Annotated in this window: 57 protein-coding genes (2 of these 57 cut by a window edge); 28 read left to right on the top strand and 29 right to left on the bottom strand. The window is 60.3% G+C overall.

Annotated features, from left to right (window positions below; translation table 11 throughout):
• Positions 1 to 64, top strand: the 3' portion of a protein-coding gene (locus MKS85_RS16260) for a 6,7-dimethyl-8-ribityllumazine synthase (protein WP_188251975.1). Its footprint begins 446 nt before the window's first position; only the last 64 of its 510 coding nucleotides appear in the window; the start codon falls outside the window, past its left edge; its stop codon occupies positions 62 to 64.
• A 137-nt stretch (positions 65 to 201) separates the two neighbouring features.
• Here MKS85_RS16260 and astE read toward each other — a convergent pair whose 3' ends face one another.
• The 13 genes from astE to acs form a co-directional block, all read right to left on the bottom strand.
• A complete protein-coding gene (gene astE / locus MKS85_RS16255) occupies positions 202 to 1,209 on the bottom strand; it encodes a succinylglutamate desuccinylase (RefSeq protein WP_047228779.1) in 1,008 nt (335 codons plus the stop codon).
• A gap of 11 nt (positions 1,210 to 1,220) precedes the next feature.
• Positions 1,221 to 1,508 carry a hypothetical protein gene (locus MKS85_RS16250; protein WP_047228780.1) on the bottom strand — a complete coding sequence of 96 codons (288 nt, stop codon included), beginning with the start codon at positions 1,506 to 1,508 and terminating at the stop codon, positions 1,221 to 1,223.
• A gap of 70 nt (positions 1,509 to 1,578) precedes the next feature.
• A complete protein-coding gene (astB, locus tag MKS85_RS16245; protein WP_076383739.1) occupies positions 1,579 to 2,925 on the bottom strand; it encodes an N-succinylarginine dihydrolase in 1,347 nt (448 codons plus the stop codon).
• 132 nt (positions 2,926 to 3,057) lie between these two features.
• Positions 3,058 to 4,527 carry a succinylglutamate-semialdehyde dehydrogenase gene (gene astD / locus MKS85_RS16240; RefSeq protein ID WP_188252022.1) on the bottom strand — a complete coding sequence of 490 codons (1,470 nt, stop codon included), beginning with the start codon at positions 4,525 to 4,527 and terminating at the stop codon, positions 3,058 to 3,060.
• Positions 4,524 to 5,549, bottom strand: a complete 1,026-nt coding sequence (astA, locus tag MKS85_RS16235) for an arginine N-succinyltransferase (RefSeq protein ID WP_076383737.1) — start codon at positions 5,547 to 5,549, stop codon at positions 4,524 to 4,526. Before astA ends, astD begins: the two co-directional genes overlap by 4 nt.
• Positions 5,550 to 5,603: 54 nt before the next feature.
• Complete coding sequence (aruF, locus tag MKS85_RS16230) at positions 5,604 to 6,623, bottom strand: arginine/ornithine succinyltransferase subunit alpha (protein ID WP_047228784.1); 1,020 nt, start codon at positions 6,621 to 6,623, stop codon at positions 5,604 to 5,606.
• Between the two features lie 217 nt (positions 6,624 to 6,840).
• Positions 6,841 to 8,061 (bottom strand): aspartate aminotransferase family protein, encoded by a 1,221-nt coding sequence (locus MKS85_RS16225; protein WP_047228785.1) that lies wholly within the window; start codon positions 8,059 to 8,061, stop codon positions 6,841 to 6,843.
• 398 nt (positions 8,062 to 8,459) lie between these two features.
• A complete protein-coding gene (gene argR, locus MKS85_RS16220; protein WP_047228786.1) occupies positions 8,460 to 9,440 on the bottom strand; it encodes a transcriptional regulator ArgR in 981 nt (326 codons plus the stop codon).
• 113 nt (positions 9,441 to 9,553) lie between these two features.
• Positions 9,554 to 10,318 carry an ABC transporter ATP-binding protein gene (locus MKS85_RS16215; RefSeq protein ID WP_047228787.1) on the bottom strand — a complete coding sequence of 255 codons (765 nt, stop codon included), beginning with the start codon at positions 10,316 to 10,318 and terminating at the stop codon, positions 9,554 to 9,556.
• Positions 10,319 to 10,374: 56 nt separating this feature from the next.
• Positions 10,375 to 11,073, bottom strand: coding sequence for an ABC transporter permease (locus MKS85_RS16210; RefSeq protein WP_047228788.1), 699 nt, complete (start codon positions 11,071 to 11,073; stop codon positions 10,375 to 10,377).
• The gene (locus MKS85_RS16205; protein WP_047228789.1) at positions 11,070 to 11,759 is read right to left on the bottom strand and encodes an ABC transporter permease; all 690 of its coding nucleotides are present in this window, start codon (positions 11,757 to 11,759) and stop codon (positions 11,070 to 11,072) included. The genes MKS85_RS16210 and MKS85_RS16205 overlap by 4 nt, the downstream gene beginning before the upstream one ends.
• A 90-nt stretch (positions 11,760 to 11,849) precedes the next feature.
• Positions 11,850 to 12,623, bottom strand: a complete 774-nt coding sequence (locus MKS85_RS16200; RefSeq protein WP_188251976.1) for an ABC transporter substrate-binding protein — start codon at positions 12,621 to 12,623, stop codon at positions 11,850 to 11,852.
• 884 nt (positions 12,624 to 13,507) lie between these two features.
• Entirely contained in the window at positions 13,508 to 15,463 is a 1,956-nt protein-coding gene (gene acs, locus MKS85_RS16195; RefSeq protein WP_047228791.1) for an acetate--CoA ligase, read from the bottom strand.
• Between the two features lie 563 nt (positions 15,464 to 16,026).
• On the opposite strand from acs, the gene MKS85_RS16190 reads away from it, so the two are divergent.
• From MKS85_RS16190 to MKS85_RS16175, 4 genes are all read left to right on the top strand, one after another.
• Positions 16,027 to 16,290 (top strand): DUF2790 domain-containing protein, encoded by a 264-nt coding sequence (locus tag MKS85_RS16190; protein WP_047228792.1) that lies wholly within the window; start codon positions 16,027 to 16,029, stop codon positions 16,288 to 16,290.
• 29 nt (positions 16,291 to 16,319) lie between these two features.
• Complete coding sequence (locus tag MKS85_RS16185; protein ID WP_047228793.1) at positions 16,320 to 16,535, top strand: hypothetical protein; 216 nt, start codon at positions 16,320 to 16,322, stop codon at positions 16,533 to 16,535.
• 487 nt (positions 16,536 to 17,022) lie between these two features.
• Positions 17,023 to 18,270, top strand: a complete 1,248-nt coding sequence (locus MKS85_RS16180) for a ribonucleotide-diphosphate reductase subunit beta (RefSeq protein ID WP_025215114.1) — start codon at positions 17,023 to 17,025, stop codon at positions 18,268 to 18,270.
• Between the two features lie 454 nt (positions 18,271 to 18,724).
• The gene (locus tag MKS85_RS16175) at positions 18,725 to 19,711 is read left to right on the top strand and encodes a hypothetical protein (RefSeq protein WP_188251977.1); all 987 of its coding nucleotides are present in this window, start codon (positions 18,725 to 18,727) and stop codon (positions 19,709 to 19,711) included.
• A 5-nt stretch (positions 19,712 to 19,716) separates the two neighbouring features.
• On the opposite strand, the gene MKS85_RS16170 is transcribed toward MKS85_RS16175, so the two are convergent.
• Positions 19,717 to 20,529 (bottom strand): sulfite exporter TauE/SafE family protein, encoded by an 813-nt coding sequence (locus MKS85_RS16170; RefSeq protein ID WP_188251978.1) that lies wholly within the window; start codon positions 20,527 to 20,529, stop codon positions 19,717 to 19,719.
• A 113-nt stretch (positions 20,530 to 20,642) separates the two neighbouring features.
• Here MKS85_RS16170 and MKS85_RS16165 point away from each other — a divergent pair, with 113 nt between their 5' ends.
• Complete coding sequence (locus tag MKS85_RS16165; RefSeq protein ID WP_188251979.1) at positions 20,643 to 21,419, top strand: helix-turn-helix transcriptional regulator; 777 nt, start codon at positions 20,643 to 20,645, stop codon at positions 21,417 to 21,419.
• An 83-nt stretch (positions 21,420 to 21,502) separates the two neighbouring features.
• The gene (locus MKS85_RS16160) at positions 21,503 to 21,820 is read left to right on the top strand and encodes a helix-turn-helix transcriptional regulator (protein ID WP_047228797.1); all 318 of its coding nucleotides are present in this window, start codon (positions 21,503 to 21,505) and stop codon (positions 21,818 to 21,820) included.
• Positions 21,821 to 21,835: 15 nt separating this feature from the next.
• Here the strand turns inward: MKS85_RS16160 and MKS85_RS16155 are convergent, their stop codons facing one another.
• Positions 21,836 to 22,891, bottom strand: coding sequence for an MBL fold metallo-hydrolase (locus tag MKS85_RS16155; protein WP_047228798.1), 1,056 nt, complete (start codon positions 22,889 to 22,891; stop codon positions 21,836 to 21,838).
• A 186-nt stretch (positions 22,892 to 23,077) separates the two neighbouring features.
• Here MKS85_RS16155 and MKS85_RS16150 point away from each other — a divergent pair, with 186 nt between their 5' ends.
• Complete coding sequence (locus MKS85_RS16150) at positions 23,078 to 23,689, top strand: TetR/AcrR family transcriptional regulator (RefSeq protein WP_188251980.1); 612 nt, start codon at positions 23,078 to 23,080, stop codon at positions 23,687 to 23,689.
• A 25-nt stretch (positions 23,690 to 23,714) separates the two neighbouring features.
• Here the strand turns inward: MKS85_RS16150 and MKS85_RS16145 are convergent, their stop codons facing one another.
• Both MKS85_RS16145 and MKS85_RS16140 read right to left on the bottom strand, forming a co-directional pair.
• Positions 23,715 to 24,248, bottom strand: a complete 534-nt coding sequence (locus MKS85_RS16145) for a DUF1003 domain-containing protein (protein ID WP_047228806.1) — start codon at positions 24,246 to 24,248, stop codon at positions 23,715 to 23,717.
• A gap of 92 nt (positions 24,249 to 24,340) precedes the next feature.
• Positions 24,341 to 25,288, bottom strand: coding sequence for a LysR family transcriptional regulator (locus MKS85_RS16140; RefSeq protein ID WP_188251981.1), 948 nt, complete (start codon positions 25,286 to 25,288; stop codon positions 24,341 to 24,343).
• A 14-nt stretch (positions 25,289 to 25,302) separates the two neighbouring features.
• Between MKS85_RS16140 and MKS85_RS16135 the strand changes: the two genes are divergently transcribed.
• Positions 25,303 to 26,013 (top strand): CTP synthase, encoded by a 711-nt coding sequence (locus MKS85_RS16135; protein ID WP_188251982.1) that lies wholly within the window; start codon positions 25,303 to 25,305, stop codon positions 26,011 to 26,013.
• A complete protein-coding gene (locus MKS85_RS16130; RefSeq protein ID WP_188251983.1) occupies positions 26,010 to 26,324 on the top strand; it encodes an antibiotic biosynthesis monooxygenase in 315 nt (104 codons plus the stop codon). Before MKS85_RS16135 ends, MKS85_RS16130 begins: the two co-directional genes overlap by 4 nt.
• A 1,213-nt stretch (positions 26,325 to 27,537) precedes the next feature.
• Here MKS85_RS16130 and MKS85_RS16125 read toward each other — a convergent pair.
• Positions 27,538 to 27,864 carry a DUF2025 family protein gene (locus tag MKS85_RS16125; protein WP_188251984.1) on the bottom strand — a complete coding sequence of 109 codons (327 nt, stop codon included), beginning with the start codon at positions 27,862 to 27,864 and terminating at the stop codon, positions 27,538 to 27,540.
• 244 nt (positions 27,865 to 28,108) lie between these two features.
• Between MKS85_RS16125 and MKS85_RS16120 the strand changes: the two genes are divergently transcribed.
• Together MKS85_RS16120 and MKS85_RS16115 are read left to right on the top strand one after the other, a co-directional pair.
• Positions 28,109 to 29,236, top strand: a complete 1,128-nt coding sequence (locus tag MKS85_RS16120; RefSeq protein WP_188251985.1) for a glycerophosphodiester phosphodiesterase — start codon at positions 28,109 to 28,111, stop codon at positions 29,234 to 29,236.
• Positions 29,237 to 29,317: 81 nt separating this feature from the next.
• Positions 29,318 to 29,623 carry a PepSY domain-containing protein gene (locus MKS85_RS16115; RefSeq protein WP_188251986.1) on the top strand — a complete coding sequence of 102 codons (306 nt, stop codon included), beginning with the start codon at positions 29,318 to 29,320 and terminating at the stop codon, positions 29,621 to 29,623.
• Positions 29,624 to 29,700: 77 nt separating this feature from the next.
• Here the strand turns inward: MKS85_RS16115 and MKS85_RS16110 are convergent, their stop codons facing one another.
• Positions 29,701 to 31,326, bottom strand: coding sequence for a methyl-accepting chemotaxis protein (locus MKS85_RS16110; protein ID WP_173406640.1), 1,626 nt, complete (start codon positions 31,324 to 31,326; stop codon positions 29,701 to 29,703).
• 315 nt (positions 31,327 to 31,641) lie between these two features.
• On the opposite strand from MKS85_RS16110, the gene MKS85_RS16105 reads away from it, so the two are divergent.
• From MKS85_RS16105 to MKS85_RS16095, 3 genes are all read left to right on the top strand, one after another.
• On the top strand, positions 31,642 to 31,785 hold the full coding sequence (locus tag MKS85_RS16105; protein WP_171061326.1) for a hypothetical protein: 144 nt from the start codon (positions 31,642 to 31,644) through the stop codon (positions 31,783 to 31,785).
• Positions 31,786 to 31,822: 37 nt separating this feature from the next.
• Positions 31,823 to 32,068, top strand: a complete 246-nt coding sequence (locus MKS85_RS16100; protein WP_188251987.1) for a hypothetical protein — start codon at positions 31,823 to 31,825, stop codon at positions 32,066 to 32,068.
• Positions 32,069 to 32,151: 83 nt separating this feature from the next.
• Positions 32,152 to 33,351, top strand: coding sequence for an MFS transporter (locus tag MKS85_RS16095; RefSeq protein WP_139049336.1), 1,200 nt, complete (start codon positions 32,152 to 32,154; stop codon positions 33,349 to 33,351).
• Here MKS85_RS16095 and arfB read toward each other — a convergent pair.
• Both arfB and MKS85_RS16085 read right to left on the bottom strand, forming a co-directional pair.
• Positions 33,348 to 33,761 (bottom strand): alternative ribosome rescue aminoacyl-tRNA hydrolase ArfB, encoded by a 414-nt coding sequence (gene arfB / locus MKS85_RS16090; protein WP_047226974.1) that lies wholly within the window; start codon positions 33,759 to 33,761, stop codon positions 33,348 to 33,350. The genes MKS85_RS16095 and arfB overlap by 4 nt on opposite strands.
• A 222-nt stretch (positions 33,762 to 33,983) precedes the next feature.
• Entirely contained in the window at positions 33,984 to 35,405 is a 1,422-nt protein-coding gene (locus tag MKS85_RS16085) for an amino acid permease (protein ID WP_139049335.1), read from the bottom strand.
• 648 nt (positions 35,406 to 36,053) lie between these two features.
• On the opposite strand from MKS85_RS16085, the gene MKS85_RS16080 reads away from it, so the two are divergent.
• Together MKS85_RS16080 and MKS85_RS16075 are read left to right on the top strand one after the other, a co-directional pair.
• Positions 36,054 to 36,191, top strand: a complete 138-nt coding sequence (locus MKS85_RS16080; protein ID WP_003178782.1) for a hypothetical protein — start codon at positions 36,054 to 36,056, stop codon at positions 36,189 to 36,191.
• 90 nt (positions 36,192 to 36,281) lie between these two features.
• On the top strand, positions 36,282 to 37,247 hold the full coding sequence (locus MKS85_RS16075) for a leucyl aminopeptidase (protein ID WP_107321996.1): 966 nt from the start codon (positions 36,282 to 36,284) through the stop codon (positions 37,245 to 37,247).
• Between the two features lie 669 nt (positions 37,248 to 37,916).
• Here MKS85_RS16075 and rluB read toward each other — a convergent pair.
• From rluB to MKS85_RS16045, 6 genes are all read right to left on the bottom strand, one after another.
• Positions 37,917 to 39,152, bottom strand: a complete 1,236-nt coding sequence (gene rluB / locus MKS85_RS16070) for a 23S rRNA pseudouridine(2605) synthase RluB (RefSeq protein ID WP_188251989.1) — start codon at positions 39,150 to 39,152, stop codon at positions 37,917 to 37,919.
• Positions 39,153 to 39,294: 142 nt separating this feature from the next.
• Positions 39,295 to 39,486 carry a DUF1289 domain-containing protein gene (locus MKS85_RS16065; RefSeq protein WP_047226978.1) on the bottom strand — a complete coding sequence of 64 codons (192 nt, stop codon included), beginning with the start codon at positions 39,484 to 39,486 and terminating at the stop codon, positions 39,295 to 39,297.
• 135 nt (positions 39,487 to 39,621) lie between these two features.
• Positions 39,622 to 40,581, bottom strand: a complete 960-nt coding sequence (gene scpB / locus MKS85_RS16060) for an SMC-Scp complex subunit ScpB (RefSeq protein ID WP_188251990.1) — start codon at positions 40,579 to 40,581, stop codon at positions 39,622 to 39,624.
• An 11-nt stretch (positions 40,582 to 40,592) separates the two neighbouring features.
• Positions 40,593 to 41,291 carry a ScpA family protein gene (locus MKS85_RS16055; protein WP_160893268.1) on the bottom strand — a complete coding sequence of 233 codons (699 nt, stop codon included), beginning with the start codon at positions 41,289 to 41,291 and terminating at the stop codon, positions 40,593 to 40,595.
• A 132-nt stretch (positions 41,292 to 41,423) separates the two neighbouring features.
• Positions 41,424 to 42,053: an L-threonylcarbamoyladenylate synthase gene (locus tag MKS85_RS16050; RefSeq protein WP_047226981.1), complete on the bottom strand. Its 630-nt coding sequence runs from the start codon at positions 42,051 to 42,053 to the stop codon at positions 41,424 to 41,426.
• Between the two features lie 13 nt (positions 42,054 to 42,066).
• Positions 42,067 to 42,930, bottom strand: coding sequence for a PHP domain-containing protein (locus MKS85_RS16045; protein ID WP_139049332.1), 864 nt, complete (start codon positions 42,928 to 42,930; stop codon positions 42,067 to 42,069).
• An 87-nt stretch (positions 42,931 to 43,017) separates the two neighbouring features.
• Between MKS85_RS16045 and MKS85_RS16040 the strand changes: the two genes are divergently transcribed.
• The 11 genes from MKS85_RS16040 (at position 43,018) to MKS85_RS15990 (ending at position 55,372) form a co-directional block, all read left to right on the top strand.
• Positions 43,018 to 43,614 carry a septation protein A gene (locus MKS85_RS16040; protein WP_047227122.1) on the top strand — a complete coding sequence of 199 codons (597 nt, stop codon included), beginning with the start codon at positions 43,018 to 43,020 and terminating at the stop codon, positions 43,612 to 43,614.
• A gap of 1 nt (position 43,615) precedes the next feature.
• Entirely contained in the window at positions 43,616 to 43,915 is a 300-nt protein-coding gene (locus MKS85_RS16035) for a YciI family protein (protein WP_107321994.1), read from the top strand.
• Between the two features lie 107 nt (positions 43,916 to 44,022).
• On the top strand, positions 44,023 to 44,433 hold the full coding sequence (locus MKS85_RS16030) for a translation initiation factor 2 (protein ID WP_047226984.1): 411 nt from the start codon (positions 44,023 to 44,025) through the stop codon (positions 44,431 to 44,433).
• 7 nt (positions 44,434 to 44,440) lie between these two features.
• Entirely contained in the window at positions 44,441 to 45,118 is a 678-nt protein-coding gene (locus MKS85_RS16025) for a response regulator transcription factor (protein ID WP_047226985.1), read from the top strand.
• Between the two features lie 253 nt (positions 45,119 to 45,371).
• Positions 45,372 to 45,818, top strand: a complete 447-nt coding sequence (locus tag MKS85_RS16020; protein ID WP_047226986.1) for a Spy/CpxP family protein refolding chaperone — start codon at positions 45,372 to 45,374, stop codon at positions 45,816 to 45,818.
• Between the two features lie 67 nt (positions 45,819 to 45,885).
• The gene (locus MKS85_RS16015; protein ID WP_139049330.1) at positions 45,886 to 47,226 is read left to right on the top strand and encodes a HAMP domain-containing sensor histidine kinase; all 1,341 of its coding nucleotides are present in this window, start codon (positions 45,886 to 45,888) and stop codon (positions 47,224 to 47,226) included.
• 202 nt (positions 47,227 to 47,428) lie between these two features.
• Positions 47,429 to 48,856 (top strand): di-heme oxidoredictase family protein, encoded by a 1,428-nt coding sequence (locus MKS85_RS16010; protein WP_139049329.1) that lies wholly within the window; start codon positions 47,429 to 47,431, stop codon positions 48,854 to 48,856.
• A 29-nt stretch (positions 48,857 to 48,885) separates the two neighbouring features.
• Positions 48,886 to 49,950: an imelysin family protein gene (locus MKS85_RS16005; protein ID WP_188251991.1), complete on the top strand. Its 1,065-nt coding sequence runs from the start codon at positions 48,886 to 48,888 to the stop codon at positions 49,948 to 49,950.
• Between the two features lie 2 nt (positions 49,951 to 49,952).
• The gene (locus MKS85_RS16000; protein WP_047226991.1) at positions 49,953 to 51,050 is read left to right on the top strand and encodes a DUF1513 domain-containing protein; all 1,098 of its coding nucleotides are present in this window, start codon (positions 49,953 to 49,955) and stop codon (positions 51,048 to 51,050) included.
• 133 nt (positions 51,051 to 51,183) lie between these two features.
• Positions 51,184 to 52,332, top strand: a complete 1,149-nt coding sequence (locus MKS85_RS15995; RefSeq protein WP_047226992.1) for an efflux RND transporter periplasmic adaptor subunit — start codon at positions 51,184 to 51,186, stop codon at positions 52,330 to 52,332.
• 13 nt (positions 52,333 to 52,345) lie between these two features.
• Positions 52,346 to 55,372, top strand: a complete 3,027-nt coding sequence (locus tag MKS85_RS15990) for a multidrug efflux RND transporter permease subunit (RefSeq protein WP_188251992.1) — start codon at positions 52,346 to 52,348, stop codon at positions 55,370 to 55,372.
• Positions 55,373 to 55,468: 96 nt separating this feature from the next.
• Here MKS85_RS15990 and MKS85_RS15985 read toward each other — a convergent pair whose 3' ends face one another.
• Both MKS85_RS15985 and MKS85_RS15980 read right to left on the bottom strand, forming a co-directional pair.
• The gene (locus MKS85_RS15985) at positions 55,469 to 55,696 is read right to left on the bottom strand and encodes a hypothetical protein (RefSeq protein ID WP_076383717.1); all 228 of its coding nucleotides are present in this window, start codon (positions 55,694 to 55,696) and stop codon (positions 55,469 to 55,471) included.
• Between the two features lie 2 nt (positions 55,697 to 55,698).
• On the bottom strand, positions 55,699 to 55,725 hold the 3' portion of the coding sequence (locus MKS85_RS15980) for a lipopolysaccharide kinase InaA family protein (RefSeq protein ID WP_188251993.1). The gene runs 678 nt beyond the window's last position; 27 of the gene's 705 nt are visible here — the last part of the coding sequence; its start codon lies off the right edge, out of view; it ends in the stop codon at positions 55,699 to 55,701.

Raw genomic sequence — 55,725 nt, 5'->3', positions numbered from 1 at the left:
TGCCGATACCCTGCACAAGACCCGGGCGTTGAGGCGCAGTGAGCAGCGGGCGGTAGCGGTCTAAATCCAGACACAGATCCAAATGTGGGAGCGAGCCTGCTCGCGATAGCAATGTAGCAGTCGACAGCAATGGCGACTGGCACTCCGTCATCGCGAGCAAGCTCGCTCCCACAAAAGGCTTGTATCAGTTTGGGATTCAGGTCAGGCCAGGTTTTCGTCCGTCGCCGGCACAATCAGGATCCCGGCCCGCAAACCATTCTTCACCTTGGGGTTGGGGAAGATGATCCGGGCGCCCTCTTCTTCGATCACCCAGCGGGTCTGGGCAATGTCTTCGGCCAGCACATAACCTTTTCCAAGTTCCGAGAAGTTCTCGATGTCCGCCGGCAGGTTCAGGCGGAAACTGTCGCTGTGCTTGATGATTTCCCGCGCGACGCTGAACAGTTGCAGGCCGTCCAGACTTTCGTCCGATTCGGGTTCGCTGCCTTCGATGATCTGTTGCAGACGGGTTTCCAGCAGGCTGACGTTGACACCGTCGTTTTCCCCGAACGGCCGGGCCTTGCCCAGTTCCAGGGTGAAAGACTCGGCACCCAACTGGTCATAGGTGTAGGCGCTGAACACAATGGACGGTTTGTTCTGCAGCAGCACCGCTTCCATACCGGCGGCGCGCAGCCGCGCCAGTTCACGGCGTGAATGCTGGCGACCTTCCTTCCACGGATACAGGGCGAATTGCTCAATCTTCGAACCCCGGATGGCGGTGTGCAGGTCGTAATGCAAGCGACTGCGGTCCGGCACGCTGAAGAAACTGGCGGCCAACCGCTCCAATTCGCACGCCCGCAACGCCTCGGCGCCGCCGCTCAACTCATGGCGACCATTGAACAACCGATTGACGTCCTGCTCGACAAAACGCTCTCCGCGACGAATGGCCTCGGGATTGCCGAACAGAAACAGAATGCGTGCCCGTGGCTTGAGATCCCCACGGGCGATGTCGTGCAGCAACCGATCAAGCAATTCGATCGGTGCGGTTTCGTTGCCGTGGATACCGGCTGACAGCAACAGGTCCTGGCCATTGTCCCGGGCCTGGGGCGGCTTGACCTCCAGCGCGCCCTCGCTCAGCCAGCGCATCCGTACGCCCTCGACAGTCAGTTGAGTCTTCTCCGCCGGTTCACGGCCGGCGAGGGTCAGTTCAAGCAATTTGCCGAGGGCGAGCATAGCGCGGCTCCTTAATGGTCGTGGCCGCAATCCGGGCCATGGACATGATCATCGTCGCCCATGTCGGCCGGTTCCATTTCCAGTTGCAGGCTCACCAGGTTGGTCGCCAATGGGCGCAACAACAGGTTGGCGTATTCCTCATCGCCTTCTTCGACATCGACACCGATCAGCAACTGACCGCGGCCGTCCTGCTGGATCCACAGCTCTTTGCCCTGCCACATGACCGCAACGCGGGTGCAGGAGGTTTCCAGTTGGGTGCCGTCGGTGTCTTCAAGGATCAGTTGCAAGGTATCGCTCATGTTTTTACGTTCTCGTCGGGGGAAAAAGGCAACGCGCCCTGCTTTGACTGTAGTCAGGTCGCGCGCGCTTTCAATTGATCTGGAAAGGATAAACCGCGCCAAGTTTAAGGATTTGTGTCAGCTCATCCAGTGCCGCCCGGCATTCGAGCAGCAACTGCGGGTCCGCCAGGTCGTTTTCGGTCATGCGATCGCGGTAGTGACGCTCGACCCATTGGGTCAGCGAATCGTACAACGGCGCGGTCATGATAACCCCTGGGTTGACGGCGGCCAGTTCGGTTTCATTGAGGGCCACGCGCAGCCTCAGGCAAGCCGGGCCACCGCCGTTCTGCATGCTTTGCTTGAGGTCGAAGACCTTCACTTCGCCGATCACCCCGCCAGAGCCCGTCAGGCCTTGCAGGTACTGCCAGACGCGTTCGTTGCCGCGGCACTCCTCCGGCACGATCAACAGCATCGAGCCGTCGGGACGCGACAGCAACTGGCTATTGAACAGGTAGGAACGTACCGCGTCATCGACGGTAACCGCCGAACGCGGCACGCACACCGACTGAAATTTCCCACCGACCTTGGCGAGTTTGCTGCTCAGCTCGGCCAGCATCCGGTCGGTCTCGAGAAACGCATCCTCGTGATAGAACAACACTTCGCCGTTGCCCACCGCGATCACATCATTGTGGAACACGCCCTGGTCGATCACCGATGGGTTCTGTTGGGCGTAGACCACGCCCTCCTCCCTCAGACCATGCAGACGAGCGACCGCTTGAGAAGCTTCCAGGGTCTGGCGCGCCGGGTACTTCTGCGGCGCGGGAAAACGGGTATCGAAGGCGCTGCGGCCGAACACGAAGAATTCAACACCGGCCTCGCCGTAGGTCCGGCAGAAACGCGTGTGGTTGGCCGCGCCTTCGTCGCCGAACTGCGCCACCGCCGGCAGCGCGGCGTGGTGGGCGAAGTGCTGCTGATCGGCAAACATCGCCCCCAGTACGCGACTGGTGGTCGGGTGTTCAATGCTGCGGTGGTATTTGCAGTTCAGGTTGGCGGCAGTGAAATGCACGCGGCCGTCAGCCGTGTCGGCGCTTGGGCTGACAGTGGCGGCGTTGGCCACCCACATGCTGGAGGCCGAGCAACTGGCGACCAGCAGCGGCATCGCTTCTTTGGCAGCCTGCTGAATGACCTGGGCATCGCTGCCGGCAAAACCCAACCGACGCAGGGCCGCCACGTCGGGACGTTCCTGTGGCGCCAGCACACCTTGCTGGAAGCCCATGTCCATCAGCGCTTTCATTTTCGCCAGGCCCTGCAACGCCGCTTCCTTGGGGTTGGAGGACTGTTGGCTATTGCTCTGGGACGCGACGTTGCCGTACGAGAGCCCGCCGTAGTTGTGGGTCGGCCCCACTAGACCGTCAAAGTTGACTTCATAGGATTTCATCAGCGAGGCTCCACGAGAATCTGTTTTTTATAGGCATCAAGTAACAACCGCAGCGCGGCCATCGCGAGCAAGCTCGCTCCCACAGGGTTTTGCGCAATCCTTTGTGGGAGCGAGCTTGCTCGCGATTGGGGTTCACACCATGCTCACGCCGGGAGTGAGGGCAGCCGGCATGACAAGGCTTGGTGTCTCCAGGGAAGCCACCGGATACGCACAATAATCGGCCGCGTAGTAGGCACTGGCGCGGTGGTTGCCCGAGGCCCCAACACCGCCGAACGGCGCGCTGCTGGCCGCTCCCGTCAGTTGTTTGTTCCAGTTGACGATGCCGGCACGGCTCTGCAGCCAAAACTGCTGGTAGCGCTCCTGGGAATCCGACAGCAGACCTGCAGCCAAGCCATATTGGGTGTTGTTGGCCTCGGTGATTGCCGCGGCGAAGTCCGCGTAGCGAATCACCTGCAACAACGGCCCGAACAGTTCTTCATCAGGACGCTCGACTACCGTCGTCACATCCAGGATGCCCGGTGTCAGCAACGCAGCCTGGGCTTGCGGTTGAGTCATGGTCAACAGCGGCACGGCGCCCAGGCCCAGCAAATGGTTCTGCGCATCCATCAGCGCCTTGGCTGCGGCCAGGGAAATCACCGAGCCCATGAACGGCGCCGGTTGCTGATCAAAGGCGCCGACTTCCAGCGTCGAGCTGACCGCCACCAGGCGCGCCAGCAAGGTATCGCCCCACGCCCCTTCGGGCACCAACAGGCGGCGCGCGCAGGTACAGCGCTGCCCGGCAGAAATGAAGGCCGACTGAATGATGGTGTAGACCGCCGCGTCGACGTCCGCCACCTCATCCACCACCAGCGGATTATTACCACCCATTTCCAGCGCCAGGATCTTGTCCGGGCGCCCGGAAAACTGTTGATGCAACAGGTTGCCGGTGCGGCTGGAGCCGGTGAAAAACAACCCGTCGATGCCCGGATTGGCCGCCAGGGCGATACCAGTTTCCCGCGCGCCTTGCAGCAGGTTCAGCACGCCCGCCGGCAGGCCGGCCTCGACCCAGCACTTGACCGTCAGCTCAGCGACTTTCGGGGTCAGTTCGCTGGGTTTGAACAACACACTGTTGCCCGCCAACAAGGCCGGGACGATGTGACCGTTGGGCAAATGGCCGGGGAAGTTGTAAGGGCCGAACACCGCCACCACACCGTGGGGCTTGTGCCGCAGCACAGCGGTAGCGTCTCCCAGGGGGCCGCTTTTTTCGCCGGTCCGCTCGCGGTAGCTCTGAATCGAAATGGCGACCTTGTTGACCATGCTGGTGACTTCGGTGGTCGCTTCCCACAACGGCTTGCCGGTTTCTTCACCGATGCAGTGGGCCAGTTCATCGGCGTGGCTCTTCAAGGCAGCGGCAAACGCTTCCAGCACCTGGATACGCTCATCCAGCGAACGGCGGGCCCAGTCCGGGAAGGCCTGACGCGCGGCCTGCACCGCCGACTCCACCTGCGCCGCCGTGGCGCCATTGCCAGACCACAGCACTTGCTGGGTCACCGGGTTCAACGACTCAAAGAGATCACCCTGACCTTCCAGCCAGCTTCCAGCGATGTACAGCGACTTCATTATTTCGACTCCCGAGCAGCGGACAACGCAACGGCGCGCACCTGATCGCCGGCGTTGAGTTGAAGACGTTTGGCAGTCAGCGGATCAACCACCAAGGTGCCCGCGGCCAAGCGCGCCGGTGCAGCAGTGATGCGGCAGTCTTCGCGTTTGCGGTTATGCATGATGAACGGCGTGGCGTCGTCGCCCGGCGTGCCGATGGCCAATACCAGTGCCTGGCTGTCGCGGATCGCGCGGATCTTGCCGGTTTCACATTCAACGGCCGGGCCGGCGTCGAAGATGTCGACGTAACCCTGGTAACTGAAACCTTCGCTCTTGAGCATCGACAGCGCTGGCTCCGTGTCGGGATGAACCTGGCCGATCACCGCCCGGGCATCCTCCGACAGGAAACAGGTGTACAGCGGGAACTTGGGCATCAGCTCAGCGATGAAGGCCTTGTTGCCCACGCCAGTCAGGTAATCGGCTTGGCTGAACTCCATCTTGAAAAAGTGTCGCCCCAGGCTTTCCCAGAACGGCGAGCGGCCTCGGTCATCGGACATGCCACGCATCTCGGCGATGATCTTGTTGCCAAACAGGTTCGGGAATTCGGCGATGAACAGCAGCCGCGCCTTGGCCAACATGCGGCCATTGAGGCCAGTGCGGTAGTCGGCATGCAGGAACAGCGAACACAGCTCGGAGTTGCCGGTCAGGTCGTTGGCCAAAAACAGCGTCGGGATTTCCCGATAGATGTTCAGCTCCTGGGAGGCGCTGACCGTCAGGCCGACCCGGAAGTTGTACCAGGGCTCGCGCAGCCCAACGGCCCCGGCGATGGCTGAGATGCCCACCACACGGCCGTCGTCGTCTTCGAGCACGAACAGGTAGTCAGCATCGCCACGTCCGGCTTCGCCGCGAAAAGTCTTCTCGGCCCAGCCGACCCGATGAGCCAGGCGCTCCTCGTTGGCCGGCAAGGTGGTCAGGCCGGTGCCGGTGCTGCGGGCCAGGGCAATCAGAGCGGGTAAATCGCTGCTGCGTACGGGACGAACGATCATGCTATCTCCTCAAACGGGCCGCTTGCGCCACCCGCGAAACTTCGCTGTAAGGCGTTAAACCGCCACCAGGCGCACGCTGGCACCCTCACCGACGCCCAAGGCTTCGGCCGCTTCCATATCCAGGGTCACCGGTTTGCCGGGCGCGTAGTCAAGCTCCAACAGAACGGCGCGGTAATCCTGCAACTGGGCGTTGGCCACCAGGTATTGCCGGCCGGCGCCCTTGACGGGCTCGCCGAGCTTGACCGGCACCACACGGCTCTGGGCAATCGAGCGGATCCCCGAGACACGGGCATGCAGAGTCGGGCCACCGTCAAAGATGTCGATGTAATGATCGGTCTCGAAACCCTCGCGCATGAGGATGTCGAAAGTGATCTGCGCACGCGGATGGACCTGGCCCATGGCTTCCTGGGCGGCGTCCGGCAACAGCGGCACGTAGATCGGGTAATGCGGCATCAGCTCGGCGAGGAAGGTGCGGCTCTTCAGCCCGCACAGGCGCTCGGCGGCAGCGTAGTTGAGGTCGAAGAAGTTGCGACCGATGGCGTCCCAGAACGGCGAGTCGCCATTTTCATCGCTGTAGCCGACGATCTCGGTCACCACCGAATCGGCAAAGCGCTCCGGATGGCTGGCGACGAACAGCAGGCGCCCACGCGAATTGAGTTCCGACCAAGGCGAACCGACCAATTCCGGCACCACATAGAAGCTGGTCAGCAAGCTGTTGCCGGTCAGGTCGTGGCACTGGGAAAGCACGTGGATCTTGTTGTGGATCTTCAGCTCACGGGAGGCATGAACAAACGTCTCGTTGCGAAAGCTGTAGAACGGCTCGGAATAACCGGCCGAGGCAACGATGGCCGAACAGCCCGCCAGCTTGCCGGTCGCGGTATCTTCAAGGACGAAGAAATAGCTTTCTTCGCCGTTGAAGCTGACTTCGGCGGCAAACGAGGCTTCACTCGCGGCGATCTTGTCGCTCAGGCGTTCCACGTCATCCGGCAAGGAAGTGACACCGATCGGACTGTCCGCAGCCAGACGCTGTACCTCGCCCAGATCCGCCATTTGTGCGGGGCGCATCACCAGCATGGTGTCACTCCTTTACTTGAAATAAATGGTTCGACCCATTGGTCGACACAAAGAAAAAATACCGGACCGGCAAGCGCTTCAACGCACGTGTAAAACGGTCTTGCTGTGGGAGCGAGCCTGCTCGCGATCAGGATCGCCTCGGCCCATCAGGCAGATCGAGTCGCCTGCATCGCGAGCAGGCTCGCTCCCACAATGGATCAGGTCCGGCCTTTAAAAATCAGGCTTGCGTCAGCTTCGCCGCGGCCCGCTCGAAGCGGTCCAGGCCGGCATCGATGTCGGCATCTTCGACCACCAGGCTCGGCGCGAAACGAATCACGTCCGGACCTGCCTGCAGGATCATCAGGCCTTCCTGTTCGGCGGCGTTGAAAATGTCCTTGGCCTTGCCTTTCCAGGCGTCGTTCAGCACACAGCCGATCAGCAGCCCCAAACCACGCACCTGGGTGAACAGGCCGTATTTCTCGCCGATCTGCTCCAAGCGAGTCTTGAACTTGCGGTGCTTGGCTTTCACGCCTTCGAGCACTTCAGGCGTATTGACGGTATCGATCACCGCTTCGGCCACCGCACACGCCAGCGGGTTGCCGCCGTAAGTGGTGCCGTGGGTGCCGACTACCAGATGCTTGGCCAACGCTTCAGTGGTGAGCATTGCCGCGATCGGGAAACCACCGCCCAGGCTCTTGGCGCTGGTGAGGATGTCCGGGACCACTCCGTAATGCATGTAGGCGAACAGGTGGCCGCTACGGCCCATGCCGGTCTGCACTTCGTCGAATACCAGCAGCGCGTCGTGGGCATCGCACAAGTCACGGGCACCTTGCAGGTAACCCAGCTCGGCCGGCAATACGCCGCCCTCGCCCTGGATCGGCTCCAGCACCACGGCGCACGTCTTGTCCGAAATGGCCGCTTTCAAAGCCGCCAGGTCGTTGTAAGGGACGTGGGTAATACCGGTGATTTTAGGACCGAAACCGTCAGAATACTTCGATTGCCCGCCCACGTTCACGGTGAACAGCGTACGGCCGTGGAAGCTGTTGAGCGCGGCAATGATTTCGTACTTCTCGCTCCCGAAACGATCGAACGCGACGCGACGGGCCAGCTTGAAGGCGGCCTCGTTGGCTTCGGCGCCGGAGTTGCAGAAGAAAGCCCGCTCGGCAAAGGTTGCATTGACCAGTTTATGGGCCAGGCGCAGGGCCGGCTCATTGGTAAAGACGTTGGACACATGCCACAGCTTGTTCGCTTGCTCAGTCAGGGCGGCGACCAGTTTCGGATGGGCGTGTCCCAATACGTTGACCGCGATACCGCCGGCGAAGTCGATCAGTTCGCGACCGGACTGGTCCCACACGTGGGAACCGGCGCCACGCACAGGTATGAAAGCAGCAGGCGCATAGTTGGGGACCATAACCTGATCGAAATCGGCGCGTTGTACGGCGGCTTGCTCAACGGACATCGGAGTCTCCTGAAGAGGAACACCCGCCTGGAACTGGCGAGCGATGAGGGGATTGTAAGGACAGTTTTCAGCCCGGCCTTGTCGCCAAGCGACAACTTCTTATAGCGCCAACCCCCGTTTTTAGCGGGTTTATGGCAATGCGACAAATAGCGTCGCAAAGGCGCAGTTTAAACGTTGTCGCGGGATTTTAGGCGTTGGCTTCTACATTTCCCTGGCCATGCAAAACCTTGTGGCGAGGGGATTTATCCCCGCTGGGTTGCGAAGCAACCCTAAAGCAGGCAATTCGGTGTGCCAGATAGATTGGGTTGACTGTCTTGGGGTTGCTTCGCAACCCAACGGGGATAAATCCCCTCGCCACAGGGTTACATACCCCCGCCCTTACAGAGGAGGCGCCGGCCCTAGCCGCGTTCGGACGGCACCGATGACAATTCGAATGGGCTGCTGCTGCGCCGCTGGTTGCGGTCTTCCCGGGGCGTGGCGCCGAAGAAGTTGCGATAGGCGCTGGAAAAATGCGGCCCCGAGGAGAAGCCGCAGGACAGGCCGATCTGAATGATCGACTTGCTGGTCTGCATCAGCATCTGCCGCGCCTTGTTCAGACGCAGTTCCAGGTAGTACTGGCTCGGCACGCGATTGAGGTATTGCTTGAAAATCCGCTCCAACTGGCGACGGGACACGCACACATGCTGGGCAATTTCGTCGGTGGTCAGCGGTTCTTCGATGTTGGCTTCCATCAACAGCACGGCCTGGGTGAGCTTCGGATGGCTGGAGCCCAGACGGTTCTGCAACGGGATGCGCTGGCGCTCACCCCCCTCGCGGATGCGCTCGACCACCAGCTCTTCAGAGACCGCGCCGGCCAGTTCCGCGCCGTGATCGCGCGCCAACACAGCCAGCAGCAGATCGAGCACCGACATGCCACCGCAAGCGGTCAGGCGATCGCGGTCCCAGTCAAACAGATGGCTGGTGGCAATGACCTTGGGGAAACGCTCGGAAAAGTCGTCCTGCCAGCGCCAATGCACGGCGGCGCGGAAACCATCGAGAAGACCCAGTTGGGCCAACGGGTAGACACCGGCGGACAAACCGCCAATCACACAACCGGCACGCACCAGCTGTTTGAGCGCGCTGCTCAGGGGTGGCGCAAGAGCGGTCGGGGGTTCATCAGCCAGCAGAAACAGCTTCTGGAAACCTTCAAGCTTGCCGGCCCAGGGTTCGCCCGGTAGCTGCCAGGCGCCTTCGGTCTGCGGCTCGGCCTGCAAAAACGACAATTCGTAGACGACATCCGGATGCACCCGCTGAGCAACACGCAAGGCCTCCTCGGCCAGCGCCAGCGTCAAGGCTTTAGTGCTGGGCCAAATCAGGAAACCAATTCGATGGGCAGTCATGGTGGGCAATCCGAAGCGAAAACAGTGTTAAAGCCAAAAGCGGCTGCAACCAAATTAGACCATCTGGCGCGCGATGCGCAGCATGACCTGAATCAGGTGCGTAACGGGAACGATTACTTGAGGCTGCCCGAAAGAAATTGTTGCAGCCGCTCCGATTGCGGATTGACCAGCACTTCGCGCGGGTTGCCGCTTTCTTCAACGATGCCTTTGTGCAGGAAGATCAGTTGGTTCGACACTTCCCGGGCAAAGCCCATTTCGTGGGTCACCACCACCATGGTCCGGCCTTCCAGCGCCAGGGCCTGCATCACTTTGAGCACATCGCCCACCAGTTCCGGATCAAGGGCCGAAGTCGGCTCGTCGAACAGCATGACTTCCGGCTCCATCGCCAGCGCCCGGGCAATCGCCACGCGCTGCTGTTCACCGCCGGACATATGGCCCGGGTAGGCGTCCTTGCGATGCGCCACGCCGACCTTGTTCAGGTAGTGCTCGGCCTTTTCGCGCGCCTCGGCCTTGGCTACGCCCAGCACATGCACCGGCGCTTCCATGATGTTTTCCAGCGCGGTCATGTGGGACCACAGGTTGAAATGCTGGAACACCATCGACAGCCGCGAACGCATGCGCTGCAGTTGCTTGGGGTCGGCGGCCTTCAAGGCGCCGTCCTTGCCAGCCACCAGTTTCAGCTCTTCGTTGTTGAGCAGAATCTTGCCGGCATGGGGTTGCTCAAGCAGGTTGATGCAACGCAGGAAGGTACTTTTGCCCGAGCCACTGGAGCCGATGATGCTGATCACATCGCCGGCGGCGGCCTTGAGGGACACACCCTTGAGCACCTCGTGACTGCCATAGCGTTTATGCAGGTCTTGGACTTCGAGCTTGTACATGCGGTCGGTTCTCACAAAACGTCAGTCGTTGAGCAGTCGATCGGATCGATGCGTTATCAGTGCTTGCGCGGGGCCAGGTAACCCAGCCAGCGGCGCTCGGCCAGCTTGAACAGGCGCACCAGGATAAAAGTCAGGCACAGGTAGAAAACGCCGGCCGTGATGTAAGCCTCGAACGGCAAGTAGTACTGCGCATTCACCGTGCGCGCGGCACCGGTGATGTCGATCAGGGTCACGATGGAGGCCAGGCTGGTGGTCTGCAACATCATGATCACTTCGTTGCTGTACTGCGGCAGTGCCCGGCGCAGGGCCGATGGCAGCAGGATCCGGCGATACAACTTGTAGCGTGACATGCCCATGGCCTTGGCCGCCTCGATCTCACCGTTAGGCGTGGCGCGCAGGCTGCCGGCGATGATTTCGGCGGTGTAGGCGCTGGTATTGATGGCAAAGGCCAGGCAGGCACAGAAGGTCGCGCTGGACAGCCACGGCCAGAGGAAGCTCTCGCGTACGGCTTCGAACTGCGCCAATCCGTAGTAGATCAAAAACAGCTGCACCAGCATCGGCGTGCCGCGAATCACATAGGTATAGAGCCAGGCGGTCATGTTGATGACCGGCTGCTTGGACACCCGCATCAGCCCCAGGGGCAACGCCGCCAGCAGACCGAAGAACAGCGACAGGGCCAGCAGCTTCAAGGTGGTCAGCAGGCCGCTGAAGTACAGCGGCAAGGCTTCGTAGATGACGTTGTAGTCGAAGATCATAGATCAGCCGCCCTTATGCCTACCGAATAGCGCTTCTCGAGTTGACGCAATGCCAGCAGCGAGACACTGGTAATCACCAGATACATTGCCGCCACTGCCAGGAAGAAGGTGAAAGGCTCGCGGGTGGCATCCGCCGCCTGCTTGGCCTTGAACATCATGTCTTGCAGGCCCACCACCGAAATCAGCGCCGTGGCCTTGGTCAACACCAGCCAGTTGTTGGTGAACCCCGGGATCGCCAGGCGAATCATCTGCGGCACCATCACCCGGAAAAACACCTGGAACCCACTCATGCCATACGCCATGCCCGCCTCGGCCTGCCCCTTGGGGATGGCCATGAACGCGCCGCGAAAGGTTTCCGACAGGTACGCACCGAAAATAAACCCCAGGGTACCGATGCCGGCCGCCAGCGGGTTCAGGTCGATGTAATCGTCATAACCGAGCATCGGCGCCACGCGATTGAGCAGGTCCTGGCCGCCATAGAAAATCAGCAGGATCAGCACAAGGTCGGGAATGCCGCGAATGACCGTGGAATACAGGTCACCCAGCCACGCCAGCCAGCGCACTGGCGAGAGGCGCAACGCGACGCCGATCAGCCCCAGGACAATGGCCAGGGCCATGGACGACAAGGCGAGCTCAAGCGTCAACCATGCGCCATCGAGGATGACAGCCCCGTAGCCTTTCAACATGATTCAGGTCCTCGAGAGTGGAATGAAAAAATGGCGCAAACCGCAGAGATCCTGTTGCTTGCGCCATTTCGCACGAGTGGCGGGACGTTGTTACTGGCCGTAGATATCGAAGGCGAAGTACTTGTCCTGGATTTGCTTGTATTTGCCGTTCTCGCGAATGGCGGCAATCGCGCCGTTGATCTTGTCCTTGAGGGCATCACCCTTGCGAACCGCGATGCCTACGCCGTCACCGAAGTATTTGACGTCGGTGAAGGCCGGGCCCACGAACGCAAAGCCCTTGCCGGCGTCGGTCTTGAGGAAACCGTCATCCAACAGGGTAGCGTCTGCCACGGTGCCGTCGAGGCGGCCGGCGGACAGGTCCAGGTAGATTTCATTCTGCGAACCGTACGGCTTGATCTCGGCACCCAGCGGGGCCAGGACTTCACGGGCGAAGCGCTCGTGGATCGAACCGCGCTGCACGCCGACGTTCTTGCCCTTGAGCTCGGTCAGGCCTTCGCTGACCTGGGTGCCGGCCTTCATCACCAGACGAGCCGGGGTGTTGTAATACTTGTTGGTGAAATCAACAGACTTCTTGCGATCTTCAGTGATCGACATGGACGACAGGATCGCGTCGATCTTGCGCACCTTGAGCGCCGGGATCAGGCCGTCGAATTCCTGCTCGACCCACACGCACTTGACCTTCATCTCTTCGCACAGCGCATTGCCGATGTCGTAGTCGAAACCGACGATACTGCCGTCCGGGGCCTTCGAGGCAAACGGAGGGTAAGCCGCTTCGATACCGATTTTCAGGGGCTTTTCTGCGGCGAATGTCGACAGGGACAGCACGGACAGTGCCAGGGCGCCAAGCAGCACAAGTTTCTTCATCTTGGGACTCCATCGGGAAAGGGCAAAAACGGCAGAGTGAGCAACAGCCCAATATGCGAATGGGTGGAACGAACTTTAGTGCTGCGTCCTAAGAAAGCGTGCGTCAATTCAACGCAGCTCACGACGAGCGAGTGATCGGCATTCTAACGACAGGCCCGAAGCCGATATTTCTTCAATGCGACAACAAATTACAGAAGCACAGAAAACGCGACCTGAGCGCATTGACAGCCCCGCAAATTCATGCAAGAGCAAAAGAAAGGAAACCGATCTATGCTGCAAATTGCGGGCCCATTATTCGCAAACCCTTCTAATCCGGCAAGCACAGCGTGTCGCCTTGTTTTCCAAGAGGCCTGGAACCGCCCTATAACGGGGCTTCGCGTTTCACATCGCCCCGTTGTGGCGCCTTTGGTTACACATTCCGAAACACCGGTAACGTTCAGCCCCCTCCTACTTTAAACGCCGATATTTATTCATCCATCNCTAATCCGGCAAGCACAGCGTGTCGCCTTGTTTTCCAAGAGGCCTGGAACCGCCCTATAACGGGGCTTCGCGTTTCACATCGCCCCGTTGTGGCGCCTTTGGTTACACATTCCGAAACACCGGTAACGTTCAGCCCCCTCCTACTTTAAACGCCGATATTTATTCATCCATCGAACCCGTGGCGAGGGAGCTTGCTCCCGCTGGGCTGCGCAGCAGCCCCAAAGCCAGGCACAGCGGTCGTTCAGTCATACCGCATTGGCCGGTTTACGACTGCTGCGCAGCCGAGCGGGAGCAAGCTCCCTCGCCACAAAGGCACCACACGTCAAACTCTCCTGGCCTTAGCGACCATAAAAAAACCCCGCTCGGCGAAACCGGGCGGGGCTTTTCGGTGTTACGGGCTACCGTCAGGCGACGTTCATGGTCTTGTGCGTCTCGATCAGATGCGCCACCACACCCGGATCAGCCAAGGTGGAGATATCACCCAGCCCATCGTATTCCGCCGTGGCGATCTTGCGCAGGATGCGGCGCATGATCTTGCCGGAACGGGTTTTCGGCAGGCCCGGGGCCCACTGGATCACGTCTGGCGAGGCAATCGGACCGATCTCCTTGCGCACCCAGTTCTTCAGTTCCAGACGCAAGGCCTCGCTGGTTTCTTCGCCGGCATTGAGGGTCACGTAGACATAAATGCCCTGTCCCTTGATGTCGTGCGGCACACCCACCACCGCCGCTTCGGCGACTTTCGGGTGGGCAACCATGGCGCTTTCGATTTCGGCCGTGCCCATGCGGTGGCCGGACACGTTGAGCACGTCATCCACCCGACCGGTGATCCAGTAGTAGCCGTCCTCGTCACGACGCGCACCGTCGCCGGTGAAGTACATGCCGCTGAAGGTCTTGAAGTAGGTGTCGACAAAGCGGTCGTGGTCGCCGTACAGCGTGCGCGCCTGGCCTGGCCACGAATCGAGGATCACCAGATTGCCTTCGGCCGCGCCTTCCACCAGGTTGCCAAGGTTATCCACCAGCGCTGGCACCACGCCGAAGAACGGACGCGTGGCCGAACCCGGCTTCAACGCCGTGGCACCCGGCAATGGGCTGATCAGCACGCCACCGGTTTCGGTCTGCCACCAGGTGTCGACGATCGGGCAACGCTCCTTGCCGACATTCTTGTAGTACCAGTCCCAGGCTTCCGGGTTGATCGGCTCACCCACCGAACCCAGCAGGCGCAGGCTGCTGCCATCGGCACCTTCGACGGCGGCGGTGCCCGAGGCCATCATCGCGCGGATGGCGGTCGGCGCGGTGTAGAGAATATTGACCTTGTGCTTGTCGATGACCTGGGCCACCCGGGTGATGTCCGGGTAGTTCGGCACGCCTTCGAACAGCAGCGTGGTCGCGCCATTGGCCAACGGGCCGTAGACGATGTAGCTGTGGCCGGTGACCCAGCCGACGTCGGCGGTGCACCAGTAGACTTCGCCCGGTTTGTAGTCGAACACGCGCTCATGGGTCAGGGCCGCATAGAGCAGGTAACCGGCGGTGGTGTGCTGCACGCCCTTTGGCTTGCCGGTGGAACCGGAGGTGTAGAGGATGAACAGCGCCTCTTCAGCGCCCATTTCCTTCGGCGCACAAACGGTACCGGCCACTTTCATCAGGTCTTCGTACCAGATGTCACGGTGCTGGTTCCACTTGATGTTGCCAGCCGTGCGCTTGCACACGATGACTTTCTGGATGCTGCTGGTTTCCGGGTTGGTCAATGCATCATCGACGTTGGCCTTGAGCGGGATCTTCTTGCCTGCACGAATACCTTCGTCAGCAGTGATCACCACTTTGGATTTGCAGTCGATAATCCGACCGGCCAGTGCTTCCGGCGAGAAACCGCCGAACACTACCGAGTGAATCGCGCCGATCCGGGTGCAGGCCAGCATGGCGACCACGGCTTCGGGGATCATCGGCATGTAGATCGTCACCACGTCGCCGCGATGCACGTCCTGGCCGCGCAGGGCGTTGGCGAACTTGCAGACTTCTTCATGCAGCTCGCGATAGGTGATATTGCGGCTCTCGGCAGGGTCATCGCCCTCCCAGATGATCGCAATCTGATCGCCGCGCTCGGCCAGATGACGGTCGAGGCAGTTGTAGGAAACGTTCAAGGTGCCATCGGCAAACCACTTGATGTCGACATGGTGATCGTCGAAGGACGTCTGCTTCACCGTGGTGAAAGGCTTGATCCAGTCGAGGCGCTTGGCCTGCTCGCGCCAGAAACCATCCGGGTTGACCACCGACTGCTGGTACATGGCCTTGTAGGTCGCCTCGTCAGTCAGCGTGTTAGCCGCTACCTCGGGACGAACGGGATACAGAGAAGCCGCACTCATCTTTCTTACCTCGGTGACATAGTTGTTTTTGTATGTACCCGTTGTAGCCGGGGCGAGCCTATAGAACCATTCGACGATGGTAGTAACAAGTCCCTACAAAATGTCGGTACTAACGTGCAAACCCCTGCCAGCAGGCCTTTTCCTGTGGGAGTGAGCCTGCTAGCGATAGCAGTGTGTCAATCAACAGTGCTACTGGCTGATCTGACGCCATCGCGAGCAAGCTCGCTCCCACAAGGATCTCCAATAAAACGAAAATCCCATACACACCACAGACCCATTGTGGGAGCGAGCTTGCTCGCGATGGCGGCGGCAAATCCAACATAGATGCAACAGACAACACCCGCCACCTGCCGCGATTATTACCAGATCAACCAACAGTGTTTATCAAAACCCGGTCTTTTTGCGATTAACCCCACCCCCTAAAATCCACCTCGCCAACCGGCAAACACGATTAACGCAACACAGCCCCCACGAAGGCCGTTAATCCAACTCCCAAAACCTGTTCCACACGCAGCCCCAAAAAGGTTGCGTGACCCCACTCGACCTCAAAAAAGGTGAAACAGATGAAAGCTTTATGGGTTCTGGTCCTCGCTGGCCTTAGCGTCACCGCGATGGCAGATGAGGCCCCGACCGACGTTGCACAGCAAAAACCAGCCATTGAGGAGTACACCTACTCCACCCACCTGGACATCGCCAAAGTCATCTCCATGAGCGACATCCCGAACGTCTGCGAAGTGGTCCCGGCCAAGATGGAATACGACGACTCCAAAGGCCAGCGCCACATCCTGCGCTACAGCGTCATGGGCACCGGCTGCTCCAACGGCTGATCAACTTAAACGAACCAGGAGCAACCTCCATGAAAACCAAACTGATCCTCGCCTTGACCCTGTCCGTCCTGGCCGCCCAGACCTTTGCCGCCGACGGTTATGACCGCACCGGCTCCGCTGTCGCTGAAGACGGTTACGACCGAACCGGTTCGGCCACCGTTGCCGAGGATGGCTACGACCGCACCGGCTCCGCTACTGTCGCTGAAGATGGCTATGACCACACCGGTTCGGCACATATCGGTTGATCATAAATGGCATTTTCCATAGCCCGATTTTGATCGGGCTTGGTTGTGTCTGTAACCATCAAAAAGCCCTTGCAAACACAACATGTAGTGCAAAACCTCAAAAAACGCTCGTTTTTTGATCAAAAAATACCGTCACCCGACCCATGCAAAAAAAATCTTCAGCGGCCAAAGCCTTGTAAACCCTTGCTCCCACGCGGATATACCGCCCGCGACCTCCTCCGTGGGCTATTTCGCCGCAGCACGTAGGCAAAAAAGTCCTTATAATGCCGCCTTAAACGGGCCTGCAATATTCCCTTACAGGGAGTCAAACCAGCCTGAAGCCCACGCAGAGGCCCATTGCCTCCTCGCGCTCACAGCCGCTTCAGAACGACCCGTACATTTTTCTGTTTATTGCCTGCGTCAGCTGCTGCAACAAACGATTTTCCAAGATCCACCGGCCAGTAGGCCTTCAACGGGCATCTGGCCCTCACGCAGGAGACAACACGTCATGCTGAGCTGGGACGAATTCGACAAAGAAGACGGCGAAGTCGCTGTAAAAGGCGCCAACGCCGGCCACGCTTCTGAAGCCAACATGGACCGCCTCGACAGCGCCGGCGGTGCCGCCGCCCTCGAAGCCCGGGCCGTGACGGCCAGCGACTCGGCCGCGATCATTCGCGCCAAGGCCGCCCTCGACAAACTCGACGTCGCCGAAGGCCTCGCCGAACTCGAAGGCGCCTCCGCCCGTGTCGCCGTCGATGAAAAGCGCATGATCAACTGCCGCGCCGACCTCAACCAGCTCGTGCCATTCAAATACGACTGGGCCTGGCAGAAGTACCTGGACGGCTGCGCAAACCACTGGATGCCGCAAGAAGTCAACATGACCGCCGACATCGCCCTCTGGAAAACCCCGGAAGGCCTGACCGACGACGAGCGCCGCATCGTGATGCGCAACCTGGGCTTCTTCTCCACCGCCGACTCCCTGGTTGCCAACAACCTGGTCCTGGCCGTGTACCGCCTGATCACCAACCCCGAATGCCGCCAGTACATCCTGCGCCAGGCGTTCGAAGAGGCGATCCACACCCACGCCTACCAGTACTGCATCGAATCGCTGGCCATGGATGAAGGCGAAATCTTCAACATGTACCACGAGATCCCATCGGTCGCGAAAAAAGCCGCCTGGGGCCTGAAATACACCCGTTCGATCTCCGATCCGAAGTTCGAAACCGGCACCCCGGACACCGACAAAGAGTTGCTGCGCAACCTGATCGCCTACTACTGCGTTCTGGAAGGCATCTTCTTCTACTGCGGCTTCACCCAGATCCTCTCCATGGGCCGCCGCAACAAAATGACCGGCGTCGCCGAGCAGTTCCAATACATCCTGCGCGACGAATCCATGCACCTGAACTTCGGCATCGACGTGATCAACCAGATCAAAATCGAAAACCCGCACTTGTGGGATGCCGAGATGAAGGAAGAAGCGACCCAGATGATCCTGCAAGGGACTCAGCTGGAGATCGAATACGCGCGCGACACCATGCCTCGCGGCGTGCTGGGCATGAACGCGGCGATGATGGAGGACTACCTCAAGTTCATCGCTAACCGTCGCCTGTCGCAGATTGGTCTGAAGGAAGAGTATCCAGGGACGACGAACCCGTTCCCTTGGATGAGCGAGATCATGGACTTGAAGAAAGAGAAGAACTTCTTTGAGACTCGGGTGATTGAGTATCAGACGGGTGGTGCGCTTAGCTGGGATTGATTGGAAAGAAAAATCTCAGGCTGCACGCTTAAATAAAAACCCCGTGAAAACGGGGTTTTTTGTTTTCTATAAGAGCCAATATCGCGTTTAACTTCAGGGCAGCCAAGCAACCTTTGCCCTACGAAAAACTCAGAATCGTTGCGCATTGGTGCGGAAAGCTTCTCGGATTTTGCGAGGGTTTTGAGATTCCATCAGAAGCCGTCGTCCGTTGTTCAGGCGGCGGTTTTTTGTTGGAGATATGGAATTGGGGCTGCTACGCAGCCAGCGGGAGCAAGCTCCCTCGCCACGGGTTGGTGTCAGGTCACAGGTTATCGGCAGGCTTGATGGCCGGGTGATTTTGGGAATCGCGAGCAGGCTCGCTCCCACAGTTTTTTGGTGGTGTGCTGAAACTTTGAGTGCAACCGGCCCTGCCCTTCGCTATTAATACATTTCCCCCTCATGGACCCGAGCCCCGATGAAATTCGACCTCGCCTACTGCCTCAGCCTCGACGACAAGCTGTCGATCTATGACGTGCGCGATTTGAATTTTGACGAGACGGTGGCGTTCGATTCCGCGAAGGAACAGTTTCAATGCCCCAACGATGCCTGTCGGGCGGCGTTTGATGCGGCGAATGTGTTGGGGACGTTCAACGCCAAGAATGTGAATTACGTGCGCACGCCGCACTTCAAGAACATTCCCAGCACGCGGCATATCGAGGGTTGTCCTTATGTCAGCCTGAAGACTGCGGCGTCGGGCCTGGAGGCGGATGGCGGGGAAACGGATGACGGTCCGGAGGAGCATTTTCCGTCGGAATTGTTGCTGACTCGGCGTGAGTATGTGCGCAAGCCATCCGGCCCGACGGTGGCGGCGGACGTTCTGCGCGATGAGCGAGAGCCTTCAGCCGCCAGTCATGTCGAGCACCCGAGCCGTGATTCAGCGCCGGACAAGACCAGCGTCTTCGCCCATCCGGTGGAGTGTTTTGTGTCGAACTTCGCGGACAAGGAGCTGCTCAAGCGCATGCCGCTGAAGATTGGCGAGCACACGGCGCCCTATGGATCGTTCTTCAAGAAGATCGAGTACCTGCTGGACAACAAGGGGTTGATTTACTGGGGCAAGATCAAGGAGATCAAGGATTACACCCAGAGCTTTCGCATCGACTTCGAAGCAAAGGTCTGGTTCAAGCAACCGGACGAGGCGAAGAAGAAGCCTTACTCGGTGAACGTTTACCTGAGCAAGAAGCTGATCGACAACTACCGCAAGCGCAAAGCGTTTCTGGAAGAGATCAAGCACACCATCGAGAGTGACGCGCCGTTGTATTGCTTCTTTTATGGCGTGACGCCGGAGTTGAAACAGGTGCCGAGCAAGAAAAACCCCGAACAGACGTTCGGGGTGTTCAGTGCCAATATCGAGAACCTGGATCACTTCATTATTCGGGAAGCACCGGGGTTGGCTGGTCAATAGCTACCCTATCCCAGCCACATCCCAACCATCACAAACATCAACAACCCTACATACACCCGCGCATGCAGCCGATCCGGTATCCGCCCGATCCATGGCGTTGCCAGGCGGATGCCCAGTAGCGCGCCGAGTGTGAGCACAACAAAGGCCAGCAAGTCTACGAAACCGAAAAACCACGGGCCGAAGTCTGTCCCGGTGAAGCTGGCCAAGGCCATGTAGGTGACGGTGCCGGCCAACGCGACGGGCACGCTCAGCGGATTGGCCATCGACGTGGACTGGGACATGCTCAGGCCACAACGGCGCAGCAGCGGCACGGTCATGACGCTGCCGCCGACGCCCAGCATTGTGGCGATGATTCCGATGGTTGTGCCGCCCAACGCAGTCTCCATTGGCGCCAAAGGGCGTAGGACAGCATCGCTGGCGCGTGTCAGAAAACCTCGCCGCAGCAGGCAGTCCAGGATGGTCAGGCCCAGGTAAGCCATGAAGGCGTAGCGGATAATCTCGCCATTGAGCCAAGTGGCGGCCGCTGCGCCGAAGACCGCCCCCAGCGCAATGAAGCCGCCGAAAGGCCACAGGTAATGACGAATCAGCTGACCGGCACGCTGGTGTTTTCCGGTGGCGACCAGGGCGTTGACGATCATGACGCAGGTCGAGGTGGCGACGGCAATGTGCATGGCCGATTCACCGATGGCGTCACCCGAGTGATGGGCCATCAGCATGCGATACATCAAAGGCACCACGACGAAACCGCCGCCAAAGCCGAACAACACCGCCGTTACGCCACTCAGGCAGCCGAAGCACGCAAACAATACATAGAACATCGAGGCGAATCCGTGAAATGGGGAGCGCCCCACGTTAGATAAGCGATGCTTGGCCCGCTCTAGCAAACGAGCCAATAATGTTTGCGTTTACGCCAATGATGAGTAGTGCCTCGATGCGCAACACTTCGATCGATTTATTGGATGCGATCCCCAGGGCTGTCGTCGCCATTGGCACCGACTACCCCCACGGACATTTACTGCCCTCGCACCATCATCGCCGGGCGCAGTTGCTGTATGGCGCCACTGGTGTGATGCAGGTCCGCACCGAAGACGGTAATTGGGTGGTGCCGCCGCAACGGGCGGTATGGATCCCGTCCGGGGTTGCCCATGAGGTGCTGATGCTGGGGGTCAGCACGCGCAGCGTGTACATCGAACCGGCCGCGGTGACGGCCATGGACGCCCGTTGCCAGGTCATCAGCGTGTCGCCCCTGATGCGCCAGTTGCTGCTGGAAGCCGTGGAGCTTGCGCCGGAATACGACGAGGCCGGACGCGACGGCGCGCTGATCAATCTGTTGCTGCACGAACTGTTGCGCAGCACTCATTTGCCATTGCACCTGCCACTGCCCAAGGACCCACGCCTGCTCGGCCTGTGCCAGGGGTTTCTGAAACGCCCCAACGCCCACGTCTCACCTGTGCAATGGGTGGCGCAGTTGCCTATCAGCCTGCGCTCGTTCAATCGGCTGTTCAGCCGGGAAACCGGGTTGAGTTTCAGCCAATGGCGACAACAGGCCTGTGTGATGTCGGCGCTGTCTCGATTGGTCGTAGGCGATTCGGTAACCCGTATTGCCCTGGATCTGGGCTACGACAGCCCTGCGGCGTTCTCCACCATGTTTCGCCGGGTGCTGGGTCACGCACCGAGTGCCTGGCTGGAAAAGACCACCGGTCATTGATCAAAAAAATGAGATTGATCAGGATTCAAAACAACTGTACAAAAACACAGTATTTTTTGAATCCACAGCTTTGGAGAACTCCCATGGCCTCGCTCGCAATCAAAACCACCCTGGAACGCATCGCTGTCTATCAATTCACCCCTGCCCACAGCGCGCAGGCTCGAGCCATGCTGGGCTGGAGTGTCGAGGAATTGTCACGGCAGTCTGGAGTCTCGACCCAGGCCATCCGGCGCTTCGAAGCGGGGGGCGAGCTACTTGATGTCACCCGCCTGGCCCTGGCCTTTCGGCTGGAAGCCGAAGGCCTGGTGTTCTTCCCGGGCTTTGCGCCTGGGCGCGGCATGAATATCAAAGGCGCCACGCCGGATCCGATGGGGCGGCCAGACTACGCAATGATCGAATGATCGATGCGTCGAGGGTCAGGCCATATCGGGCTGGTCTTGATAAGCCGAGGGTTCCACGTCCAGCCACCAGGCGCGGCCACGTTGCGGTTGCGCGAGGCTGAAGGCTTCACCCATTTGCGGGGTGGCAATGCAGACGTTGCGCTCCCAGGCCAGGGCCAGGATGCGATCGAAGGGTTCGTACCAGGCATGCATCGACAAATCGAACGTGCCGTTGTGGATCGGCAGCAACCAGCGGCCCTTGAGGTCGATATGCGCCTGCAGGGTTTGCTCCGGTTGCATGTGGATGTGCGGCCATTCGACGTTGTAGGCGCCGGTTTCCATCAGCGTCAGGTCGAATGGGCCGTATTGCTGGCCGATGCGTTTGAACCCGTCGAAATAGCCCGTGTCGCCGCTGAAGAAGATTCGGGTGGCGCCATCGATCATCACCCACGAGGCCCATAACGTACTGTTGCCGTCGAACAGCCCGCGACCGGAAAAGTGCTGGGAGGGTGTGGCGATGAATTCAATGCCGTCCACTTCGGTGCTCTGCCACCAGTCCAGCTGACGCACCTTGCTGGCGTCGATGCCCCATTTGATCAGGGTGTCGCCTACCCCGAGAGGGGCCAGGAAATGCCGTGTCTTGGCGGCAAGTTGGAGGATGGCCTGATGATCGAGATGGTCGTAGTGATCATGGGAAAGAATCACCGCTTCAATTGGCGGCAGCTGTTCCAGGCTGATGGGCGGCTGATGGAAGCGCTTGGGGCCAGCCCATTGCAGGGGGGAAGCGCGCTCGGAAAAAACCGGGTCGGTCAGCCAGAACTTGTCTCGCAGCTTGAGCAGCACCGTGGAATGCCCGAGGCGGAAGACGCTGTTGTTCGGCGCGGCCAGCAGGTCGGCGCGCGTCAGCGGTTGTACCTCGATGGTGCCCGCAGGACGGGTGTTGCGCGGTTTGTGGAAGATCATGTTCCACATGATGCGTAGCATCTGGCCGAGCCCTTGGCGCGGTGTAGGGGCGTGGTTACGGTACTTTCCTTGCTCCTGCTGGGATGAAGGAAGCACCGCAGGGCTGTCAGTCGAAGAAAAAATGGTCATGATGCGAAAACTCCAAGGACGTCGTCGCAATTGCGCTTCGCCGTTGTGGGACGCTAATGGCCGTTGCATGCACGCTCAGCCGCTTGATTGAAAACTACACTACTCGGTGTAGTTTGTAGATTGCAGCAATCCCGAGAGCAAGTAAACTGCCAAGTGTAACTTCCCTTCTCCAGATGATGATTAACCATGACCGTACCGCCGCAGCGCCTCACCGAGCGAAAACGCGACTCCATCCTCCAGGCCGCGATTGCCGAATTCCGTAGCAGCGGTTTCGAGATCACCAGCATGGACAAGATCGCGGCGACGGCGGGTGTGTCAAAGCGCACGGTGTATAACCACTTCCCCAGCAAAGAGGAGTTGTTTGCGGAAATTCTGAATCGATTGTGGAACAGCATTACCGCCGAACAGGACATGGCCTACAGCCCGGAGCAGCCCCTGCGTGAGCAGCTTCGAAAGCTGCTGCAAGCCAAATTGCACATGCTGGCAGACGATAATTTTCTCGACCTGGCGCGCATCGCCATTGCCGCGACGATTCATTCGCCCGAGCGAGCCCAGGATATGGTTGCGCGCATGGGTCAGCGCGAAGAAGGTTTGACCGTGTGGATTCGCCAGGCCCAAGCCGACGGTCGGTTGAAAGCCGTGGAGCCGGCGTTTGCGGCGCAACAGATGCACGGGCTGATCAAGACGTTCGCCTTCTGGCCTCAAATTTCCATGGGCCAGCCGTGCCTGACCCAGGATGAACAGACTCAGGTGGTTGAATCGGCCCTCGACATGTTCCTGGCCCGCTATCAGGTCTGAGTGTCGCTACCACCGCAGAAACGGATTACGGCATCGATGGCTTGCTCACGAATTTCTCGTGCATCTCGGTAGTCAGGCAGTCGATGCGCTCGGTCAATGCCTTGGTCATTTCCGTCAGGCGGGTGTTCTGCTCCAACAACTCGAGCAATTGCGCCGTGTTCTGTGCTGCCTGGGCCTGGCGCTCACTGTTGGCAATGGCCAGTGCTTCGCGATGTTGAGCATCCGCTTCGGCTTGGGCCTTGTCCCGCGCGGCCTGGCGTGTCTGCGCCAGCAGGATCAGCGGGGCGGCGTAGGCCGACTGTAGGCTGAACGCCAGATTCAGCAAGATGAACGGGTAAGCATCGAAATGAACCACACCCAACATGTTCAGGCTTATCCAGATCAACACGATCAAGGTCTGCGCCCCCAGGAACATGGGTGTTCCGAAAAAACGCGCGAATGCCTCCGCGCGTAGCGCAAAGCGGTCATTACCAAAGGTCGGCCCCAAATGCGCGTGGGGACGATGAAAACGCAAGTGATCAACAGGTGCTGTGGAAGTGGGCTGCGACGATTCTGTCATCATGATGTTCTCTGCCTGAGGCTGGGGCTCAAGTCACTATACCGCCGGGAGATCATCCTCGATTGAGCCATCAACGCCCTGTTGGACAAAAGTCAGTGCAAGCGCAGATTGCACCTGAGTTCATCGAACAATGTCACCACTGAGCGCAAGGCGCGACAGTCCGGCCGGGTCAGCAGCCAAAGGGCCGTGTCATACCCCGCCAGCGGTTCGCCAATGGGCGTAAGGCCCTTGTTTTCGCCGATCAGAAAGTCCGGCAACGCCGCCACGCCCAGCCCGGCTCGAACCAACTCGGTGACCGAAAGCATGCTGTTGCAGCGATAGGCCGGCACCACGCCAGGAAGATGCTGACGGCGCCAAGCCACAGTGGGGTGATCGGGGAGAAAGTCATCCGGCGCGATCCAGGTCATGGCGGCCAGATCATCCGTATTTACCGAACGCAGATAGCGGGTGTCGGCACATACCCGATAAACCACATTACCCAGATGCCGCCCGACCAGATGTTCCGGCGGCGTACGGGTCAGTCGCAAGGCGATGTCGGCGTCGCGGCGGCTCAGGTTGGCAAAGTCGTTCGAGGTGCTCAGTTCAAGGGACAGCGCCGGGTAAGCAGGCATGAACCGCGCCAGGGCCGGCAGCAACAATGCTTGCAGGACCGAGTCAGTGCAGGTCAGGCGCACCGTGCCGCTGACGACCTCACCGCCCTGCTCCACCCCGATACGCGCCGCCTCCAACGCCTGTTCGGCGCGCTCGGCCTGCTCAGCCAGCGCCTGGGCCAGGCTCGTGGGCAAATACCCTGCACGGCTTTTTTCGAACAAGGGTTGGCCCAGGGCGGCCTCCAGCCGCCGTACCGAGCGGAAGACCGTGGACACATCCACGTGCAGCAAGCGCGCGGCTCGGGCCAGCGAACCGCCACGGACCAACGCCAGGATCAGGGACAGATCGGGATAGTCCAGACGATAGTGCGTCGATGCATTGATCACTTGGATAAACGCCAATATTGATTGCGTGAACGCCAATCTATAGTGGCGACCAGGAATCAACAAGCGGCGAGCCTCTCATGGAAAACCAGCGTTCTTTGCACATCGCCCTGGTCGGCGACTATGACCCTCAAATAACGGCCCATCGGGCCATCCCCATCGCACTCGAACTGGCCAGCAAGCAAACCGGTCATCACATTGGTTTTCAATGGCTGGCCACCGATCTCATCACCGACAGCGCCGTCCTGAATGATTTCGACGGAGTCTGGTGCGTGCCAGGCAGCCCTTACCGAAACGAAAATGGCGCGCTGCAAGCCATTCGTTTTGCCCGCGAACAGCGTCGCCCTTTCCTCGGCACCTGCGGCGGTTTTCAGCATGCCGTGCTGGAATACGCGCGCAATGTGATGGGCTGGGCCGACGCAGCCCATGGCGAAACAGCTCCCGAGGCTGAACGGGCACTGCTGACGCCGTTAAGCTGTGCGCTGATCGAAACCATCGACTGTCTTGAACTTGACGCCGATTCGTTGATTGCCAGGGCCTATGGTCGCCTTAAGGTTTTCGAAGGATATCGGTGCAGCTTTGGGGTCAATCCACAGTTTGAGGGGGATTTGCTGAGTGACCGCTTGCACGCCGTGGCCCGGGATTCGGTAGGCGATTTACGGGCCGTGGAGCTGGCTGATCATCCTTTTTTTGTCGCGACCCTGTTCCAGCCTGAGCGCGCAGCGTTGGAGGGGCGTGTGCCGCCGCTGGTCAGTGCGTTTGTCGAGGCTTGCCGGAGGACAGCATCATGAGCGCCCCGTATTACGCGGTGATTTTCACCTCCCTGCGCACTGAGGGGGACCAGGGTTACGCCCAAGCCGCTGAGCGCATGCTGACTCTGGTTCAAGAGCAGCCGGGCTTCCTCGGCGTCGAGTCGGCCCGTGGCGAAGACGGCTTGGGCATCACCGTGTCCTACTGGAGCAGCGAAGCGGCGATCCTGGCCTGGAAGCAGCACCCCGAACACAGCGCAATCCGCGAACGCGGTCGCTCGACCTGGTACGCCCATTGCCACACGCGGGTGTGCAAGGTCGAACGGGACTATGCCTTCCAGCGCCAAACCTGATGCCAGCCTACAAAACCTGGTCGCGAAAGCGCTGGGCCAGCTTGCATCCATGCTGAATGTGCCGCCGCCATCGCGGGCAAGCCTTGCTCCCACAATGATTTTTCGTGGCTACCCGATTCGGTGTTCACCACAAATCCCTTGTGGGAGCGAGCCTGCTCGCGATTGCGGCAGGTCAGCTTGCATCAGTGTTGAATGTGCCGCCGCCATCGCGGGCAAGCCTTGCTCCCACAATGATTTTTCGTGGCTACCCGATTCGGTGTTCACCACAAATCCCTTGTGGGAGCGAGCCTGCTCGCGATTGCGGCAGGTCAGCTTGCATCAGTGTTGAATGTGCCGCCGCCATCGCGGGCAAGCCTTGCTCCCACAGTGGTTTTTCCGGGCTACCCAATTCGGTGTTCACCTCAAATCCCTTGTGGGAGCGAGCCTGCTCGCGATAGCGCTGGGTCAGCTTGCATCCATGCGGAAGGTGCCGCCGTCATCGCGGGCAAGCCTTGCTCCCACAGTGGTTTTTCAGGGCTACCCAATTCGGTGTTCACCACAAATCCCTTGTGGGAGCGAGCTTGCTCGCGAAAGCGCTGGGTCAGCTTGCATCCATGCTGAAGGTGCCGCCGTCATCGCGAGCAGGCTCGCTCCCACAGTGGTTTTTCAGGGCTAACCGATTCGGTGCTCACCGCACAGCCCTTGTGGGAGCGAGCCTGCACGCGATAGCGCTGGGTCAGCTTGCATCCATGCTGAAGGTGCCGCCGTCATCGCGGGCAAGCCTTGCTCCCACAGGGGTTTTTCAGGGCTAACCGATTCGGTGCTCACCGCACAGCCCTTGTGGGAGCGAGCCTGCACGCGATAGCGCTGGGTCAGCTTGCATCCATGCTGAAGGTGCCGCCGTCATCGCGCGCAGGCTCGCTCCCACAGTGGTTTTTCAGGGCTAACCGATTCGGTGCTCACCGCAAATCCCTTGTGGGAGCGAGCCTGCTCGCGATAGCGCTGGGTCAGCTTGCATCCATGCTGAAGGTGCCGCCGTCATCGCGGGCAAGCCTTGCTCCCACAGGGGTTTTTCAGGGCTAACCGATTCGGTGCTCACCGCAAATCCCTAGTGGGAGCGAGCCTGCTCGCGATAGCGCTGGGTCAGCTTGCATCAGTGCTGAATGTGCCGCCGTCATCGCGGGCAAGTCTTGCTCCCACAGGGTTTTTCAGCCCATTCATAATCGGCGTGGCTTTAGCCTTCCACCAACTGGCGCACTGCAACAATCTCCGGCAGGTCGCTACGGGCCATGTAAACCCGCAACGGTTCGGTGAGGTTGATCCGGTCGTCGATGTTCTGGTCCAGCAGCAACTGAATGCGCTGGCGACTCAGGGCCATGGTGCCGTCCGCCGCCGGAGTCCAGACAAATTCACAGGTGGGGATGATGCCGTCGTCGGCCACGTCCATGCCAAAGGCATCTTCGCTGAAGCGCACGATGTACTGGCGGGTTTTGCGGTTCAGGCCGACAAAACCCTTGAGCTGGTCGGCGGCCTGGCAGATGAATGTCGAAGTGGTTCGCATGGTAAACCTCATGGATGCGTCCCGCAGGACGTCTGATCGATGGTTTACACGCAGGGCAATTGGATGCTGTCTTCGGGTTTCCCTCTGCCGGGGAAACTGGTGCGGCCAAGCGTACTGCAAAGCGACCTGCAAAAGCGTGGGAAAAATCTGCTTTGCGCATTTTTATGTCGGTATAGCGATAGCGCCAGGAACGTTCAGTTGTTAAAAGATAGGTCTTTGCGAAACCCACGAAAGGATCTCGAGCATGCCTGTCACCTTCACCCGTAGTGCCCTGCTGCTGAGCCTGCTGCTTGGCTTCGGCCAGACACAGGCCGGCGAAGCCGCGCCCCCCAAGTCCCTAGCGGCCCTTCAGGGCATTCCTCACCCAGCGGTGATCGCCCACCGCGGCGCCTCGTTTGACGCGCCTGAAACCACCGCCGCGGCCTACAAACTGGCCCGCGACCTGGGCGCCGATTACCTGGAGCTGGACCTGCAACGCAGCAAGGACGGCGTACTGTTCGTGCTACACGACGACAGCCTGCTGCGCACCACCGATGTCGCGACCAAATTCCCCGAGCGCAAGGACAGCACCGCCAACGAATTCACCATGGCGGAACTCAAAACCCTCGATGCCGGCAGTTGGTTCAACACCGCCTACCCGGACCGCGCCCGCCCATCGTTCGTGGGCCTGAAAATCCTCACCCTCGATGAAGTCATCAACATCGCCGAAGGCAACCCGCTGCACAAACCGGGGCTGTACATCGAAACCAAGGAGCCGAAGCTGTTCCCCGGCATCGAGCGCGACCTGAAGGATAAATTGCAGGACCGCGGCTGGTTGAGCCCGTCGGGCTCCAAGCTCGCCAAACGCGCCACCGGTGTAGGTCAGGGCAAAGGTAAAGTGGTGTTGCAAACCTTCGAAAAGAGCAGCCTCGAACTGCTGCAAAAAGAAATGCCGAACGTGCCAAAAGTCCTGCTGTTGTGGGTGGGCGATGGCTACATTGAGGCCAAGTCGAAGGTGACGTTTGCCGAGTCCGGCGAAACGGACAAGGCGGCCTATTACGCCAAACAGCAGCCCAAGGACAACGCCGAGTTTGAACTATGGGTCCAATTTGCCAAGGCACAAGGCGCTATCGGCACCGGGCCGTCCGCCGCGTTGACTCAAGGCGGCAGCCAGAGTTATTCGGACTTGGTGCAGCCGTGGATGAACCAATACACCCATGACCAGGGTTTGTTGGTGCACGTTTATACGGTGGATGAAGCGGTGGACTTCAAAAAAGTGCTGGAGGCCGGAGTGGATGGCATCTTTACCAACCGCGCCAGCGAACTGCTCAAATACTTGAAGCGTCCCGAAACAGGCAGCGTGGCGCAGGTACTGGAGAACAACGGTTACTGAATTAAGGGTGAATTAAGTTGCCAAAGTTAATCTGAAGCCACTTAAACGACACACCCCTTAATCACAGCAAGGAAAGAACACATGAAAACTTTGACTGCCCTGTTCACCGCCGCAGCCCTGACCCTCACCGCTGGCCTGGCCCAGGCTGATGTTCGAGTCGACCAGATTCCTGAGTTGGTCAAGAACGAAAAAATCAAGCCGCTGGAAGAGATGAACCAAGCAGCCCTGAAGTTGCACCCAGGCGCAACCATCACCGACACCGACCTGGACAACCACTTCAACGGTTACGAATATGAAGTTGAACTGAAAACCGCCGATGGCAAAGAGTTTGATGTTGACTTCGACGCCACTACCGGCAAAGTTCTGTCCAACAAACAGGACACTTGATTGAACAACAAAAAAGCCGCGCAACCTTAAGGTTGCGCGGCTTTTTTACGTCTTCGAACAACTGACTCTCACAGTGATCAGGCACTCAACCGCGCCGTCACTTCATTCAACTGCCCCGACAAACCGTGCAGGTTCCGACTCGCGGCTTCGGTGCGCTGTACATTGTCCAGGTTAGTGCTGGCGATGCAGGTGATTTCGGTCAGGTTGCGCGAGATGTCTTCAGCCACCGAGGTCTGCTCTTCTGCGGCAGTGGCGATCTGACGATTCATGTCGCGAATCGCTTCCACGGCCTGGGTAATGCGTTCGAGCATCACACCGGCCTGAGTCACCTGCTCCACGCTCTCTTCACTGCGCGACTGACCGCTCTCGATGGCCTGGGCTGCGTCCACCGCACCGGTTTGCACGGTCTGGATAATCTGGTTGATCTCGATGATGGACGAGGCGGTGCGCTGGGCCAGACTGCGCACCTCATCGGCAACCACCGCGAAACCGCGTCCAGCCTCGCCAGCCCGCGCCGCTTCGATGGCAGCGTTGAGGGCCAACAGATTGGTCTGCTCGGCGATACCGCGGATGACTTCCAGCACCTTGCCAATGCGCCCGCTATCGGTTTCCAACTGGCGGATGACTGTGGCCGTGTTGGCGATTTCACCGCGCATGCGGGTGATGGTATGAATGGTCCCTTGCATGACCTTCTCGCCCTGCTGCGCCGAGTGATCGGCGTCATCGGCGGCCTGTGCCGCGTCGGCGGCATGGCGAGCGACTTCCTGGGCGGTGGCGGACATTTCGTTCATCGCCGTCGCCACCTGGTCGGTGCGTTCGAATTGCTCGCTGGTGCCTTGGCTCATCAGGCTGGCGATGGCATTAAGCTCGCCGCTGGCACTGTCCAGTTCCGTGGCACTGCGCTGCAGACGCGAGAAGGTTTCGGCGAGAAAGTCGCGCAGGGTATTGGCGGCCAGCGCCAGGTCACCCAATTCGTCCTGCCGGTTGCTGACTACCCGCTCGGCGAAACGGCCGCGACTCAGTTGGGTCACGTATTCGATCAGGTTGCGGATCGGCTGCACCAGGTTGCGATTGACCAGCCACAGGCTGAACAGCCCGATCAGCAGGCCGGAAACCAGCATGATCACAGTGCCCAGCATAATCGTGCGATCGGCACCGGCACTGATCTGCGCCGATTGTTCGCTGGCAAGCTTGCGCAACTCCACCACCAGCGCACTCATTTGCTCGCTGGCCGCGCGGTCCACACCTTTGACCGCCGCATCACCCGCCGCCGCATCGCCGCCCGCCGTCACAAACGCATCACGGCCCTTCTGGTAGGCCGCACCCAATTGACGGTGTTCGTCTCGCAGACCCTCGATCCGAGTCTTGATGGGTGTCGCAACCCCTTCAAGGGCGATCAACTGGCCAAGAATGCCCTGGACATCATGCTGGCGATCTTCGAACTGCTTCCAGTATTTAGCCAGGTCTGCCGGCTGCTTGCCGCGCAGTAGAACGTTCTTCCATTCCTGGACCTGCACCTTGAATTGCAGGTTGGCCTCATCGATCAACTGCGACGCACGCAACGGGCCATCGATCAGGTTGCGATAGTTCTGGACGCCGTTGGAGAGGAAATGGAAAGACGCCAGGGCAATCAGCAACATCGCCAGCAGGCTGCCACTGAGCAAGGCGAGAATCTGCGCTCTCAGGGATTTTTGTAGAAACATGGAGGGAAATCTCTTGAAAAGAAGAAAGAGCCAAGCTCACGGACGACACGTCCCGACCTCCATGTTCGTGGTTTGCAGTGTCGCAACCGAATGCGGGATATGTACAAGCCATCGACCCGCGGGGCGTATTCTTGAGCCTTCGCGACGACCGGTAGCAGGTGTTTGATGATTGGACATGTCCTGTCCAGACAAGCCCTTTTGTCGCCGCAACGGAACTTAAAAGTCTTTTTGTCATTTCTTCTGCTGTATCCTGCCCAAGCTTTGTAAAAGCGCGGATCTACCAGATCTACCAACAGACTTTGCGAGGAGCGCGATATGCACGAGATTCCTAATCTCCCCTTCCCTAGCCTGCACGAAACTGAGCAGACGACCCCGCTACAAGCCGGAGGGCAACCAGACGCCCAGCAACCCGAGCCCAAAGAAGCCACTGAACGCCGCCAGGCCGACAGCGAAGACTGATTCACCCGCACGACCAGACCGTGTGGAAAGCGCTAAGATGCGCTTTCCACACTGCCTGAATCCTGAGCCCCCCATGACCGATGACCCTACCTTCAGCGAAGCCCAAGCCAGCATCCTGATCGGCACCGCCGAAAAGATGGTCGATATCTGGACGCGCCTTTCCCCGGAGAAACAAGCCGCCCTGCTGGCACGTTTCGGCACGGAGGAAAACGCCCTTGCTGCATTGGTCACCACACACCTGGTGACTGGACAAGACGACACCCCAGCGCCAACCGGCAAATAGTTTTACTTTTCCACGCTTCACGGTCGCAGGCACCGCTATCATAAGCAGCCTATCTATCCTGCTGCTCCGTGGACTCTTTACCCATGCCAGATACCCAGCGCCCCTTGGCGGTCACGCTGCAAGTCGTTTCCATCGTTCTGTTCACCTTCATTGGCTACCTGAATATCGGCATTCCCCTCGCCGTGTTGCCCGGGTTCGTCCACGGCGAACTGGGTTTTGGCGCGGTGATCGCCGGGTTGGTAATCAGCGTCCAGTACCTGGCCACCCTCCTCAGTCGTCCTTATGCCGGACGGATCATCGACAACCTGGGGAGCAAGCGCGCGGTCATGTTCGGCCTCGCCGGTTGCGGGCTGAGCGGTGTGTTCATGCTGGCGTCTGCCTGGACGTCAAACCTACCGACGCTGAGCCTGATCAGCCTGCTGATTGGCCGCCTGGTGCTGGGCAGCGCCGAAAGCCTGGTAGGCTCGGGATCGATTGGCTGGGGCATCGGCCGGGTCGGCGCGGCGAATACCGCCAAGGTGATTTCCTGGAACGGTATCGCCAGCTACGGCGCGCTGGCGATTGGCGCGCCGTTGGGGGTGTGGCTGGTGAAATCCCTGGGGCTGTGGAGCATGGGCGTCAGCATTATTTTGCTGGCGTTGCTGGGGCTGGCGCTGGCCTGGCCGAAAACGGCGGCGCCCATTGTCACCGGCGAACGGCTGCCTTTCATGCATGTTCTCGGACGCGTCCTGCCCCATGGCTGCGGCCTGGCCCTGGGCTCCATCGGTTTTGGCACCATCGCCACGTTCATCACCCTGTATTACGCCACACAGCAGTGGGACAACGCAGTGCTGTGCCTGAGCCTGTTCGGCGCCAGCTTCATCGGCGCGCGCTTACTGTTCGGTAATTTGATCAACCGCCTGGGCGGCTTCCGGGTGGCGATTGCCTGCCTGTCGGTGGAAACCCTGGGTTTGTTGTTGCTCTGGCTGGCGCCTGATGCGCACTGGGCCTTGGCCGGCGCGGCATTGAGCGGCTTCGGTTTTTCCCTGGTGTTCCCGGCGCTGGGGGTGGAAGCGGTCAACCTGGTACCCGCCTCCAGCCGTGGCGCGGCGGTGGGCGCCTACTCGTTGTTCATTGACTTGTCCCTGGGGATTACCGGGCCGTTGGCCGGTGCGATTGCCGCAGGTTTCGGTTTTGCTTCGATCTTTTTGTTCGCCGCGCTGGCGGCCTTGGGCGGGTTGTTGCTGAGTCTCTACCTGTACCGCCAGGCGCCGAAGCATCGTCAGGAGCGGGAGAAAAACTAGAAGTCCACCTTGCCGCGCCCGGCCTTGATCGAACCGCGCTTGGTCTTGGATTCCAGGCGACGTTTCTTCGAGCCCAGGGTCGGTTTGGTCGGACGGCGCTTCTTTTCGACCTTGGTGGCGTTGAGGATTAGTTCGGTCAGGCGTTCCAGGGCATCGGCCCGGTTCTGTTCCTGGGTGCGGTATTGCTGGGCCTTGATGATCAACACGCCGTCGCTGGTGATGCGACTGTCGCGCAGCGCCAGCAACCGCTCCTTGTAGAAATCGGGCAAGGACGAGGCCGCAATGTCGAAGCGCAAGTGCACGGCGCTGGACACCTTGTTGACGTTCTGCCCGCCGGCGCCTTGGGCACGGATGGCCGTCAGCTCGATCTCGGCGTCCGGGATGTGCACAGTGTTGGAAATTGCCAGCATGGAAAAAGAGGTCCGGTATCAGGACCCACAGAATACCGCGAATCCCCAAGACAGCGACCAACCCTTGTGGGAGCGAGCCTGCTCGCGATGACGGTGGGTCAGCTTGCATCAATGCTGAATGTGCTGGCGCCATCGCGAGCAGGCTCGCTCCCACAGGGATCAGCATGAGTCTGAATACAACAAACCCGGCCAAGTGCCGGGTTTGTTGTATTTCAAGGATGCTTACTTGGCAGCAGCGGCCACAGCCATGTCCTGCCGGGCACTGCGCTTGTTCTTGATCAGGTAGCACACCCACATGAACACCACCCACACCGGAATCGCGTAGACCGATATCTGGATGCCGGGAATCAGCAGCATTACCCCAAGAATGAACACCACGAACGCCAGGCAGACATAGTTGCCGTACGGATACCACAGCGCCTTGAACAGCGGTTTCTGGCGGGTCTGGTTCATGTGCTGACGGAACTTGAAGTGCGAATAGCTGATCATCGCCCAGTTGATCACCAGGGTCGCGACCACCAGCGACATCAACAACTCCAGCGCATGCTGCGGGATCAGGTAGTTAAGCAGCACCGCCACCAGCGTGACCGCAGCAGAAGCCAGGATCGAACGCACCGGCACGCCACGCTTGTCGATCTTGGCCAGGGCCTTGGGCGCATCGCCCTGTTCGGCCATGCCCAGCAGCATGCGGCTGTTGCAGTAGGTGCCGCTGTTGTACACCGACAGCGCGGCGGTCAGCACTACGAAGTTGAGGATGTGCGCCGCCGTATTACTACCCAGCATCGAGAACACCTGCACGAACGGGCTGCCGCTATAGGCATCGCCGGAGGCATTGAGTGTGTTCAGCAGGCTGTCCCATGGGGTCAGGGACAACAGCACCACCAGGGCACCAATGTAGAAAATCAGGATCCGGTAGATCACCTGGTTGATGGCCTTGGGGATCACGGTTTTCGGTTTGTCGGCCTCGGCAGCGGTGAAGCCGAGCATTTCCAGGCCACCGAAGGAGAACATGATGATCGCCATCGCCATCACCAGACCGCTCACGCCGTTGGGGAAGAATCCACCGTGGGCCCACAGGTTGGTCACCGAAGCTTGTGGGCCACCGTGGCCGCTGACCAGCAGATAGCTGCCCAGGGCAATCATGCCGACAATTGCCACGACCTTGATGATCGCGAACCAGAACTCGGCCTCGCCAAAGACTTTGACGTTGGCCAGGTTAATGACGTTGATCAGGACGAAGAATGCTGCCGCCGAAGCCCAGGTCGGGATGTCCGGCGCCCAGTAGTGGATGTACTTGCCGACCGCGGTCAGCTCCGACATGCCCACCAGGATGTAGAGAATCCAGCAGTTCCAGCCCGACAGGAAGCCGGCGAAACCGCCCCAATACTTGTGGGCAAAGTGACTGAAGGAGCCGGCCACTGGCTCTTCGACAATCATCTCGCCCAACTGGCGCATGATCATGAAAGCAATGAAGCCGCAAATGGCGTAACCGAGGATCATCGACGGGCCGGCTGACTTCAGCACCCCCGCCGAGCCGAGGAACAGGCCTGTACCGATCGCGCCGCCGAGGGCGATCAGTTGAATGTGTCGATTTTTCAGGCCGCGTTTCAGCTCGCCTGAATGCGTATTTTCTACAACGGTCATGCGTCACCTATTTGTTTTTATCTGTGACGAAATCGAACCCGACACGCTCGTGGCGTGGCGGAGTGAACAAGGCGGATAACCTTGAAAATGCGTGGGTACGCGAAGGGTCACAGTAAAACGCGGCGCATTGTACACCGCTGCCCCACTGCGACCAGACACCTGCGCACCCCGTACTTCAGGTCTGCCGCGCATCTGACCCGTCCCGCCGGTTTGAAACAAGCGCTGCGAAGTGTCGGAAACCCCGTCAAATCGACCTCCTCGGCAGTTTTTTCTTACAGCGCAGCCAAACGCCGGTACAGACCGGCTTGATAGGCAAAAATCGTCAGCATTTCTTTACAAACCGTAACGCAAACTTTCCGTGTGGGAATTTTCTGTAAGCTGACTGCAAATTGACGGTAGCTAGCTACCTAAGCAAAAAACTACACAGCCAACTGTTTTTGAATAACTAATTTCTTCGGTAAAAATGGAATAAAAAGTTCAAACGAAAAAAAATAAATTATTTTTTTGCATTCCAAAAAACCCTCGACTAGGTTTTCAGCGACTTGCCAAGGCGTCGTGCCGGCAGGTTTTGCGCAGCCGCTTCCGGTCAGTTCTCCATCGCGGAATCGACTTCGCAATTTTCCGTAAAAGTCATCTAGGAGATTCACTATGCAAGCACTGGACAAAGACTTGGAAACCGAACTGCAACTGGACGAATGGTTTGAAGCACCGACCCACGAAGCCGCAGTTGAAATGATGCAAGCCGACGCCGTTGTTCCGTTCGGCACGGCGATGTGGCCTCTGTAAGCATCGCCCGGCGGAGGCGATCCGGCCGGTCGGCTCCGCCACTTTGCAGATTTCAGGGAAGCCAAACACCACTGTCAGGGAAGAATAAGCATGGACACGCAACGAGCCATCTCACATTTCCTTTACTACCTTGAACATCATCCCGCCCTGGCCGGCATCCAGCCAGCCAAGGTGTTGCTCGGCCATACCGCCGACTACGAAGCACTGACCGGGGCCATTGCTGAACAGGCTGGCAGCGGTTCACCCTTCCGGTTCAGCACCATGCGCCTGGACCTTGAATCCACGGAGCGACTGTCCAAGGCGATTGCCGACAGCGATCTGTACATTTTCTTCTACGACTCTTCCACCCTGCCCAACCCACGCCCCGACGGCCCGGACTTTGTTCGCGCGCTGCAAGGCGTGATGGCGGACAACTGGAAGAAATCGCTGCTGTTCAAGGACTACGGCGACTATTTCTACGACACCTTCAGCGTGATTCCCCAGCGCATCGCCGGGCTCAACAGTCATCTGATCCGGCGCATGTCCCAAGCAACGACGTTGAGTTTTCAGGATGACCACGGTTCGTATTTCGATACGGCCCTCAACAGCGTCAAGAAATGGACCGACATCAACGGTGTTGGCAACTACGACCTGGCACCCGGCGAAATCGCTACCCACAGCGACACCATTAACGGTCAGGTGAAGTTCGTCGGCACTTTCCTGAGCACCATCCCGTTCGCCCGCAAATACGGCGTACTGCAATCGCCGCTGGAGTTGTGGATCGAAGACTCCACCATTCAGAAAATCGCCAGCGATGTGCCGGGCCTGGAACACGACTTCAATAAATACCTGGACGCCAACCCGTCCAACCGGCGTATCGAGGAACTGGGCATCGGCACCAACGAAGGGGTCAAGAGCCTCTATGCCCGCAATGCCGGTTTCGAGGAGCGCCATTGCGGCCTGCACCTGGGGCTGGGTGGCGGGGCCAAGGGCAGCCATCATCTGGATCTGATTTTCGAGAGCGGTGTGTTGGCGTTGGATAACGAGCCGATGTTTGATGGGCGGTTTGTGCTTTAGGGGCAGCTTCAAGCGGCAAGCTTTGAGCCGCAAGAAAAGGCGGGCGATCTTGGGATGGTAATGGGGCTGCTGGCCCCATCGCGAGCAGGCTCGCTCCCACAGTTGATCTTTGGTGAATAGACAATTTGTGGTCGACACCGCCCCATTGTGGGAGCTCGCCTGCACGCGATGACGGGCGACCTTGGGATGGTAGTGGGGCTGCTGGCCCCATCGCGAGCAGGCTCGCTCCCACAGTTGATCTTTGGTGAATAGACAATTTGTGGTCGACACCGCCCCATTGTGGGAGCGAGCCTGCTCGCGATGACGGGCGACCTTGGGATGGTAGTGGGGCTGCTGGCCCCATCGCGAGCAGGCTCGCTCCCACAGTTGATCTTTGGTGAATAGACAATTTGTGGTCGACACCGCCCCATTGTGGGAGCTCGCCTGCACGCGATGACGGGCGACCTTGGGATGGTAGTGGGGCTGCTGGCCCCATCGCGCGCAGGCTCGCTCCCACAGTTGATCTTTGGTGAATAGACAATTTGTGGTCGACACCGTCCCAGTGTGGGAGCGAGCCTGCTCGCGATGACGGACTCACCAGCACTGCATCACTAAAGCCAGACAAAAAAAACGCCAACCCAACGGTTGGCGTTTTTTCTTGCGACTTGCAGCTAGAACCTCACAACTGCCTCACTCCGGCTTACGACGCCCAAACCCCGGACGCTGCCCCGAACCCGCTGGGGCACCGCGACGTTTGCCCGATGGCGTGTCGCGGTCGACCAGGACGATGCCCGGGCGCTTTTTCGCTGCGGGTTTGGCCGGACGCTTGGTGTCGGCCGGGCGATCCGCCACCGGCGTACCACGACCGGCCGGAGCACCGCGACCTTCGTTGCGCTCGGTACGACCGTTGGCCGGGCGTGGCGTGCGCGGGCCGCGTTCGCCGTCCTGACGTGGCGCAGGCTTGCGGGCCGGGCGTTCGCCTTCGATCTGCGGCTCGCGCGACGGACGCGGACCTGCGGCCGGGCCATCAGCGGCAGGACGCAGCGTACGCACGCGCTCGGTCTTGCCCATCGGACGCGAAGATTTACGCTGCATCCGCTCCAGCTTGTCCTTGCTCTTGGCGGTCATCTGCGGCATCGCCACCGGCTTGAGGCCGACTTCGGCCGCCAGGATGTCGACTTCGTACTGGCTCATTTCGCGCCAGCGGCCCATCGGCAGGTCGGAGTTGAGGAACACCGGACCGAAACGCACGCGCTTGAGGCGGCTGACCACCAGCCCCTGGGATTCCCACAGGCGCCGTACTTCACGGTTGCGGCCTTCCATCACCACGCAGTGGTACCAATGGTTGAAGCCTTCACCACCGGGCGCCTGCTTGATGTCGGTGAAACGCGCCGGGCCGTCTTCCAGCACGACGCCGGCCTTCAGGCGCTCGATCATTTCGTCGTCGACTTCACCACGTACACGCACGGCGTATTCGCGGTCCATCTCGTAGGACGGGTGCATCAAGCGGTTGGCCAGCTCACCGTCGGTGGTGAACATCAGCAAACCGGTGGTGTTGATGTCCAGGCGACCGATGTTGATCCAGCGGCCTTCTTTCGGACGCGGCATTTTGTCGAACACGGTCGGACGGCCTTCCGGGTCGTCACGGGTGCAGATCTCGCCGTCGGGTTTGTTGTACATGATCACGCGGCGCACCGTTTCGGCGGCCTCTTCGCGCTTGATCACCTTGCCATCGATGGTGATGGCGTCATGCATGTCGACACGCAGGCCCAAGGTGGCATCTTTGCCGTTGACCTTGATCCGGCCCTGGGTGATCCAGGTTTCCACGTCGCGGCGCGAGCCGACGCCGATACGGGCGAGGACTTTTTGCAGTTTCTCGCCTGCTGGGCCGATTTCCTGGCTGTCGTTCTGGTCTTGGTCTTTCATTCTGGGCACCTCCCGGTGTGGTCGGGTCAGGCGTGGCCTGACACTTTGAAAACGGGTCTATGGCGAAGGGATCGCCAAAGGGTCGCGAATCATACGCTCGTTAAGGCATTTGCGCATCAGAGACTAGCTGATCGACGAACCTTCAGCGCTTTTTCCGCCGACCGGTGGCGCCCAGTTTGATCAGGCGCAGGGCCGCTTCGGCCAACACCGTGCGCTTGTCATCCTTGTCGAGTTTCTTCCAGGCCTTGATCTCGCGCTTGCTGCGGCCACAGCCGATGCAGATGTCGTCGTCGAACTTGCAGAGGCTGATGCAGGGGTCTTTGGTGGAACTCATGGTGCACCGCATGACTTAATGTGGGAGCGAGCCTGCTCGCGATAGCGATTTCACCTTCAAAAATGATGTTGGCTGACAGACCGCCATCGCGAGCAGGCTCGCTCCCACAATGGGGCGGCGCTGTGTCAGCCGTGATCAATCGTCAAACTGGCGTCGTTCGTTTTCAATCGCTTCGGCCAGGGCGCGGGCTTCGGCTTCTTCATCGCTGAGCTCAGGCTCGGGTTCGCGTGGTTCGAGGGCGGCGACGGCGGCCAGCAGTTTTTCCCGGGCCGCGGCTACGCCAAGAATGTCTTCTTCTGGTTCGGGGTCAGGTTCGGCCTGAAGTTCAACTTCGCTGCCCGGTTGCGCGGGTTCATCCATTTCGCCTTCAGACCCCGGCCCCTCACGCAGCATATCGTCGAAATCGGTCTTGAGCCCCTCCTCCATGGTGTCCAGTTCCAGCAACAACGAATGGAAACTGGTTTCTTCCTTGGGTTCCTCCGGCTCGGCGCTGGCGTCGGCCAGCTCCTGCAAGCTTTGGGGCACGGGGGCGTCGTCGAACTCCAGCATCGGCTCGGGTTCCAGCTCCCGCAGTTCGGCCAACGGCGGCAGGTCGTCAAGGTTCTTGAGGTTGAAGTGATCGAGAAAGGCCTTGGTGGTGGCAAACATCGCCGGTTTACCCGGCACGTCGCGATAGCCGACGACCCGGATCCACTCGCGCTCAAGCAGCGTCTTGACGATGTGGCTGTTGACCGCCACGCCCCGCACATCTTCGATTTCACCTCGGGTGATCGGTTGGCGATAAGCGATCAATGCCATGGTTTCGAGCATGGCACGGGAATAGCGCTGAGGCCGTTCTTCCCACAGACGCCCGACCCAGGGCGAAAACTTCTCGCGGATCTGCAGGCGGTAGCCGGAAGCCACTTCCTTGAGTTCGAACGCCCGCCCCTCGCAGGACTTACCCAGCAGCGCCAGGGCTTTCTTGAACACGGCCGGCTCGGGCCGCTCGCCTTCTTCGAAGAGTTCGAACAAGCGCTCCATCGATTGCGGTTTTCCTGAGGCCAACAGGAAAGCTTCAAGCAACGGCGCCAGCTCGCGGGGTTCAGTCAGATTCATTGATTTGCTCGTTATTCGGCTCGTGCCCGCACGTGGATCGCTGCGAACGGCTCATTCTGCACCAGCTCGACCAAGGATTCCTTGACCAATTCCAGGACCGCCATAAACGTCACCACCACGCCTAGCCGCCCTTCCTCGGCGGTGAACAGCTCGACGAAGGGCACAAAGCCGCCGCCCTTGAGCCGCTCCAGCACATCGCTCATGCGCTCGCGGGTGGACAGTGCTTCGCGGCTGACCTGGTGACTTTCAAACATGTCGCCCCGGCGCAGCACTTCGGCCATGGACATCAGCAACTCTTCGAGGCTGACGTCCGGGAGCAATTTGCGCGCTCGCGCCTCGGGCGCATCGAGCTTGGGCACCACCACATCGCGCCCGACCCGGCTCAAGCCGTCGATGCCTTCGGCCGCCACTTTGAAGCGTTCGTATTCCTGCAGGCGGCGGATCAGTTCGGCGCGCGGATCGTCTTCCTCCTCCTCGATCTCTGCCGAGCGTGGCAGCAGCATTCGCGACTTGATCTCGGCGAGCATGGCCGCCATCACCAGGTATTCGGCCGCCAGTTCCAGGCGCACCGACTGCATCAGCTCGACGTAGCCCATGTACTGGCGGGTGATTTCCGCCACGGGGATGTCGAGGATGTTGATGTTCTGTTTGCGGATCAGGTACAGCAGCAGGTCCAGCGGGCCTTCGAAGGCTTCAAGGAATACCTCCAGCGCATCCGGCGGAATGTACAGGTCCAGGGGCATTTCCATGACCGCCTGGCCATAGACCATGGCGAACGGCAGCTCTTGCTGAGCGCCGGCCTGGCTGTCGGCACTCTTAACGGCGGTTTCCACTGCGGACACTCAGGCCTCGACCAGGAACGGGGCTGGATCGCCGCAACCGATACGCACCACTTGCGGCTCGCCATCGGCCAGGTTGATCACCGTGGACGCCTTCATCCCGCCGAAACCGCCGTCGATGATCAGGTCGACCTGATGCTCGAGCAATTGGCGCATCTCGTAAGGGTCATTCATCGGCTCCGTCTCGCCGGGCATGATCAAGGTCACGCTCATCAGCGGTTCACCCAGCTCGGCCAGCAACGCCAGGGCAATGGGGTGGCTGGGCACCCGCAGGCCGATGGTGCGTTTTTTCGGGTGCAACAACAGCCGCGGGACTTCCCGGGTGGCGTTGAGAATAAAGGTGTAAGGCCCAGGGAGGTGGGCTTTGAGCAGGCGGAAGGTGCCGGTGTCGATCTTGGCGAACAGGCCCAACTGCGACAGGTCGCTGCAGATCAGCGCAAAGTTGTGCTTGTCATCCAGCTGACGCAGGCGTCTTACCCGCTCTACAGCGTTCTTGTCGCCGATCTGACAGCCGATGGCGTAGGAGGAATCGGTGGGATAGACCACCACACCACCGCCCCGAATGATTTCCACCGCCTGTTTGATCAGGCGCGCTTGCGGGTTTTCCGGATGAATCTGGAAAAATTGACTCACGTGTTCTACCTGTTCAGACGGTGGCGGTAACGGGATCATGTTTGAATCTACACCATAGTGGTGGCAGATCTTCCGGCAACGGGCGATATTCGCCTATCTCGGACCAGCCTCCAGGGCCATGAAAATCACTGCCGGCGGTCACCAGCAGGCCGAACTCACGGGCCAGAATCGCCAGGCTGCCGACCTGCTCGGCAGGCTGATGGCCATTGACCACCTCGATGGCGTGGCCCCCTGCTTGAATATAGTCGGCCACCAGGCGGCGGCGCTTGCTGCGGGTGAAATCATAGTGCCACGGATGCGCCAGGCTGACCCAGGCTCCGGCGGATCGCAGGGTTTGGACGGTCTCTTCCAGGGTCGGCCAGTGTTGCTTGACGTCCCCGAGCTTGCCGGCTCCCAGCCATTTGCGAAACGCTTCGGCGCGGTCCTTGACGAAACCTTCGCGCACCATCCAGTCCGCGAAGTGCGGACGGGCCGGGGCGTTGCCACTGTCGCCCAGTTCCTGCTGGATCTGCCGGGCGCCCTCAAGCGCACCAGGCATGCCCTTTAGCGCAAGCTTGCGGCTGATCTCTTCGGCACGCAGCCAGCGGCCGTCGTGCAGTTGCGCAATGGCCTGGACCAGTGACGGCGCATTTACATCAAAACCGTAACCCAGCACGTGAATAGTCGCGCCGCCCCAGGTGCAGGACAATTCGACCCCGTTGACCAGTTGCATGCCCAGCGTCGTCGCCGCGCTACGGGCCTCGTCGAGGCCTTCGAGGGTGTCATGATCGGTCAGGGCCAGGACTCGCACGCCGTGCTCGAACGCCCGCGCCACCAGAACCGCAGGCGCCAGGGCGCCATCGGAGGCCGTGCTATGGCAGTGCAAATCAACATTCACGAGAGTTTGTTACCTCAAATCAGCTGGCCCTATCGCGGCCAAGGATGTTTGTTATTATGCCGCCACATCCTGCTTCTGGCTGCCACTGTGAAACAATTCATCGACTTCATCCCGCTTCTGCTGTTTTTCATCGTCTACAAACTTGACCCACGGACCGTCGACATTGCCGGTCACTCCTTGACTGTAGGCGGTATCTACAGCGCCACCGCGATGCTGATCATCAGTTCGCTGGTGGTCTATGGCGCCCTGTTCGTGGCCCAACGCAAGCTGGAGAAAAGCCAGTGGCTGACCCTGATCGCCTGCCTCGTCTTCGGCAGCCTGACCCTGGCCTTCCACAGCGAAACTTTCCTTAAGTGGAAAGCCCCGGTGGTCAACTGGCTGTTCGCCCTGGCGTTCATCGGCAGTCACTTCGTCGGCGATCGCCTGCTGATCAAGCGCATCATGGGCCACGCCTTGAACCTGCCGGACGTCATCTGGACCCGGCTCAACATCGCCTGGATCGGCTTTTTCCTGTTCTGCGGCGCCGCCAACCTGTTCGTCGCGTTCACCTTCCAGAGCTACTGGGTCGACTTCAAGGTCTTCGGCAGCCTGGGCATGACGCTGCTGTTCCTGATTGGCCAGGGCATCTACCTGTCCCGTCATCTGCACGATGCCGATACCACCACGCCAAAAACCGAGGACTGACATGCTCTACGCAATCATTGCCACCGACGTCGCCAATTCCCTGGAAAAACGCCTGGCCGCCCGCCCTGAACACCTTGAGCGCCTGCAACAGCTCAAGGCCCAAGGCCGAATCGTGCTGGCGGGCCCGCACCCGGCGGTGGACAGCAACGACCCCGGCGCGGCGGGTTTCTCCGGCAGCCTGATCGTCGCCGAGTTCGATTCCCTGGCCGCGGCGCAAGCCTGGGCCGAAGCCGATCCGTTCGTGGCCGCCGGTGTCTACGCCAATGTCGTGGTCAAGCCGTTCAAGCAAGTCCTGCCTTAACATCCCGATGCGTGATGAGCCTTCGCGGCTCATTGCGCTCAATCGCTCATTGTTCTCGTTTACCTGCCGACAACCTGTCTAATCTCGATTGGAATTCAGGAGTTGCAATGCGCAAAGGTCCGCTGTGCCTGTTAGGGGTCATGTTGGTGATCGGGGCTCCCGCCCATGGGGAAGAAAGCACCGACGGCAGTCATTCGACGCCCTTGTCCTTGAGCGCAGGCAGTCAGATCACCGAATTGCAGCAACGCTTGAAAAACAGCGAACGCATGCGCGAGGAACTGACCCAGCAACTGCAAAACGCCAACAGCGAACGCGAGAGCGCGCTGGTGAGTCGATTGCGCCAGGAGAACCAGCGTCTGAAGCTGCAACTCAAGGAAGCCCAGGCCAGCCCCCTGCCACGCCTGCTGACCGATCAGCAGCAGTGGTTCGTCATTGGTGCCGGGGTAGCGCTATTGGCCCTGCTCTGCGGTATCTTTGCCAGCGGTGGACGTAGACAACGTCGGCAATGGCTAAATTGAGTGAGTCATGAGCGAGCTGTTACTGATTGATGATGACCAGGAGCTGTGTGAGCTCCTCGGCAGTTGGCTGGGTCAGGAAGGTTTTCTGGTCCGGGCCTGTCACGATGGCCATAGCGCCCGCAAGGCCTTGGCCGAAACCGCCCCGGCGGCGGTGGTGCTGGATGTGATGCTGCCCGACGGCAGCGGCCTGGAACTGCTCAAGCAGTTGCGCAACGATCATCCGGAGCTGCCGGTGCTGATGCTCTCGGCCCGTGGCGAACCGCTGGATCGCATCCTGGGCCTGGAACTGGGGGCCGACGATTACCTGGCAAAACCCTGCGATCCACGGGAACTGACCGCCCGCCTGCGCGCGGTCTTGCGCCGCAGTCATCCGACGGCGGTGTCCAGCCAGATCGAACTGGGCGACCTGACCTTCAGCCCGGTGCGAGGCGTGGTCAGCATCGATGAGCAGGAGCAGACCCTCACTGTTTCCGAAAGCCGCCTGCTCGAAGCGCTGCTCAAGCAGCCGGGCGAGCCACTGGACAAGCAGGAACTGGCGCAGATCGCCCTGGGACGCAAGCTGACCCTGTACGACCGTAGCCTCGATATGCACGTAAGCAACCTGCGCAAGAAAATCGGCCCGCACGCCGACGGTCGCCCACGCATCGTGGCTCTGCGTAGCCGGGGTTATTACTACAGCCTTTAAGCGCTGCGCCGCTGGGCTGTGGGCGCAAAGCATCGCTCGCGATGCAGGCGCCTTGGTTCCCTTAGAGACCGCGTTATCTTCATGGCGGGCAAGCCTTGCCCCCACAGGGCTTTGCGCTCGGTCCTGCAGATTTGTCAGGCCTGCATCAAAACGTCTTTACCCAAGCTTTACCCACCCCTGACCGCCGCTGACCTTGATCTGCGTAACCTGAACTCATCCGGAACTGACCGGGAACGAGACAAGGAGATACACCATGCGCAAGACCCTCATCGCTCTGATGTTCGCTGCTGCCCTGCCTACCGTCGCGATGGCCATGCCTGAAGGCGCCGGCCCGATGGGACCAATGGGCCCGATGGATGGCCCGCGTCATGGCGGCCAGATGCACGACAAAGGTCCGTACAGCCAATTGGACCTGAGCCGCGAACAACGCCAGCAGATCCGCAAGATCATGGGCGAACAGCGCCACGAGCGCCGCGAACTGGTAGAAAAGTACCTGGCCAAACTGTCGCCAGCCGATCAGAAAGCCATGAAAGATGAAATGGCCGCCCGGCACGAAAAAGTCGACGCCCAGATCCGTGGGTTGTTGAAGCCTGAGCAGCAAAAAGAGTTTGACGCCATTCAGAAGAAGCAGGCCGAGCGTCGGGCCGAGTGGGCCGAGTTCAAGGCCTGGAAAGCGCAACAACCGCAAAAGGCGCAATAATGCGCTGAAGCACCCCAGCCCAACGGCCAATCGCCGTTGGGCTTTCTTTGTTTTTCGAGGATTGATCGTGCGTTCACTGTTTTGGCGCATCCTGGCCAGTTTCTGGCTGGCCATCGCCCTGGTTGCAGGGCTTTCGATTCTGCTGGGCCACATGCTGAACCAGGACGCCTGGATCCTCAGCCGCCATCCGGGCCTCAACACCCTGGCCGAAGAGTGGACACAAACCTTCGAAAGCCAGGGCGAAGACGCCGCCGAGCAGATCCTGCAACAACGCAAGCATCAGTATCACATCAACGTCCAGGTGCTTAACGAGAGCGGTGCCCCAGTGGTACGCGGCACTTTCCCGCGTCGAGCACAGGCCTTCGAAGCGCGACAGAACGACAACGACCGACGCCTGCCCTGGCGGCGCTTGACCGACGAGTTCACCAGCGCCAAAACCGGCGACACTTACCTGTTCATCTACCGCATACCCCACCCCGAACTGGATGCCTGGCATCGCGGCAGCCTGCTCTGGCCTCTGAGTGCGCTGGGGATCGCGTTGGTGGTGCTGACGTTGTTCAGCCTGTTGGTGACCCTGTCCATTACCCGTCCGTTGAGCCGCCTGCGCGGTGCAGTGCATGATTTGGGGCAGACCACCTACCAGCAAAACAGCCTCGCCAAACTGGCCAATCGCCGGGATGAATTTGGTGTGCTGGCCACCGACTTCAACCGCATGGGCGCGCGCCTGCAAAGCCTGATCGCCAGCCAGCGCCAATTACTGCGGGATGTGTCCCACGAATTGCGCTCGCCCTTGGCCCGACTGCGCATTGCCCTGGCGCTGGCGGAACGGGCCAGCCCCGAGGAGCGGGAAAAGCTCTGGCCGCGCCTGACCCGCGAATGTGATCGCCTGGAAGCGCTGATCAGCGAAATCCTGGTGTTGGCCCGGGTCGATGCCGACAACGCCAGCGCTGAAGAGGTGGACCTCAACGATCTGCTGGTTACCCTGCAAAAAGACACACAGCTGGCCTCTCCAGAACAAAGCGTGCAATTGGACGTTGAACCGAACCTGACCCTCAAAGGTTGGCCGACCATGATTGAACGGGCCCTGGATAACCTGCTGCGCAACGCCCAGCGTTTCAATCCGGTCGGTCAACCGATCGAAGTCCGCGCGCTGCGCCAAGGAGAGCGGATCATGGTCAGCGTGCGCGATCACGGACCGGGGGTGGAGGCCGAACACCTGGGCCAGTTGGGCGAACCGTTCTACCGCGCCCCCGGCCAGACCGCCGCCGGCCATGGCCTGGGCCTGGCCATCGCCCGCCGCGCCGCCGAGCGTCATGGCGGCGCGCTGGTGTTGGCCAATCACCCCGAGGGCGGGTTCATCGCGAGTCTGGAACTGCCGTTGGTGCCGGGGGCGGTCGTTCAGCCCTAAGCCTGCGCATGGTGGGAGCAAGGCTTGCCCGCGATGGACGCGACGCGATGTTTCAGAAATCGACGCGCCTCTATCGCAAGCAAGCTTTGCTCCCACAGACCGAACTGCCCCCGCATCAAACCAAACGATAATTCCTCTTATTCAAACCCCTGCGCCCTGTTAGACTTTGCGCCCTCGTTTCACTCCTCTTCCAGGAAGTCCGATGCCGTCGTTGCCTCTTCGCTTATGCGCTCTGTTCATGGCCCTGGGCCTGAGTGCCTGCGATGACGCCCCGCGTTTTACCCAGGCCGAACCCGGCGAAGCCCGGTCCGGTGGCGCTGCGACGGTACGCAAGAGTGATCAGAACGCCTTTTCCCTGCCCTCGGCCAACCTGCCACCTTCGCGGCGCGTGGACTTCGCCGTGGGCAACAGTTTTTTCCGCAGCCCCTGGGTGATCGCGCCCTCGACCACCACCGCACGGGACGGTCTGGGGCCATTGTTCAATACCAACGCCTGCCAGAACTGTCACGTCAAGGACGGTCGCGGCCATCCGCCGGCACCGGACGCGGCCAGCGCGGTGTCGATGCTGGTGCGCCTGTCGATTCCCGATGCCCCGGCCTACGCCAAGGTCATTGAACAACTGGGGGTGGTGCCGGAGCCGACCTATGGCGGGCAATTGCAGGACATGTCCGTGCCCGGCGTTGTCCCCGAAGGCAAGGTGCGGGTCGATTACACGCCAGTCCCGGTGCGCTTCGACGACGGCACCGTCGTAGAACTGCGCAAGCCGCAACTGCAGATCACCCAACTGGGCTATGGCCCGATGCACCCCGACACACGCTTTTCGGCCCGCGTCGCACCGCCGATGATCGGCCTGGGGCTGCTCGAAGCGATTCCCGATGAAGCTATCCTGGCCAACGCCCAAGCCCAGGCACGGGAGAACAACGGTATCGTCGGCCGGCCGAACCAGGTCTGGGACGATGTCCAGCAAAAGACCGTACTGGGGCGTTTCGGCTGGAAGGCCGGCCAGCCGAACCTCAATCAGCAGAACGTCCACGCCTTTTCCGGTGACATGGGCCTGACGACAAGCCTGCGCCCCTTCGACGATTGCACCCAGGCCCAGGTCGACTGCAAGCGCGCCCCGAACGGCAACGGCGCCGATGGCGAGCCGGAAGTCAGCGACAACATTCTGCGCCTGGTGCTGTTCTACAGCCGCAACCTCGCCGTACCGGCCCGGCGCGAGGTGAACTCGCCCCAGGTGCTGGCCGGCAAGAATCTGTTTTTCCAGGCCGGCTGCCAGTCGTGCCACACCCCGAAGTACACCACGTCCGCCAACGCTGCCGAACCGGAACTGGCGAATCAGGTCATTCGCCCCTACACCGATCTGCTGTTGCACGACATGGGCGAAGGCCTGGCCGACAACCGCAGCGAATTCAAGGCCAGCGGCCGCGACTGGCGGACCCCACCGCTGTGGGGCATCGGTCTGACCGAAGCCGTCGGTGGTCACACCCAGTTCTTGCACGACGGTCGCGCGCGCAACCTGCTCGAAGCCGTGCTATGGCATGGCGGCGAAGCGCAAGCGGCGCAGCGACAAGTTCTAGCGTTCAATGCCGAGCAACGCGCTGCGTTGCTGGCGTTCCTGAATTCCCTTTAATCGCATTCTCCGAAAAACGGGAGCCCGACATGTTCCGTCCCAAGTTGTTGTTTACCAGCCTCGCCGCCATCGTCCTCGGCGCGTGCTCGCCCCAGGATCCGCAAGCGGTCACCTCAGCGGCCATCGCCAAGCAAGTGATCCTGCCCACCTACAGCCGCTGGGTCGAAGCTGACCGGCAACTGGCAACCAGCGCCCTGGCCTTCTGCCAGGGCAAGGAAAACCTGGAGACCGCCCGCGCCGACTTTCTCAAGGCACAAAAAGCCTGGGCCGAGTTGCAACCACTGCTGATCGGCCCGTTGGCCGAGGGCAATCGCGCCTGGCAGGTGCAGTTCTGGCCGGACAAGAAAAACCTGGTGGGCCGTCAGGTCGAGCAACTGGTCAATAACCAGCCGCAGATCGACGTTGCCGGTCTGGCCAAGTCCAGCGTTGTGGTCCAAGGCCTCTCCGCCTATGAGTACCTGCTGTTCGACGCCAGGATCGACATGGCCGACAGCGCGCAAAAAGCCAAGTACTGCCCGCTGCTGATCGCCATTGGCGAACGTCAGAAGCAATTGGCCGAAGATATCCTGTCGCGCTGGAATACCAACGACGGCATGCTCGCCCAGATGAGCAAGTTTCCGAACGAGCGCTACGCCGATTCCCACGAAGCGATCGCCGATTTGCTGCGGGTCCAGGTCACCGCCCTGGACACCTTGAAAAAGAAACTCGGCACGCCGATGGGCCGCCAGAGCAAGGGCGTACCACAACCGTTCCAGGCCGATGCCTGGCGCAGCCAGTCGTCGCTGCAAGGCCTGCAAGCCAGCCTGAGCGCGGCCAGGACCGTCTGGATCGGCGTGGACAACAAGGGCCTGCGCAGCCTGTTGCCAAGCGAACAGAAACCCTTGGCCGACAAGATCGACGCGGCCTACGACACCTCGTTGAAACTGTTCGCCGACAGCCAGCGCTCGCTGGTCGAAATGCTCGCTGACGACGCCGGACGCCAGCAACTCAACGAACTGTACGACAGCCTCAACGTTGTCCATCGCCTGCACGAAGGCGAACTGGCCAAGGCGCTGGGCATTCAATTGGGCTTCAATGCCAACGACGGTGACTGATCATGTTTCGACGTCAGGCTCTGGCACTGGGCAGCCTGCTGCTCGGCGCCGTTACCCTGGGCGGCTGGACGCTGTTCAAGCAACAGGACAAGCATCCGCTCCTGCTTTCGGCACGGGACGATAGCGACGGCAAGCACTACGCCGTGGGCTATCGACTGGACGGCAGCCGGGTGTTCGCCACCCAGGTCAAGCAGCGCTGCCACGACATCATTGACCATCCGACAAAACCGATTGCGCTGTTCGTCGCTCGTCGCCCAGGCACCGAAAGCTACCTGATCGACCTGCGCGACGGTTCGCTGCTGCAGACCCTCACCTCGTTGCCGAACCGGCATTTTTATGGGCACGCGGTGATTCATAAAAGCGGCGAATGGCTGTACGCCACCGAGAACGACACGACCGATCCAGGCCGCGGCCTGCTGGGCGTGTACCGTTTTGAAGGCGAACGGTTGGTGCACAGCGGCGAACTGTCGACTCACGGCATCGGCCCTCATCAAGTGTCATGGATGCCCGACGGCGAAACGCTGGTGGTCGCCAACGGCGGCATCCGCACCGAGGCCGAAAGCCGCGTCGAGATGAACCTCAATGCCATGGAGCCGAGCCTGGTACTGATGCAGCGCGATGGCACACTGCTGAGCAAGGAAACCCTCGCCCAATCGATGAACAGCGTGCGCCACATGGGCATCGCCAGCGACGGCACCATCGTTTGCGGCCAGCAATTCATGGGCGATGCCCACGAATCCTCCGAGCTGCTGGCAATCAAGCGTCCGGGCCAGCCGTTCCAGGCATTCCCGGTGGCCGAGCATCAATTGCAGGCCATGGGTCATTACACCGCCAGCGTTGCCGTACACAGCGACCTGCGCCTGGTGGCCCTGACAGCGCCCCGTGGCAACCGCTTTTTTATCTGGGACCTGGACAGCGGCGAAGTACGCCTGGATGCGCCTCTGCCGGACTGCGCCGGTGTGGGTGCGGTGGCCGACGGTTTCGTCGTGACATCGGGTCAGGGCCGTTGCCGCTTTTACGATTGCCGGCAGGCACAACTGGTTGCAAAACCACTGGATCTGCCCGCAGGGCTCTGGGACAACCATTTGCATTTGATCTGACAAGCGGGCGGCGGGCCTTCAGGAAAAATCCTTACACATTACCGATGAACATCGTTTTGAATCGGTCGCGTACTCGGAGTAATGTGCCCGCCTGTCTGTATTTTCTCTCGGCTTATTTCCAAGGAAGTGGAACATGCTGCGACGCCGCATGCTGATCATGTTGGGTGTTGTCCTGCTGGTGGTATTGCTACTGGCCGGCTACAAGGGTTTCTCCGTTTACCAGCAGATCCAGATGTTTTCTGCCCCCAAACCGCCGGTCAGCGTCGCCGTGGCCACGGCTGTCGAGCAGCCTTGGCAAACCCGCCTGCCCACCGTCGGCAGCCTCACCGCACTGCAAGGCGTAGACCTGAGCCTGGAAATTGCCGGGACGGTGCAGAAGGTGCAGTTCCAGTCGGGGCAAAAGGTCAAGGCCGGCCAGCCACTGGTGCAACTGGACAGTGACGTCGAAAGCGCGCTGCTGGAAACCGCCGTGGCCGACCTTAACCTGTCGCAACTGGATTTTGGCCGGGGTCGGCAACTGGTGGGCAGCCAGGCGATCTCCAAGGGCGAATTCGACCGGCTCGCGGCGCAGTTGAAAAAGAACCAGGCCACGGTCAACCAGCTCAAGGCTTCGCTGGCCAAGAAACACATCGTTGCGCCGTTCAGCGGCACCATCGGCATTCGCCAGGTGGACGTCGGCGACTATCTGGCCAGCGGCACGGTGATCGCCACCCTGCAGGACCTGAGCAGCCTGTATGTGGATTTCTACCTCCCCGAGCAAGCGGTACCCAAGCTCGCGGTCGGCCAGGCAGTCAACGTCAGTGTCTCGGCCTATCCCGGCCAGACCTTCGTCGGCGCCATCAGCGCGATCAACCCCAAGATCGAAGACAGCACTCGCAACGTGCTGGTACGCGCTACCCTGGGCAACCCCGACGGCAGGCTGTTGCCCGGCATGTTCGCCAGCCTGCAGGTGATCTTGCCGGACAAGGCCAACGCCATCGTCGTGCCGGAAAGCGCCGTGACCTACACCCTCTACGGCAACTCCATGTACGTCGTGACGCAGAAGAAAGCCGACGACGGCACCGTCGAGAAAGATGACAAGGGCCAGCCGATCCTGATCGCCGAACGGCGATTCGTCGAAACCGGTGAGCGACGCGACGGGCTCGTGCTGGTTTCCAAAGGCGTGCAGAGCGGCGAACAGGTCGTGATCGCCGGCCAGATCAAACTGGATAACGGCACGCCCATCGCCATCAGCGACGACAAGACCCTGACCGAACAGAACAGCCCGCCCCCTGCGGACTGATCAAGGAACCCTCATGGCTTTTACTGATCCGTTCATCCGCCGTCCGGTGCTCGCCACCGTGGTCAGCCTGTTGATCGTGCTGCTGGGTTTCCAGGCCTGGAGCAAGCTGCCCCTGCGCCAGTACCCGCAGATGGAGAACGCCCTGATCACGGTGACCACCGCCTACCCCGGGGCCAACGCCGAGACCATCCAGGGCTATATCACCCAGCCGATGCAACAGAGTCTGGCCAGCGCCGAGGGCATCGACTACATGACCTCGGTCAGCCGTCAGAATTTCTCGGTGATATCGGTCTACGCCCGCATCGGCTCCAACAGCGACCGGCTTTTTACCGAGCTGCTGGCCAAGGCCAACGAGGTCAAGAACCAACTGCCCCAGGACGCTGAAGATCCGGTGCTCAGCCGCGAGGCCGCCGATGCCTCGGCACTGATGTACATCAGTTTTTTCAGTAAGGAACTGAACAACCCGCAGATCACCGACTACCTGTCACGGGTGGTCCAGCCCAAGCTGGCGACATTGCCGGGCATGGCCGAAGCGGAGATCCTCGGCAACCAGGTCTTCGCCATGCGCCTGTGGCTGGATCCGGTCAAGCTGGCCGGTTTCGGCCTCACCGCCGCCGACGTGACCGATGCCGTGCGCCAGTACAACTTCCTCTCGGCCGCCGGTGAGGTGAAAGGCGAATACGTGGTCACCAGTATCAACGCCAACACCGAACTCAAGTCCGCCGAGGCCTTCGCGGCGATTCCGCTCAAGACCGATGGCGACAGCCGCGTGCTGTTGCGCGATGTGGCCCGGGTGGAGATGGGCGCCGAGAACTACGACACCATCAGTTCCTTCGGTGGCACGCCCTCGGTGTACATCGGCATCAAGGCCACCCCCGGCGCGAACCCGCTGGACGTGATCAAGGAAGTGCGCAGGATCATGCCGGATCTGGAGGCCCAACTGCCGGCCAACCTCAAGGCCGAGATCGCCTACGACGCCACCCTGTTCATCCAGGCTTCCATCGACGAGGTGGTCAAAACCCTCTTCGAGGCGGTGCTGATTGTCATCGTCGTGGTGTTCCTGTTCTTGGGCGCCCTGCGTTCGGTGGCCATCCCGGTGGTGACCATCCCGCTGTCGATGATTGGCGTGATGTTCTTCATGCAGTTGATGGGCTACTCGATGAATCTGCTGACCCTGCTCGCCATGGTGCTGGCAATTGGTCTGGTGGTGGACGACGCGATCGTGGTGGTGGAAAACATCCACCGGCACATCGAGGAAGGCAAAAGCCCATTCGACGCTGCAATTGAAGGTGCCCGGGAGATCGCTATGCCGGTGATCTCGATGACCATCACGCTGGCGGCGGTGTACGCGCCGATCGGTCTGCTGGAGGGGCTCACGGGGGCGCTGTTCAAGGAGTTCGCGCTGACGCTCGCCGGCGCGGTGGTCATTTCCGGGATCGTCGCACTGACCCTCTCGCCCATGATGTGCGCCATGCTGCTGCGTCACGAAGAGAACCCCTCGGGACTGGCGCATAGACTGGACGTGGTTTTCGAACGTCTTAAAAACCGCTACCAGCGCATGCTTCACGGCATGCTCAATACCCGGCCTGTGGTGTTGGTGTTCGCGGTGATCGTGCTGCTGCTGATTCCGGTGCTGATCATGTTCACCAAGTCCGAGCTGGCCCCCGATGAAGACCAGGGCATCATCTTCATGATGGCCAATGCCCCGCAGCCGACCAACCTCGACTACCTGAACACCTACACCGATCATTTCATCACCATCTTCAAGGAGTTCCCGGAGTACTACTCCTCGTTCCAGATCAACGGATACAACGGCGTGCAATCGGGCATCGGCGGCTTCCTGCTCAAACCCTGGAACGAACGCAGCCGCACCCAGATGGAAATCCTGCCTGAAGTCCAGGCCAAGCTGGAGAACATCCCCGGCCTGCAAATATTCGGTTTCAACCTGCCCTCCCTGCCTGGCACCGGCGAAGGCTTGCCATTTGCGTTCGTCATCAACTCGCCCAAGGACTACGCAACGCTGTTGCAGATTGCCGAGCGGGTCAAAAAGCGCGCACTGGAATCCGGCAAGTTCGCTTTCATGGACGTTGACCTGGCTTTCGACAAACCCGAAGTCGTCGTGGACATCGATCGTGCCAAGGCCGCCCAGATGGGCGTCTCGATGCAAGACCTGGGCGGCACACTCGCCACCCTGCTGGGTGAAGCCGAGATCAACCGTTTTACCATCGAAGGGCGCAGCTACAAGGTCATCGCCCAGGTCGAACGGCCGTTCCGGGACAATCCGGACTGGTTGAACAACTACTACGTAAAAAATACCCAGGGTGAATTGCTGCCGCTGTCGACGCTGATCAAAGTCAGCGATCGGGCGCGACCACGGCAGTTGAATCAGTTCCAGCAACTCAACGCGGTGACGATTTCGGGTTTTCCCATCGTGAGTATGGGCGAGGCCATCGAGACGGTCCGCCAGATTGCCCAAGAAGAGGCTCCGGTAGGGTTCGCTTTCGACTACGCAGGGGCGTCGCGACAGTTCGTTCAGGAAGGCAGCGCGCTGTGGGTCACCTTTGCCCTGGCGCTGGCGATCATCTTCCTGGTGTTGGCCGCCCAGTTCGAAAGCTTCCGGGACCCGCTGGTGATTCTGGTGACGGTACCGCTGTCGATTTGCGGCGCCTTGATTCCGCTGTTCCTCGGCTGGTCGAGCATGAACATTTACACCCAGGTAGGACTGGTGACGCTGATCGGCCTGATCAGCAAGCACGGGATCCTGATCGTTGAGTTCACCAACCAGCTGCGCAGGGAACAGGGGCTAACCCCACGGGAGGCCGTGGAGCAAGCCGCATCGATTCGTTTGCGTCCCGTACTGATGACCACCGCGGCGACGGTATTTGGCATGGTGCCATTGATCCTCGCTACCGGGGCCGGGGCGGTGAGCCGCTTCGACATCGGCTTGGTGATCGCCACCGGGATGTCGATTGGCACGTTGTTCACACTGTTCGTATTGCCCTGCGTGTATACGTTGCTGGCCAAGCCGGACAAAACCTAACGCGCGACCACTGGCCCTGTAGGCGCTGCCGAAGGCTGCAATCGCCAAAAACAAAGGCCTCGCATATGCGAGGCCTTTGTTTGGGCTCTCTGTCCATCAACTCTGGGGCCTCATGCCTTGGGAAAGACTGAACATGAACAGCAACAGATCGTCGTCCGGCCGGATCGCCTCGCTGGCCTTGGCCACACGTGGCAAAGGGCAGTGCGCGTCCGGGTGGGAAGCACTGAGGATCTGCGAACGGGGCTGCTCCCATACCGCCACCGCCATAGAAGTAACTGCCAGGGCTCCTACGAGAAATAAACCTCTAGCAATTTCTAATTTCATCGCTATAAACCTTTGATAGCGCTGCCAAA

This window comes from Pseudomonas sp. JL2, from assembly GCF_031570495.1.
Taxonomy (GTDB): domain Bacteria; phylum Pseudomonadota; class Gammaproteobacteria; order Pseudomonadales; family Pseudomonadaceae; genus Aquipseudomonas; species Aquipseudomonas rhizophila.
This window is presented reverse-complemented; position numbering and strand designations above follow the sequence as displayed.

Excerpts from the sequence above, each read along its gene's own strand:
- astE (WP_047228779.1), bottom strand. The coding sequence starts at position 1,209 with ATGCTCGCCCTCGGCAAATTGCTTGAACTGACCCTCGCCGGCCGTGAA.
- MKS85_RS16250 (WP_047228780.1), bottom strand. The coding sequence starts at position 1,508 with ATGAGCGATACCTTGCAACTGATCCTTGAAGACACCGACGGCACCCAA.
- astB (WP_076383739.1), bottom strand. The coding sequence starts at position 2,925 with ATGAAATCCTATGAAGTCAACTTTGACGGTCTAGTGGGGCCGACCCAC.
- astA (WP_076383737.1), bottom strand. The coding sequence starts at position 5,549 with ATGATCGTTCGTCCCGTACGCAGCAGCGATTTACCCGCTCTGATTGCC.
- aruF (WP_047228784.1), bottom strand. The coding sequence starts at position 6,623 with ATGCTGGTGATGCGCCCCGCACAAATGGCGGATCTGGGCGAGGTACAG.
- MKS85_RS16225 (WP_047228785.1), bottom strand. The coding sequence starts at position 8,061 with ATGTCCGTTGAGCAAGCCGCCGTACAACGCGCCGATTTCGATCAGGTT.
- argR (WP_047228786.1), bottom strand. The coding sequence starts at position 9,440 with ATGACTGCCCATCGAATTGGTTTCCTGATTTGGCCCAGCACTAAAGCC.
- MKS85_RS16215 (WP_047228787.1), bottom strand. The coding sequence starts at position 10,318 with ATGTACAAGCTCGAAGTCCAAGACCTGCATAAACGCTATGGCAGTCAC.
- MKS85_RS16210 (WP_047228788.1), bottom strand. The coding sequence starts at position 11,073 with ATGATCTTCGACTACAACGTCATCTACGAAGCCTTGCCGCTGTACTTC.
- MKS85_RS16205 (WP_047228789.1), bottom strand. The coding sequence starts at position 11,759 with ATGTTGAAAGGCTACGGGGCTGTCATCCTCGATGGCGCATGGTTGACG.
- MKS85_RS16200 (WP_188251976.1), bottom strand. The coding sequence starts at position 12,623 with ATGAAGAAACTTGTGCTGCTTGGCGCCCTGGCACTGTCCGTGCTGTCC.
- acs (WP_047228791.1), bottom strand. The coding sequence starts at position 15,463 with ATGAGTGCGGCTTCTCTGTATCCCGTTCGTCCCGAGGTAGCGGCTAAC.
- MKS85_RS16190 (WP_047228792.1), top strand. The coding sequence starts at position 16,027 with ATGAAAGCTTTATGGGTTCTGGTCCTCGCTGGCCTTAGCGTCACCGCG.
- MKS85_RS16185 (WP_047228793.1), top strand. The coding sequence starts at position 16,320 with ATGAAAACCAAACTGATCCTCGCCTTGACCCTGTCCGTCCTGGCCGCC.
- MKS85_RS16180 (WP_025215114.1), top strand. The coding sequence starts at position 17,023 with ATGCTGAGCTGGGACGAATTCGACAAAGAAGACGGCGAAGTCGCTGTA.
- MKS85_RS16175 (WP_188251977.1), top strand. The coding sequence starts at position 18,725 with ATGAAATTCGACCTCGCCTACTGCCTCAGCCTCGACGACAAGCTGTCG.
- MKS85_RS16170 (WP_188251978.1), bottom strand. The coding sequence starts at position 20,529 with ATGTTCTATGTATTGTTTGCGTGCTTCGGCTGCCTGAGTGGCGTAACG.
- MKS85_RS16165 (WP_188251979.1), top strand. The coding sequence starts at position 20,643 with ATGCGCAACACTTCGATCGATTTATTGGATGCGATCCCCAGGGCTGTC.
- MKS85_RS16160 (WP_047228797.1), top strand. The coding sequence starts at position 21,503 with ATGGCCTCGCTCGCAATCAAAACCACCCTGGAACGCATCGCTGTCTAT.
- MKS85_RS16155 (WP_047228798.1), bottom strand. The coding sequence starts at position 22,891 with ATGACCATTTTTTCTTCGACTGACAGCCCTGCGGTGCTTCCTTCATCC.
- MKS85_RS16150 (WP_188251980.1), top strand. The coding sequence starts at position 23,078 with ATGACCGTACCGCCGCAGCGCCTCACCGAGCGAAAACGCGACTCCATC.
- MKS85_RS16145 (WP_047228806.1), bottom strand. The coding sequence starts at position 24,248 with ATGACAGAATCGTCGCAGCCCACTTCCACAGCACCTGTTGATCACTTG.
- MKS85_RS16135 (WP_188251982.1), top strand. The coding sequence starts at position 25,303 with ATGGAAAACCAGCGTTCTTTGCACATCGCCCTGGTCGGCGACTATGAC.
- MKS85_RS16130 (WP_188251983.1), top strand. The coding sequence starts at position 26,010 with ATGAGCGCCCCGTATTACGCGGTGATTTTCACCTCCCTGCGCACTGAG.
- MKS85_RS16125 (WP_188251984.1), bottom strand. The coding sequence starts at position 27,864 with ATGCGAACCACTTCGACATTCATCTGCCAGGCCGCCGACCAGCTCAAG.
- MKS85_RS16120 (WP_188251985.1), top strand. The coding sequence starts at position 28,109 with ATGCCTGTCACCTTCACCCGTAGTGCCCTGCTGCTGAGCCTGCTGCTT.
- MKS85_RS16115 (WP_188251986.1), top strand. The coding sequence starts at position 29,318 with ATGAAAACTTTGACTGCCCTGTTCACCGCCGCAGCCCTGACCCTCACC.
- MKS85_RS16110 (WP_173406640.1), bottom strand. The coding sequence starts at position 31,326 with ATGTTTCTACAAAAATCCCTGAGAGCGCAGATTCTCGCCTTGCTCAGT.
- MKS85_RS16105 (WP_171061326.1), top strand. The coding sequence starts at position 31,642 with ATGCACGAGATTCCTAATCTCCCCTTCCCTAGCCTGCACGAAACTGAG.
- MKS85_RS16100 (WP_188251987.1), top strand. The coding sequence starts at position 31,823 with ATGCGCTTTCCACACTGCCTGAATCCTGAGCCCCCCATGACCGATGAC.
- MKS85_RS16095 (WP_139049336.1), top strand. The coding sequence starts at position 32,152 with ATGCCAGATACCCAGCGCCCCTTGGCGGTCACGCTGCAAGTCGTTTCC.
- arfB (WP_047226974.1), bottom strand. The coding sequence starts at position 33,761 with ATGCTGGCAATTTCCAACACTGTGCACATCCCGGACGCCGAGATCGAG.
- MKS85_RS16085 (WP_139049335.1), bottom strand. The coding sequence starts at position 35,405 with ATGACCGTTGTAGAAAATACGCATTCAGGCGAGCTGAAACGCGGCCTG.
- MKS85_RS16080 (WP_003178782.1), top strand. The coding sequence starts at position 36,054 with ATGCAAGCACTGGACAAAGACTTGGAAACCGAACTGCAACTGGACGAA.
- MKS85_RS16075 (WP_107321996.1), top strand. The coding sequence starts at position 36,282 with ATGGACACGCAACGAGCCATCTCACATTTCCTTTACTACCTTGAACAT.
- rluB (WP_188251989.1), bottom strand. The coding sequence starts at position 39,152 with ATGAAAGACCAAGACCAGAACGACAGCCAGGAAATCGGCCCAGCAGGC.
- MKS85_RS16065 (WP_047226978.1), bottom strand. The coding sequence starts at position 39,486 with ATGAGTTCCACCAAAGACCCCTGCATCAGCCTCTGCAAGTTCGACGAC.
- scpB (WP_188251990.1), bottom strand. The coding sequence starts at position 40,581 with ATGAATCTGACTGAACCCCGCGAGCTGGCGCCGTTGCTTGAAGCTTTC.
- MKS85_RS16035 (WP_107321994.1), top strand. The coding sequence starts at position 43,616 with ATGCTCTACGCAATCATTGCCACCGACGTCGCCAATTCCCTGGAAAAA.
- MKS85_RS16030 (WP_047226984.1), top strand. The coding sequence starts at position 44,023 with ATGCGCAAAGGTCCGCTGTGCCTGTTAGGGGTCATGTTGGTGATCGGG.
- MKS85_RS16025 (WP_047226985.1), top strand. The coding sequence starts at position 44,441 with ATGAGCGAGCTGTTACTGATTGATGATGACCAGGAGCTGTGTGAGCTC.
- MKS85_RS16020 (WP_047226986.1), top strand. The coding sequence starts at position 45,372 with ATGCGCAAGACCCTCATCGCTCTGATGTTCGCTGCTGCCCTGCCTACC.
- MKS85_RS16010 (WP_139049329.1), top strand. The coding sequence starts at position 47,429 with ATGCCGTCGTTGCCTCTTCGCTTATGCGCTCTGTTCATGGCCCTGGGC.
- MKS85_RS16005 (WP_188251991.1), top strand. The coding sequence starts at position 48,886 with ATGTTCCGTCCCAAGTTGTTGTTTACCAGCCTCGCCGCCATCGTCCTC.
- MKS85_RS16000 (WP_047226991.1), top strand. The coding sequence starts at position 49,953 with ATGTTTCGACGTCAGGCTCTGGCACTGGGCAGCCTGCTGCTCGGCGCC.
- MKS85_RS15995 (WP_047226992.1), top strand. The coding sequence starts at position 51,184 with ATGCTGCGACGCCGCATGCTGATCATGTTGGGTGTTGTCCTGCTGGTG.
- MKS85_RS15990 (WP_188251992.1), top strand. The coding sequence starts at position 52,346 with ATGGCTTTTACTGATCCGTTCATCCGCCGTCCGGTGCTCGCCACCGTG.
- MKS85_RS15985 (WP_076383717.1), bottom strand. The coding sequence starts at position 55,696 with ATGAAATTAGAAATTGCTAGAGGTTTATTTCTCGTAGGAGCCCTGGCA.